The sequence below is a fragment of the Tamlana flava genome, from assembly GCF_041287255.1.
GTDB classification, from domain to species: Bacteria; Bacteroidota; Bacteroidia; order Flavobacteriales; family Flavobacteriaceae; genus Tamlana; species Tamlana flava.
This window is the reverse complement of record NZ_JBGGTX010000002.1, coordinates 980,415-1,026,218: the sequence shown is the minus strand read 5'-3', so window position 1 is coordinate 1,026,218 and position 45,804 is coordinate 980,415. Positions and strand designations below refer to the sequence as shown.

General features: G+C 37.1%; 44 protein-coding genes and 2 pseudogenes (1 of these 46 cut by a window edge). 34 read left to right on the top strand and 12 right to left on the bottom strand.

Annotated elements, in window-relative coordinates; all coding sequences use genetic code 11:
- The first annotated feature begins 153 nt into the window (after positions 1–153).
- The 10 genes from ACB104_RS09045 (at position 154) to ACB104_RS09000 (ending at position 7,732) form a co-directional block, all read left to right on the top strand.
- Positions 154–2,112 carry a pyrroloquinoline quinone-dependent dehydrogenase gene (locus ACB104_RS09045; protein WP_370478053.1) on the top strand — a complete coding sequence of 653 codons (1,959 nt, stop codon included), beginning with the start codon at positions 154–156 and terminating at the stop codon, positions 2,110–2,112.
- Positions 2,113–2,320: 208 nt separating this feature from the next.
- Entirely contained in the window at positions 2,321–2,827 is a 507-nt protein-coding gene (locus tag ACB104_RS09040; protein WP_370478051.1) for a hypothetical protein, read from the top strand.
- A 172-nt stretch (positions 2,828–2,999) separates the two neighbouring features.
- Positions 3,000–3,593: a GrpB family protein gene (locus tag ACB104_RS09035; RefSeq protein WP_370478050.1), complete on the top strand. Its 594-nt coding sequence runs from the start codon at positions 3,000–3,002 to the stop codon at positions 3,591–3,593.
- A 142-nt stretch (positions 3,594–3,735) separates the two neighbouring features.
- Positions 3,736–4,500: a hypothetical protein gene (locus tag ACB104_RS09030; protein ID WP_370478048.1), complete on the top strand. Its 765-nt coding sequence runs from the start codon at positions 3,736–3,738 to the stop codon at positions 4,498–4,500.
- A gap of 288 nt (positions 4,501–4,788) precedes the next feature.
- Positions 4,789–4,986 carry a cold-shock protein gene (locus ACB104_RS09025; RefSeq protein ID WP_370478079.1) on the top strand — a complete coding sequence of 66 codons (198 nt, stop codon included), beginning with the start codon at positions 4,789–4,791 and terminating at the stop codon, positions 4,984–4,986.
- Positions 4,987–5,174: 188 nt separating this feature from the next.
- Positions 5,175–5,936, top strand: a complete 762-nt coding sequence (locus tag ACB104_RS09020) for a cyclase family protein (protein WP_370478046.1) — start codon at positions 5,175–5,177, stop codon at positions 5,934–5,936.
- Positions 5,937–6,104: 168 nt separating this feature from the next.
- On the top strand, positions 6,105–6,467 hold the full coding sequence (locus ACB104_RS09015; RefSeq protein ID WP_370478078.1) for a tyrosine-type recombinase/integrase: 363 nt from the start codon (positions 6,105–6,107) through the stop codon (positions 6,465–6,467).
- Between the two features lie 137 nt (positions 6,468–6,604).
- Positions 6,605–6,778 carry a hypothetical protein gene (locus ACB104_RS09010; RefSeq protein WP_370478045.1) on the top strand — a complete coding sequence of 58 codons (174 nt, stop codon included), beginning with the start codon at positions 6,605–6,607 and terminating at the stop codon, positions 6,776–6,778.
- Between the two features lie 367 nt (positions 6,779–7,145).
- On the top strand, positions 7,146–7,442 hold the full coding sequence (locus ACB104_RS09005; RefSeq protein ID WP_370478043.1) for a DciA family protein: 297 nt from the start codon (positions 7,146–7,148) through the stop codon (positions 7,440–7,442).
- Between the two features lie 98 nt (positions 7,443–7,540).
- Positions 7,541–7,732, top strand: coding sequence for a cold-shock protein (locus ACB104_RS09000; protein WP_370478041.1), 192 nt, complete (start codon positions 7,541–7,543; stop codon positions 7,730–7,732).
- A 156-nt stretch (positions 7,733–7,888) separates the two neighbouring features.
- Here the strand turns inward: ACB104_RS09000 and ACB104_RS08995 are convergent, their stop codons facing one another.
- Positions 7,889–8,308: a nucleoside-diphosphate kinase gene (locus ACB104_RS08995; protein ID WP_370478040.1), complete on the bottom strand. Its 420-nt coding sequence runs from the start codon at positions 8,306–8,308 to the stop codon at positions 7,889–7,891.
- 132 nt (positions 8,309–8,440) lie between these two features.
- Here ACB104_RS08995 and ACB104_RS08990 point away from each other — a divergent pair, with 132 nt between their 5' ends.
- Genes ACB104_RS08990 through ACB104_RS08970 form a run of 5 tightly spaced genes read left to right on the top strand, consistent with a single transcriptional unit; the run spans position 8,441 to position 12,591 of the window.
- On the top strand, positions 8,441–9,460 hold the full coding sequence (locus ACB104_RS08990; RefSeq protein WP_370478038.1) for a DHH family phosphoesterase: 1,020 nt from the start codon (positions 8,441–8,443) through the stop codon (positions 9,458–9,460).
- Positions 9,453–9,995, top strand: coding sequence for a gliding motility-associated peptidyl-prolyl isomerase GldI (gene gldI / locus ACB104_RS08985; protein ID WP_370478036.1), 543 nt, complete (start codon positions 9,453–9,455; stop codon positions 9,993–9,995). Before ACB104_RS08990 ends, gldI begins: the two co-directional genes overlap by 8 nt.
- Before the next feature lies 1 nt (position 9,996).
- Positions 9,997–11,139, top strand: a complete 1,143-nt coding sequence (locus tag ACB104_RS08980; RefSeq protein ID WP_370478035.1) for a peptidylprolyl isomerase — start codon at positions 9,997–9,999, stop codon at positions 11,137–11,139.
- Positions 11,140–11,189: 50 nt separating this feature from the next.
- Positions 11,190–12,113: a prolipoprotein diacylglyceryl transferase gene (gene lgt / locus ACB104_RS08975; protein ID WP_370478033.1), complete on the top strand. Its 924-nt coding sequence runs from the start codon at positions 11,190–11,192 to the stop codon at positions 12,111–12,113.
- A 1-nt stretch (position 12,114) separates the two neighbouring features.
- Entirely contained in the window at positions 12,115–12,591 is a 477-nt protein-coding gene (locus ACB104_RS08970) for a DUF192 domain-containing protein (protein ID WP_370478031.1), read from the top strand.
- A gap of 60 nt (positions 12,592–12,651) precedes the next feature.
- Here the strand turns inward: ACB104_RS08970 and ACB104_RS08965 are convergent, their stop codons facing one another.
- From ACB104_RS08965 to gyrB, 6 genes are all read right to left on the bottom strand, one after another.
- The gene (locus ACB104_RS08965) at positions 12,652–15,027 is read right to left on the bottom strand and encodes a TonB-dependent receptor (RefSeq protein WP_370478029.1); all 2,376 of its coding nucleotides are present in this window, start codon (positions 15,025–15,027) and stop codon (positions 12,652–12,654) included.
- Between the two features lie 169 nt (positions 15,028–15,196).
- On the bottom strand, positions 15,197–18,196 hold the full coding sequence (gene secDF / locus ACB104_RS08960) for a protein translocase subunit SecDF (protein ID WP_370478028.1): 3,000 nt from the start codon (positions 18,194–18,196) through the stop codon (positions 15,197–15,199).
- A 169-nt stretch (positions 18,197–18,365) separates the two neighbouring features.
- Positions 18,366–18,983: a hypothetical protein gene (locus tag ACB104_RS08955; protein WP_370478026.1), complete on the bottom strand. Its 618-nt coding sequence runs from the start codon at positions 18,981–18,983 to the stop codon at positions 18,366–18,368.
- A gap of 72 nt (positions 18,984–19,055) precedes the next feature.
- Positions 19,056–19,982, bottom strand: coding sequence for a malate dehydrogenase (gene mdh, locus ACB104_RS08950; RefSeq protein WP_370478024.1), 927 nt, complete (start codon positions 19,980–19,982; stop codon positions 19,056–19,058).
- A gap of 208 nt (positions 19,983–20,190) precedes the next feature.
- Positions 20,191–21,204, bottom strand: coding sequence for a DUF6588 family protein (locus ACB104_RS08945; RefSeq protein ID WP_370478022.1), 1,014 nt, complete (start codon positions 21,202–21,204; stop codon positions 20,191–20,193).
- A 162-nt stretch (positions 21,205–21,366) separates the two neighbouring features.
- Complete coding sequence (gene gyrB, locus ACB104_RS08940) at positions 21,367–23,316, bottom strand: DNA topoisomerase (ATP-hydrolyzing) subunit B (protein WP_370478021.1); 1,950 nt, start codon at positions 23,314–23,316, stop codon at positions 21,367–21,369.
- A 434-nt stretch (positions 23,317–23,750) separates the two neighbouring features.
- On the opposite strand from gyrB, the gene ACB104_RS08935 reads away from it, so the two are divergent.
- Positions 23,751–25,016: a porin gene (locus tag ACB104_RS08935; RefSeq protein WP_370478019.1), complete on the top strand. Its 1,266-nt coding sequence runs from the start codon at positions 23,751–23,753 to the stop codon at positions 25,014–25,016.
- Here ACB104_RS08935 and ACB104_RS08930 read toward each other — a convergent pair.
- Positions 25,013–26,050 (bottom strand): dipeptide epimerase, encoded by a 1,038-nt coding sequence (locus ACB104_RS08930; protein WP_370478018.1) that lies wholly within the window; start codon positions 26,048–26,050, stop codon positions 25,013–25,015. The two genes, ACB104_RS08935 and ACB104_RS08930, sit on opposite strands and share 4 nt — an antisense overlap.
- A gap of 349 nt (positions 26,051–26,399) precedes the next feature.
- On the opposite strand from ACB104_RS08930, the gene ACB104_RS08925 reads away from it, so the two are divergent.
- The 9 genes and pseudogenes from ACB104_RS08925 (at position 26,400) to ACB104_RS08880 (ending at position 36,744) form a co-directional block, all read left to right on the top strand.
- Positions 26,400–26,663 carry an Asp-tRNA(Asn)/Glu-tRNA(Gln) amidotransferase subunit GatC gene (locus ACB104_RS08925; RefSeq protein WP_370478016.1) on the top strand — a complete coding sequence of 88 codons (264 nt, stop codon included), beginning with the start codon at positions 26,400–26,402 and terminating at the stop codon, positions 26,661–26,663.
- A gap of 2 nt (positions 26,664–26,665) precedes the next feature.
- Complete coding sequence (locus tag ACB104_RS08920) at positions 26,666–28,066, top strand: amidase family protein (protein ID WP_370478015.1); 1,401 nt, start codon at positions 26,666–26,668, stop codon at positions 28,064–28,066.
- Positions 28,066–29,497: pseudogene (gene gatB, locus ACB104_RS08915) on the top strand (Asp-tRNA(Asn)/Glu-tRNA(Gln) amidotransferase subunit GatB); the annotation flags it as partial. The gene ACB104_RS08920 and the pseudogene gatB, both read left to right, overlap by 1 nt.
- A gap of 80 nt (positions 29,498–29,577) precedes the next feature.
- Positions 29,578–31,407: pseudogene (gene aspS, locus ACB104_RS08910) on the top strand (aspartate--tRNA ligase); the annotation flags it as partial.
- Between the two features lie 11 nt (positions 31,408–31,418).
- Entirely contained in the window at positions 31,419–32,705 is a 1,287-nt protein-coding gene (locus ACB104_RS08905; RefSeq protein WP_370478013.1) for a YCF48-related protein, read from the top strand.
- A 183-nt stretch (positions 32,706–32,888) separates the two neighbouring features.
- Positions 32,889–33,035 carry a DUF2911 domain-containing protein gene (locus ACB104_RS08900; RefSeq protein WP_370478012.1) on the top strand — a complete coding sequence of 49 codons (147 nt, stop codon included), beginning with the start codon at positions 32,889–32,891 and terminating at the stop codon, positions 33,033–33,035.
- Positions 33,036–33,489: 454 nt separating this feature from the next.
- Complete coding sequence (locus ACB104_RS08890; protein WP_370478010.1) at positions 33,490–35,688, top strand: amino acid permease; 2,199 nt, start codon at positions 33,490–33,492, stop codon at positions 35,686–35,688.
- Positions 35,689–35,743: 55 nt separating this feature from the next.
- On the top strand, positions 35,744–36,103 hold the full coding sequence (locus ACB104_RS08885; protein WP_370478009.1) for a DUF7670 domain-containing protein: 360 nt from the start codon (positions 35,744–35,746) through the stop codon (positions 36,101–36,103).
- A 224-nt stretch (positions 36,104–36,327) separates the two neighbouring features.
- The gene (locus tag ACB104_RS08880; protein ID WP_370478007.1) at positions 36,328–36,744 is read left to right on the top strand and encodes a hypothetical protein; all 417 of its coding nucleotides are present in this window, start codon (positions 36,328–36,330) and stop codon (positions 36,742–36,744) included.
- A gap of 25 nt (positions 36,745–36,769) precedes the next feature.
- Here ACB104_RS08880 and ACB104_RS08875 read toward each other — a convergent pair whose 3' ends face one another.
- The gene (locus tag ACB104_RS08875; RefSeq protein WP_370478006.1) at positions 36,770–37,030 is read right to left on the bottom strand and encodes a hypothetical protein; all 261 of its coding nucleotides are present in this window, start codon (positions 37,028–37,030) and stop codon (positions 36,770–36,772) included.
- A gap of 180 nt (positions 37,031–37,210) precedes the next feature.
- Between ACB104_RS08875 and ACB104_RS08870 the strand changes: the two genes are divergently transcribed.
- Both ACB104_RS08870 and ACB104_RS08865 read left to right on the top strand, forming a co-directional pair.
- Positions 37,211–37,831, top strand: coding sequence for a hypothetical protein (locus tag ACB104_RS08870; protein WP_370478004.1), 621 nt, complete (start codon positions 37,211–37,213; stop codon positions 37,829–37,831).
- A gap of 13 nt (positions 37,832–37,844) precedes the next feature.
- Positions 37,845–38,504, top strand: a complete 660-nt coding sequence (locus tag ACB104_RS08865) for an SDR family NAD(P)-dependent oxidoreductase (RefSeq protein WP_370478003.1) — start codon at positions 37,845–37,847, stop codon at positions 38,502–38,504.
- 11 nt (positions 38,505–38,515) lie between these two features.
- Here the strand turns inward: ACB104_RS08865 and ACB104_RS08860 are convergent, their stop codons facing one another.
- Entirely contained in the window at positions 38,516–38,842 is a 327-nt protein-coding gene (locus ACB104_RS08860) for a DUF202 domain-containing protein (protein ID WP_370478001.1), read from the bottom strand.
- A gap of 251 nt (positions 38,843–39,093) precedes the next feature.
- Between ACB104_RS08860 and ACB104_RS08855 the strand changes: the two genes are divergently transcribed.
- A complete protein-coding gene (locus tag ACB104_RS08855) occupies positions 39,094–39,621 on the top strand; it encodes a DUF2911 domain-containing protein (protein ID WP_370478000.1) in 528 nt (175 codons plus the stop codon).
- 41 nt (positions 39,622–39,662) lie between these two features.
- Here ACB104_RS08855 and ACB104_RS08850 read toward each other — a convergent pair whose 3' ends face one another.
- Positions 39,663–40,292 (bottom strand): 7-carboxy-7-deazaguanine synthase QueE, encoded by a 630-nt coding sequence (locus ACB104_RS08850; RefSeq protein WP_370477999.1) that lies wholly within the window; start codon positions 40,290–40,292, stop codon positions 39,663–39,665.
- A gap of 105 nt (positions 40,293–40,397) precedes the next feature.
- Between ACB104_RS08850 and ACB104_RS08845 the strand changes: the two genes are divergently transcribed.
- The 6 genes from ACB104_RS08845 to rluF are packed head-to-tail and all read left to right on the top strand — an operon-like array spanning position 40,398 to position 45,543.
- Entirely contained in the window at positions 40,398–41,936 is a 1,539-nt protein-coding gene (locus tag ACB104_RS08845) for a helicase HerA-like domain-containing protein (protein WP_370477997.1), read from the top strand.
- A gap of 46 nt (positions 41,937–41,982) precedes the next feature.
- Entirely contained in the window at positions 41,983–42,540 is a 558-nt protein-coding gene (locus ACB104_RS08840) for a hypothetical protein (protein ID WP_370477996.1), read from the top strand.
- 11 nt (positions 42,541–42,551) lie between these two features.
- Complete coding sequence (locus ACB104_RS08835) at positions 42,552–43,529, top strand: YitT family protein (protein ID WP_370477994.1); 978 nt, start codon at positions 42,552–42,554, stop codon at positions 43,527–43,529.
- Positions 43,530–43,568: 39 nt separating this feature from the next.
- Positions 43,569–43,937 carry a cupin domain-containing protein gene (locus ACB104_RS08830; protein ID WP_370477992.1) on the top strand — a complete coding sequence of 123 codons (369 nt, stop codon included), beginning with the start codon at positions 43,569–43,571 and terminating at the stop codon, positions 43,935–43,937.
- A complete protein-coding gene (locus tag ACB104_RS08825; RefSeq protein ID WP_370477990.1) occupies positions 43,937–44,758 on the top strand; it encodes an alpha/beta fold hydrolase in 822 nt (273 codons plus the stop codon). Before ACB104_RS08830 ends, ACB104_RS08825 begins: the two co-directional genes overlap by 1 nt.
- 20 nt (positions 44,759–44,778) lie before the next feature.
- Positions 44,779–45,543 (top strand): 23S rRNA pseudouridine(2604) synthase RluF, encoded by a 765-nt coding sequence (gene rluF / locus ACB104_RS08820; RefSeq protein ID WP_370477988.1) that lies wholly within the window; start codon positions 44,779–44,781, stop codon positions 45,541–45,543.
- A gap of 57 nt (positions 45,544–45,600) precedes the next feature.
- On the opposite strand, the gene ACB104_RS08815 is transcribed toward rluF, so the two are convergent.
- Positions 45,601–45,804, bottom strand: the 3' portion of a protein-coding gene (locus ACB104_RS08815; RefSeq protein WP_370477987.1) for an alpha/beta hydrolase-fold protein. The gene runs 1,527 nt beyond the window's last position; only the last 204 of its 1,731 coding nucleotides appear in the window; its start codon lies beyond the right edge, outside the window; its stop codon occupies positions 45,601–45,603.

The following is a 45,804-nucleotide window of genomic DNA, read 5'->3' as shown; positions in this document are numbered from 1 at the left end:
AAGGGAAATTTATGGGCGAGAGGGACAATGCCGCCGTCGCTCGCGTGGCAGCGCTCACAAAGGCTGCATTGTCTCCCTCTTTTTGTATCTTCGTTCTCATGACCGAACTGCGTTTAGCAGGACGTTATGCCATAACCAGAAAATTTTACACACATGAAAATTAATTATAAATTATTAGCCTTACTTCCTATACTAATATTCTCATTTGGTTGTTTGGAAAAATCATCAAATCTAGGTGCTAATTGGACTTCTTATGCTTCAGATAAATTCAGTTCCAAATACTCTCCTTTAGATCAAATCAATAAGGAAAACGTTAAAGACCTCGAAGTGAAATGGATTTGGGAATCACCGGACAATGATCTTAAAGAGCAGTTTAAATTTCCGGTTTCTATTTACCAGGCCACTCCTCTAGCTATTAACGGTATTTTGTATGTAAGCTCCTCAACGGCAATTGTTTCAGCAATAAATGGATTAACAGGAAAAACTATTTGGACCTATAATCCTGAAACCTACAAGTCGAATGGTCCTGCACATGGGGCATATATTCACAGAGGGGTTTCCTATTGGGATGATGGGACTGGAGGGCGAATTATCGTAGGTACCCCTGATGCTCGATTGATAGCGTTAAATGCCAAGGACGGGAGCTTAGTGGAGTCATTTGGTAAAGGCGGAATGGTAGACCTTTCCCAGGGACTTAGCCGTCAGTTTGATGCTGCTCATTACGGAATTTCCACTCCTCCAATTATCGCCAATAATGTAATTGTGGTTGGGGCGTCAATCACCGATGCAAATCCTCAAAGCATGAGGCCTCCTGGAGATGTGAGAGGATTTGATGTTAAGACTGGCAAACAATTATGGGTATTTCATACAATACCACAAACAAATGAATTTGGAAATGAAACTTGGGAAAATGAATCGTGGAAAGTCACCGGCAACACCAATGTTTGGACAAGAATGAGCGCCGATGAGGAATTAGGATATGTTTATTTGCCTATAAGTACACCAACAAACGATTGGTATGGAGGCAATAGATTAGGCGACAACTTGTTTGCAGAGAGCTTAGTGTGCTTAAATATACTTACAGGGGAACGAATATGGCATTTTCAAATGGTTCATCATGGAGTTTGGGATTATGATTTACCCGCAGCGCCCAATCTTTTAAACCTTAATAGAGACGGCAAAATTGTGAAAATAGTTGCACAAGTCAGCAAGCAAGGATTTACATATGTTTTTAATAGGGAAACGGGCGTACCCATATGGCCAATTGAAGAAAAACCTGTCCCCCCTTCTTCCGTGCCAGGTGAAAGAACTTCTTCAACACAACCATTCCCCACAAAGCCTGCACCTTTTGAAAGACAAGGTGTTACCAAGGATGACATTATCAATTTTACTACTGAATTGTTTGATGAGGCCTGGGAAAGTTTAAGTGAATTAGATAAAGGTGAATTATTTACCCCTCCTACTGAAAAGGGCTTAGTTTATCTCCCTGGGGCATTAGGTGGCGCTAACTGGCATGGAGCAGCTGTTGATACGGAAAAAGGCGTGCTTTATGTCCCATCTATGACTTTTCCAAGTATTTTCAAAATAATAAAATCAGACTCTACTAAGACAGATGCTAATTATCAATGGCAAAGTTCCAGGGTCTCAGGCCCTCAAGGTCTTCCTCTGTTTAAGCCTCCTTATGGTAGAATAACGGCCATAGATATAAATACTGGGAATCAAAAATGGCAGTCCGCTTTGGGAGATGGCCCTCGGAACCATCCTTTATTAAAAGACTTGAATTTACCAAGATTAGGATGGAATTTACGAGGATCTCCATTGCTTACCAAGACGTTGTTATTTATTGGTCAAGAAGGAAAATATTGGGAGTACGTTCCAGCTCTGGTCGGAGGAGCAAAACTAAACGAAGTGCAAACTCAGGAAATAATTAATTTCGAACCAAAAATGCAAGTATTCGATAAGAACAGCGGAGAGCTTATTCATGAGATAGAACTTCCCCTAAATGTTACAGGTGCTCCCATGACCTATTTGGTTGAGGGGAAACAATACATTGCATTTGCTGTGGGCGGATCAATAGGACCAGCAAAAATTATAGCATTGGGACCAAAATAATAAAGAGATAAACGGCATAGAACACCGACTATAATCCATTGCTCGTTAAATGCTAAACCAAAAAACTGTATATTTAACTTGGCTCGATTCCTACTCTGAAAATCCTACGGATTTTCCTCGCAACGGAATCATAGCCAAACCGTTACCTGCAAGCTGAAAACAGAATAAATAGTTTAATTTTAACATACACAACTAAAACTAGCTAATTATGAAAAAAAAATTAAGTTTTATCGTTTTGACCTTATTGTTTATTTCTTCAATAAATGCACAGAAAGGTTTTAGAATGGAAGTCGGTGTAGGTCCAACTACAGGAGAATCTCGTGAATACTTTTCATATACTCTTTTAGGTAATTTTTATTATTTATGGGATGTATCTGAAAACATAAACATTGGACCAACTACAGGCGTACTAGTATTTTTAGGAGAAGGAAATAATACAAATGGTTCCAATAGTGCCTTCGGATCAATTCCAGATATTTATATCCCCATTGCGTTTGCTGGCCGAATTAATCTTTCACAAACTTTCTCTCTTGGATCAGATATTGGCTATGGATTATCGGCTAATGCATTTAGTGATAGTGGCGGGTTTTATATTAGACCAATTATTACTTATAATCTGAAAGAAAAATTTGCAATTATTGGTTCTTACGCTAACATTAGTGAAAGTGGAGGTAGTGCTTCGACAATTAATTTAGGTGTTAACTTCGGATTTTAAAATTAATAAAGCCAGCAGGTAACACCGTGTAAAAATAATTGCTTGGTTCTAGCCTACTCGGAAAATCCTGCGGATTTTCCTCTGGTTCGTTCCATTTTTAGTAAGTTAGTTACTCGCTTACACAACTATCCTTACACAAATCGTTGTGCGCAAGCTGAGAAAATCACCGAAAATGAAAAAAAACCTTTACGATTTGACCAAAGATGATTGGAATACACTTTTCCCTGTTGAATTGGTTGACCACAATCCTGAGTGGAAAAATATTTATGAAGACGAAAAAAAAAGAATATTTGATAAAGTCGGAAATGAAATAATATTACGTGTGGAACATTTTGGAAGCTCATCAATTCCAAAAATCAAATCGAAACCTTATATCGACTTACTTATTGAAATTCCAAAAGAACTTTTATTTGACAAAACTCTAATTGATCAATTTACGGAATTGGGATATTCTCATTTTAAAGTTCCAGCAAGAGAAAACATTGAGGAGTATTCGTCTTTTGGTAAAGGCTATAACCTTAATGGAGAAAAAGAGCAAATTTTCCATATCCATATGTGTCCGAAAGACAATATAATGTGGGAACAAATTAAATTTCGTGATTATCTCAACGTAAATGAAAAAAGAGCAAAAGAATACGAAAATTTGAAATTGGAATTAGCTTCAAAATATCGAAATGACAGAGGAGCTTATGTATTGGGAAAAGCAGAATTTATTAAGGAAACATTAGAACTGATAAAAGAAAAGCCTGCCCACAACAATGTATAACAGCAATTACGGCGGATTCGACTACGTCCTAATCCTCTCGGAATTGCCAACTACAGTTCTAAACCAAAATTAAAGTATATTTAATCCGATAACTGACAGTTATACGGACCGTTGTGCGTCATTATAAGAAACCATTTAACCAATGATAAAATTCTTTAGAAAAATTCGCCAAAAAATGCTGACTGAAAACAAATTCAGCAAGTATTTACTTTATGCAATCGGAGAAATTGTGCTCGTTGTAATTGGAATATTGATTGCACTTCAAGTTAATAACCAAAACAACATTCGAACTGAAAAACAAAGTCTTAAAAACTATTTATATAAAATTGCCAGAAATATTAATGATGATATTGAAGTTGGAAAATTAATGCTAAAAACCCGAACTGAACATTCAAATATATGTGCCAAAGCTACTTTAGCAATTGCTAAAAGAGATTTTAATCCTGAAACCCAAAGAACCATAACAAATGCGGTTTTTGCAATGATGATTGAACAACCTATAAATTTCAACAGAACCGGCTTTGAGTCATTGAAAAACTCCGGATATTTACAATACCTTGACGATTTGAGATTGGAAGAATTGATTTATAAATATTATAACATAACAGATAAAATATTATTTGAAGAGAGTAGTTGTCAAGTTTGGGCTAATGATTTGGATTTAGAATTTCATAAAAATGGTTTTTTTACCAAATGGTTACAACTGCTTGAAATACCTAATCAAAAGCTCACAGAGGTTGTTGGCAATTACACGAATGAGTTGTGCCAACATCCTGGAAATGACGTGGTAATATCTCTATTACATAGAGGATTTTTGTTTGATCCTTATCTAACTGATTGGTACAGAGAGCAGACTGCAATAGGTAAAGAATTATTAACTGAAATAGAAAACTATAACTTAAAATAACGAAAGCACAACATTGTATAAAAATTTAATAATTTTCTCTTTTAATCAATTACTAAAAATAAAAGATGTATGTTTGCGCTGTTCAAGATAGAACGCCTTTTAATAGTAAGGTATTATTTAGTAAATAGTTAAAGAGTTTTCTTTTCTTTCCTTTTTTATTTCAATCATCACTTTATTTTTTTAAGAATTAAAAACGTATTCGTAGGTTTTTTTATAATAGGCCAAAGGGAAACGCTACTTAGTCAATCTAATTGAACAAAATTTATTTTTAACTTAATATTTAATATGATGCAAGAAGGCAAAGTAAAATTTTTTAACAACTCCAAAGGATTTGGGTTTATTACATCGAAGGATTCTAGCGAGGATATTTTTGTACACTCAACTGGTTTGATTGACAATATCAGAGAGGATGACAAAGTCCAATTTAGAACTGAACAAGGAAAAAAAGGCTTAAATGCTATTGACGTTGAAGTCGTTTTTGACTAATTACAGTTTAGATTGAAAATCGTATTAAAGATTGCCTAAACAGGCAATCTTTTTTATTTTACGAACTCACGAATTTAAAAAACTAAGCACAACAAAGTGTATAATTCATTGCTTCTGATTTTCCTCATTGAAAATCCTCACAAGTTTGCTATCTTAGTTTCTTAAACCGTTGGCAATAATTTGAAAAAATGGTGATAATAGATTTATCTAAGCCTATTAAATACAATAAATCTGACCCTTGGTTCATGAAGGTGAAGATAAAACATAAGCCGCATAAAAAAGCGAAGTGGTTGATTCGCATTTTGGGTTTACCATTTAAATTATTTCCCAAAAATTTCGAGGGCTGGGCCGACGATACCATACAAAAAATGGGGGTGCATTCAACAACACACATAGATGCACCTTGGCATTATTCAGCAACTACGAACGGAAAAAAATCCAAAACAATTGAGGAAATCCCATTGGATTGGTGCTTTGGAGAAGGTTTGGTTATAGATATGAAACATAAAGAAGATTTTGACCCAATAATGGTGGAGGACATTACAGGCTTTTTATCCAAAAATCAGTTGATGCTAAAGCCTGATATGATAGTTCTAATAAAAACTGGCAGAGATAAATTTAATGGAACAAGAGACTTCCATAAAAAAGGGACTGGAATGAGTGCAGAGGCGACAGAATGGCTTATTGACCAAGGCATAAAAGTAATGGGAATCAATTCTTGGGGTTGGGATTTGCCCTTGCCTTATATGCTTAAAAAAGCAAAAGAGACATCAAATTCGGAATATTTTTGGGAGGCTCATCTGGTTGGCCAACGCAAGGAATACTGTCACATGGAACAATTGGTAAATTTAGATGCTCTGCCCTATTCAGGGTTCAAAGTTGCTGTATTTCCATTAAAAATCGTTGGAGCTTCGGCTGCGCCAGCAAGAGTGGTTGCAATAATAAATTAAATCTGGATTTAGAGATTTTTTATTTCATTTCAGAAATCATTGCCGCATTAGCTGTAGTAATAATATATTTAGGCATACAAATTCGAAATACACGTATCCAAAATAAAAAAGAGATGCATTTAAGCATGTCCAAGTTTCGTTCTGAATTGACTTTAAAACTGGCATCAGATCGAGAATTATCACATATCGCCGCCCAAGGTTTACTTTATTGAGGGCAGAAATGGTGCTCCTAATACGGCAAGTAGCATCAGGAAGTTTTTGACACAATCATGCAAAGCAGCTGGCATAAAAGCCCTTATTGAACTGCATACCTTGCACCACAGCTATGCCACACATTTATTGGAAAATGGCGTGGGCATTAGGCACATACAAGAACTTTTGGGGTACAGTAAAACAGAGACCACCATGATTTACACCCATGTAACCATAAAAGATTTGGTGAATATTAAAAGTCCGTTGGACCATGCCCTAAACCAATTAAAAGAAACCCAAAATGCGGAACAAAAACTCCTATTATCCGGAAATAAATAAGGGATAATGCTTACTTTTATTCCACATATAACACGTTGTGGTACATTTAATTTTGAATTCTAGTAGGCTCTGTATTCTACAATCTCTATGTCTTTGAAATTTATTATTAGTTCAATAATCATGTAAAATATGTAAATATGTACAAAAGCAAAATTTTAGCAATAGCAGCAATCTTGTTAATAGTATTGGGAATATTTATGATTTACTTAGGTGGTTTTTATGCTCCGAAAATAATGCTTCCTCCAATTATTACTGGGATAGGATTCTTTTTGATTGCCTGGGCTCTAAATGCATTAAAAGATAAGTCCTAATATCCAATCAAATTGCCAAAATATGGTTCAAGAGAACCTAATTTTAATTTCCAATAAAAAATGACGTACCACAACAACGTGTATAATCAATTGCTCACTAAATGCTAAACCAAAAATCGTTACCTATAACTTGGCTTGATTCCTACTCAGAAAATCCTCGCGGATTTTACTCTGGTTCGTTTCTTTTTAGTAAGTTAGTTGCTCGTACGCGCAATGAGCCATATGCAAACACATTAAACGAAACCCTCCAGAAATAAAACAAGTTTTGATTTAAAAAAGACAGTAAATAAGTGCGTTAGAGGTAGTAGAGAAAAGCCCGCAACGAATAGCCCGACCCTAGTGGCAACGCCAAAAACATTTAATCAACATGCCAAAACGCAACAACGAACATATCAGCATAAGCGATGCCCTCAAGGAATTTATAGAAGCCAACAAGCTTGAAAAAGGCCTGAACAAAGTAAATGTAGCGGACGCTTGGGCAAAACTTATGGGCAATGGTGTTAACAATTACACAACTTCGGTGAACTTAGAACGAGAGACACTGTATGTGCAGCTAAGTTCGAGTGTTTTAAGGGAAGAACTAAGTTATGGCAAACAAAAAATTATTGACATCTTAAATGAAGAGCTGGGCAAAGAAATTATTAAAAAACTGGTTTTAAGATAATTACACCTTAAAATTAAATTGAAATAATTGCGCAAAATTCAACAAGGTATTATTATTTACATTACCTTTGATGCTTTAATTTTTATAATACAAATACAATGAGTAAAGGTACAGTAAAGTTTTTCAATGATTCTAAAGGATTTGGATTCATCATTGAGGAAGACACCAAAAAAGAACATTTCGTGCACATTTCAGGACTAGTCGATGAAATTCGTGAAGGTGATGTTGTAGAATTCGATCTACAAGAAGGTAGAAAAGGATTGAACGCCGTAAACGTAAAAGTAGTCTAATACTATATACTATTTAACAATTACAAGTAAGGCCTATCAAAATTGATAGGCTTTTTTTTGCGCCCATTTTTCTTGATTCAAAAATTATAGAAGTAAAAAATAGACTGAAAACATCAAATAGCTTTCAGTCCATTTATAAAATTCAATAGTGTTATCCTAGAACATTTCACGTCCTGAAAAGTGAAAAGCGCCTTCAATAGCGGCATTTTCATCGCTATCGCTTCCATGTATGGCATTTTCACTTATCGAGTTGGCGTATATTTTTCTAATGGTTCCCTCGGCAGCTTCCTCGGGGTTTGTTGCTCCAATTAAAGTTCTAAAATCATCTACGGCATTGTCTTTTTCCAAAATGGCCGCCACTATTGGTCCACGTGTCATATATTCCACCAAATCGGCAAAAAACGGGCGCTCTTTATGAATACCGTAAAATTCTTTCGCATCTGCTTTTGTCATTTGGGTTAATTTCATTGCCACTATTCTAAAACCTGAAGCTGCAATTTTTTCCAATATGGCACCTATGTGCCCTTTTTCAACCGCATCCGGCTTTATCATGGTAAATGTTCTATTTATTGCCATTTATATTATTTTAATGTATTCAAGAATTAATAAAAACCAACAAATCCTTTTCGTTGATTTTCGTGCAAAAGTAATGTATTTCTGCTTAATGGCAAGTCTGCCAATTTTAAAAATATTGTATATTCGCAATCTATGACAAAACAAGATATTGCTAGCATTAAGCAGCTATTGGCCACAAAAAAAAAGATAGTTATTGTACCCCATAAAAATCCTGACGGCGACGCCATTGGGTCTACTTTAGGTCTATACCTCTATCTCTTAAAAAGAAATCATGACGTGCAGGTTATAGTGCCTAATGACTTTCCTTCTTTTTTAAAATGGATACCTGGAAGCGATTCCATTTTAAGGCACGATTCCCAAACAAAAATGTGCAATGACCTAATTGCAGATGCCGATATTATTTTCACATTAGATTTTAATGCCCTTCATAGAACTGACCAAATGGAACAGGTTTTGGCAGAAAGCAAAGGCATAAAAATCATGATAGACCACCATCAAGCTCCAGATGATTACGCGCTATATATATATAGCAATGTGCGCATGAGTTCAACTTGCGAAATGGTTTACTATTTTATTGATATGCTTGGGGATATTGATTTAATCGATAAAGATATTGCCACATGTTTATACGTTGGGATTATGACCGACACGGGCTCATTTCGATTTTCATCTACCAGCAGCACCACACACAATGTTGTTGCCCATTTAATGGAAAAAGGAGCTGATAATGCTGAAATCCATAATAACATTTATGATTCCAACAGCTGTGAGCGCTTACAGCTATTGGGTTGTGCACTGAGTAATTTAGTGGTTATTCCAGAATCTAGAACGGCCTATATTACGCTTTCACAAGAAGAGTTGAACCGCTTTAATTACAAAAAGGGAGACACCGAAGGTGTTGTAAATTATGGTCTCTCGATAGAAGGCATTGTTTTGGCAGCAATATTTATAGAAGATAAACAGGAAGGCATCATTAAAATATCGTTACGCTCAAAAGGCAATTTTTCGGTAAATGAAATGTCCAGAGCGCATTTTAACGGTGGTGGGCACATCAATGCTGCCGGAGGCAAGAGCTATTTGTCCTTAAAAGACACTGTTGAAAAATTTATTAGTATATTGCCTAGTTATAATAAAGCCCTGAATGATGAATAAATTATTAACCCTTGCTTTTGTTTTGCTGCTTTTCAACTGCAAAACCCCTGAAGCCAGACGCCCAATTTCTGTAAAAACAGGTTCTTTCATTGATGCTTCCGTTGAGCGGAACAAAAAACTGAACGCCAAAGAACAAGCTACCATTGAAAAAATAATGGAGCAACAACAGAAAGATTATATTGCTTCCGAGAGTGGATTTTGGTATTACTACAATATCAAAACTGAAAACGACACCTTAAAAACACCTGATTTCGGTGATATCGTCAACTTCAATTATGACGTAAAATCCCTAAAAGGGCACACCATTTATTCTTCTGAAGACCTAAAAACCCAAACCTATGCCATGGACAAGGAAGAGCTTTTTACCGGGTTGCGTGAAGGCCTAAAATTGATGAAAACTGGTGAAACAGTCACGTTTTTATTTCCATCGCAAAAAGCATTCGGATATTACGGCGACGAGAACAAAATAGGTAGCAATACCCCTTTAATTTGCGAAGTCACCATAAACTCAATTACGCCAAATCAAACCAATTAAAATGAAATCCCTGAAAAACGTCGTTAAACTTTTAACCTTTACCCTACTCATTTCATTCATTTCCTGCAAAGCACCATACCCAGAATTGGAAGATGGCATGTATGCCGAATTCACTACCGATAAAGGCGTTATGGTGGCCAAACTGGAACAGGAAAAAGTACCAACAACAGTGGCTAATTTTGTATCGTTGGCTGAAGGCACCAATACACTGGTAAGTGATTCACTGAAAGACAAGAAATTTTATAACGGGTTAAAATTCCACCGCGTGGTTCCCGATTTCATGATACAAGGTGGCGACCCAAACGGTGATGGCTCGGGAAGTCCTGGGTATAGATTTAATGATGAATTCGACCCCAGCCTAAAACACGACAAAAAAGGTATTTTAGCCATGGCCAATTCTGGTTACGGCACCAATGGAAGTCAGTTTTACATCACTCATAAGGCCACGCCTTGGCTCGATGCCTATGATGAAGAAGGCCATCTTAAAAATTGTGAGGACCGACGTGTAAGCTGTCATACTGTTTTTGGCGAAGTGATTATTGGGCTGGACGTTGTTGATTCCATTCAACAAGATGATGTGATGCAGGTAGTCAAAATAATAAGAAAAGGCAAAGCAGCTAAAAATTTTGATGCACCTGTAATTTTCAAAAATCATTTTATTGAAGCCGAACGTCTTGAAAAAGAAAAAGAAGCAAAAGCAGAAGCCATTATAAAAGCATCAAAGGCAAAATTTGACAAACAACAGGCGCAAGCCACAACATTGGAATCTGGTTTGCAATACTATATTTCCGAAAAAGGGACGGGTGAAAAGTTACATGAAGTTGCTGAAGTTTTAACCCATTATGCCGTGTATTTTGAAAGCGGAAAATTATTGGAAACTAGTAAATTGGAAATTGCGGAGGCTTTGGATGTCGTTAACCCAAGACGAAAAGCGGCAGATGGCTACCAGCCCATAACTGCTGAACTAGGCCCTGATGCACGAATGATTCCCGGGTTTAAAGAAGGACTGAAACAACTAAGTGTTGGAGATAAGGCTACCTTGTTTATACCCTACCATTTGGCTTATGGCGAATCTGGCACGCGTGGCATTCCGCCGCAATCCAACCTAATTTTTGAAGTTGAAATAGTAGAGCTTCTTAAATAAATTTTAAAACACAACACAAACCGTTATATTTACGGCACAAAACAAAGCACATGCAACTTTTAAAATTTAATTGGAACCCCATTACGGGTATTGATATTTCTGGAAATTTCAAACTCCACTTTTATAGTCTGATGTGGGTGGTTGCATTTATATTTGGGTGGTACATTATGAAACGTATTTTCACCAAAGAAAAAATATCTTTGGACTACCTCGACCCACTTTTTATCTATACTGTTTTGGCCACCATGCTGGGCGCAAGATTGGGCCATGTTTTGTTTTACCAGTCTGAATTGATCACCCAAGATTTTTTCAGCATCTTTTTACCGTTTAAATTTAAAGGTGGTTTTGAATTTACAGGTTTTCAAGGCCTTGCTAGCCATGGCGCAGCCATTGGTATTATTATTGGCATGTATTTGTACCGACGAAAATACAAGTACAAATCACTTCTTTGGATTTTAGACCGTGTGGTGATTTCCGTGGCTTCAGGTGCTATTTTTATTAGGATTGGAAATTTTATCAATTCTGAAATTATCGGAAAAGAATCGGGCGATTTCCCTTTGGGTGTACGCTTTATTCAAGACTATTATAACAAGTACGACGCTATGCGTATTGCGGGCACCAAAAACGTGCAAAAAGCTTATGATGCTATTGCCGCCAACCCCGAATTGGTGGAACAAGTGCCTTACCGCCACCCGGCACAGCTTTACGAATCGTTTTGCTATATTTTTGTGTTTTTGAGTTTATGGTATTTCTATTCGAAAACTGAAAAAAAGAACCAAACCGGGTTTTTGTTCGGGCTCTTTTTAATCCTACTTTGGACGATTAGATTTTTTGTTGAATTTGTTAAAGAACCACAGGGCGATGAATACATCAACTGGCTTGGACTAAACACTGGCCAATGGCTAAGTATTCCTTTTATTTTGACTGGGCTCTATTTTATGTCTGTTTACAATCCCAAAAATGTAGAAAAGTAATATGCGTTTTAAATCCTTCTTTTTACTTTTTTGCCTTACTTCTTTAATGGTTTTGACGTCATGCAAAAACGACAAAAAAGTTATTAAGCAAACCGAGGTGAGTTTTAAAAAAGAAGGCGAACTCACTATTTTTAAAAGTATTGATTCAACCAAAATTACCTTAGATATTGAAATAGCCGATACCGAATTTGACCGTGAAACGGGCCTTATGTACCGCCATAGCATGCCAAATAATCAAGGGATGCTGTTTGTGTTTGAAGATGAAGGCCCACGCTATTTCTATATGAAAAATACCGAAATTCCTTTGGACCTGATTTATGTGGGTACCAATAAAAAAATTGTAAGCTTCCAAAAAAACGCCAAACCTTTTGATGAATCTTCGTTGCCCTCAAACGCTCCAGCAAAATATGTTTTGGAAGTTAATGCTGGTTTGGCCGATATCTGGAACCTTCGTGTTGGGGATAGTTTGAGCTTCTGATTCTTTGGGTTACAAAAACTGATTTTGCCAATAAGTTCAATAACCCTTTAAAAAACTAAATCAATGCCGCCTTCCACCGCTGTATTCCATAGCTTCACCTTTTCCAAAGCCATAGCTAAACCCTAAGCTTACAAAGCGTCCGCGTGTATTTTTGCTGTAGTTGGTAAAATCAGTTTGGGTAGTAAAACTTTCAAAATAGCGTGAGGCAAATACATCACGAACACCAACATTAAAAACGCCTTTACCTTTCAGTATTTTTTTTCGCAGGCCCAAATCTAAAAAAGCAATATCCTTCACGCTGCCCTGCACGGTTTTGAATTCGGATTGGTAATTGCCCGTGGCCTCAAAATCTATACTAGCGGGCAATTTAAATTTTGCCATTAGTTTTGAGGTCCATTGGTCTCCTTTAAAATCAAAAACTTGGGATTCAAAAGTGCCTTCCCGATTAAAGCTGTTATAATTGAAATCGACATTAAACGTGAGCCAATCTATGGGCGTATATTTGGTATTGAACTCGATGCCCACCGTGCTGTTCGTGCCAATATTTTCAGGCCGAGTGGTATTAACGTTGTCTTCAGAGAAAGTAATGCGTTCAATCATATCGGTAGTAAGACGATGGTAAACCCCGAAGTTTAATGAGGTTTTACCGATATCCAAAATGGTGGTGACTTCGTACGAATCGGTAAATTCGGGCTGCAACTCCGGGTTTCCTTGTCGAATATTAAAACTGTTTCGAATGTTGAAAAAAGGATTTAAATCCCAAAGTCTTGGCCTGAACACCCGCTTTGAATATCCGGCTTGCAAGGAAACAATCTCCGAAAATTTATAGGATGTATGCACACTGGGAAACAGATTGGTGTAATTTTGATTGTTGCTTTGGTTGGTGGTCTCCAGAAAGGTTTTTAGATCGGTTTGTTCCAATCTGAGTCCTGCTTTCAACCCCCATTTTTCTCCTTCATAAGCACCCGAAAAATAGACTCCAAAAACTTTTTGGTCGTAATTAAAGATATTGGTTAGACCAGCATCGGGTTCAAAATTCCCATTCACCAGATTGGCAACTTCATAATCGTTGCTTACATCGTTCAGCACATATTGGGCGCCTATTTCCATGCTCCACTGTTCCGAAAAAGGTTTGGTATAATCTAATTTAAAGGTATAAATGTACTCAGCAAAATCTGACCTGGTTCTTTGCGTGCCATCCCGGTCATTACCCAAAACGGTGGCATCATTAAACAAGGAAGACAAATCTTTGGCAAAGGAATTTCCTATGGCACTAAAGAATAGGTCGTGATCTTCATGGTCTTCGAAATCCTTTTTATAAACCAGTTCGTATTGCCATTTGGGGTTTGTAGCTTCAGTGGCTTCGGAGCGATTCCATTCAGAAACCAAATCATCGTTTTCATCAAACAATTTAAAGTTATTGTTTGAAGGTTGGTCCTCAATTTCATAGGCAAAATTACCGGATAGCGTTACTACATCCGTCGGGGTAATGTAATAATCCGTGCCTAAGGTCATATTATAAAACTTCTCATTCCTATAGTCTGTACCAATGTTAAAAAGGGTTGTGTTGTTTACGAGGTCAATGTTTGTATTTTCACCATCACGAGGGTAACTTCTTCGTCCCAAACCTAATTGGGTAAATAGATTAAACTTTTCGGATCGGCGATTTAAACTTATCCCCACGCTATGATTATCCGGAACACCAGTATTTAAACTAACCGAGCCATTCAAACCCTTTCGTTCCTCTTTCCTGATGATGATATTGATGATTCCTGATGTACCTTCGGCATCATACTTTGCAGAGGGATTGGTGATGACCTCGATACTTTCAATCATATCGGCGGTGATGCTGCCCAATGCACCGCCGTCTTCTGTTAAAATAGAGGGCTTTCCGTTAATCAGCACTTGCACGCCTGAATTTCCACGAAGACTAATCACCCCTTCAATATTTACATTGACTGACGGCACATTATTGAGAACCTCCAATGCACTAACTCCGGTATTGGCGATATCTTTACCCACATTGAACACGCGTTTATCCAGCTTAAACTGGGTACGTGAAGTTTCGGCCTGAACCACAACCTGGTCTAGTTGCTGGGAATCTTCCGAAAGGTAAATTGTGCCCAGATCAATCATATTATTAGAAATGCCGAAATCCCTTATAGTTTTAGATACGAACCCAATAAAACTGATTTCGATATAAAAGTTTTCGGCTGCAGTTTGCAAAACGAAGGCACCGTTATCGGTAGTTACGGAACCTGTAATGGGTTTTTGGGTTTCATTGTCGGCAATCATAACCGTAGCGTAAGCCAAAGGTTGATTGCTATTTTCATCAGCAACCCAGCCTTTTATTTCAATGGTTTGGGCAGAACTCGCCCCACCACATAAATGGACAGAAATCACTAAAATTAAAAGTTTCAAATACCTTGAAATCATCTTTTAAAAATTGGGATGTTTTTTAGTTTTAGTGAAGATATTAAGTCTTTTTGACTAAAACCTCATTTTTATTTTTAAAGATTTGTTAAAGTGATTTTCATAAATGACAAATAAAAAGCCCGTCAACAAAAGTTAACGGGCTTCTTTTCAAAGAAAAATTGAGTTAGTTTTAGTTTTTCTTCTTTTTTTCTTCAAGTCTGTTTATGGTATCGTACATCACTGGTGTTGCAATGAACAACGATGAATAGGTACCTACAATTACACCTACAATAAGTGCGAACATAAACCCACGTATGGAATCGCCACCAAAAATAAAGATGGCCAATAACACCACAAGGGTAGTTAACGAGGTGTTTAAAGTTCTACTTAATGTGCTGCTCAATGATGAATTTACCACACGATTAAAATTCCAGCTGGTATGCTCGTTGAAAAACTCACGAATTCTATCAAACACTACCACTGTATCGTTAAGCGAGTAACCAATAACGGTGAGTATGGCCGCTATAAAAGCTTGATCTATTTCCATATTAAACGGCATAAATCTGTATGTTAACGAGAACACCCCTAATACAATCAACACATCATGAAATACAGCCACAACTGCACCCAACGAATATTGCCACTTCTTGAATCTGAATAAAATATAGAGGAACACTACGATAAGCGATCCTAAAATAGCCCAGATTGAAGCTTGTTTTATATCGTCGGCAATGGTTGGCGTCACTTTATACGATTCCAATAAACCTACTTGCTTGTTTTCGTCATTCAAATCCATAAACTGCTCATAGGATATACCCTCTAAATGAGGCACCAAAGCGGTATATAGTTTTTCTCTGATTTCCTCATCAACCTCGGCACCAGACTCGTTTACTTTATACTTGGTCGTGATTTTCAACTGGTTGGCATCACCAAATGTTTTGGCATCTGCACTTGAAAACACGTCAGGCTGTGACAGCAGATTTGTGATTTCTTCAGCGCTAACATCTTGTGCAAAACGCACTTGGTAAGTTCTACCTCCAACAAAATCTACGCCCTGATCTAATCCACTTGTGAACAAAGACCCTAAGCTCAATGCAATAAATGCACCTGAAATAATATAAGCAAGTTTACGTTTTTTAAGGAATTCAATGTTGATGTTTCTAAACAGGTTTTTAGTTATTCCAGTAGAGAAATCCAATTTACCTCCTTTATTTGCGTACCAGTCGATTAACAATCGCGTAATAAAAATGGCGGTGAACAAAGAAGTTAAAATACCTATAAGTAAAGTGGTTGCAAAACCTTTGATTGGTCCTGTACCGAATACAAATAAGATAAGCGCTGTTAAACCTGTTGTAATATTGGCATCCAAAATGGATGACAAAGCATTACTAAATCCGTCTTTTATGGATTCTATTTGCCCTTTTCCTTTGGCCAATTCTTCTCGGATACGTTCATAGATAAGTACGTTGGCATCAACCGACATACCAATGGTAAGCACAATACCGGCAATACCTGGTAAAGTTAATACAGCACCCAAGCCAGATAGAACCCCAAAAATTAAAAGGATGTTCAATATCATGGCTATATCGGCAAAAATACCTGCCTTTCCGTAGTAAAAAATCATCCAAAGCAATACCAAGACCAATGCAATTAAGAATGATGTTGTACCACTATCTATAGCTTCTTGACCCAAAGATGGTCCAACAACCTCACTTTGAATAATGTCTGCAGAAGCCGGCAATTTACCTGCACGTAAAACGTTGGCCAAATCGATGGCTTCATTCAGGGTGAAATCTCCAGAAATAGAAGAACGTCCTCCCGCTATAGGGCCTGAAGTTACACCCGGAGCAGAATACACTACATCATCCAATACAATGGCGATTTGACTTCCTTGCTGATAAGCATTGCCCGTCATTTCTTCCCAAATTTTAGCACCTTTTGAGTTCATTTGCATGGCCACTTCCGGTCTGTTACCCACAGGACTGAACTCATTGCTGGCATCGGTTACTACTGCTCCACTCAATGGTGGCACATCTTCTCTATTACCAACCAAAGCATATAAATCAACCAACTCGCTATCTTTTTCAGGCTTACCAAAAACGAATTTTGTGTAGCGCATTTCCGCTGGAAGCAATGCCCTTACTTCTGGCATGTTTAAATAATCTAGAACTGTTTGTTTGTCCTTAATGGCAAACTTTGCAATGATTGGACCACCTTGGTAGCCAATTCCTTTTATTAATTTCCCTAATGGGTTATTATTGGTGTCTACCGCAGTTGAATCGGTTTGGCTATCTCCTAATAATTCATCGATTTGTGAGTCTTGGGCATCTTCCTGATCTTGGCTTTCAACTTCTACGGCTTTAGCCTCCTCTTCAACAATATCCTTTAAAACTACATCCGCCTGACCTAAAAATTGATAGAATTGCTCACCTTTGTAAGCATCCCAAAACTCCAATTGTGCCGTACTTTGCAATAGCGACTTTGCTCTTTCAACATCTTTAACACCTGGCAATTCAACCAAAATACGGCCCGATGTTCCTAAACGCTGAATATTTGGTGAGGTTACACCAAACTCATCAATACGCTTACGTAATACTTCAAAAGCAGAAACGATAGACTCATCAATTTTAGTTTCAATAATGTTTTTTACCTCATCGTCACTCATACTTCCGTCTATTTCGCCGTCCAATTCTTTAGTGTAGAAAATATCTGGAGAAGCTAATTTTGTATCACCTTTTATGGCATCAAAAGCGGTGAAGAAATCTTGTAAATACGTATTCTGACTGTTTTTTTGAAGTTCTGAAGCATCATCTAAAGCCTTATTGAAAACAGGGTCGCTGGTATTATTGGCCAAGCCTTTTAAGATGTCCTTTACCGAAACTTGAAGTATAACGTTAATACCTCCTTTTAAATCTAAGCCAAGGTTCATGGCCTTTTGCTTCACTTCGTTATAAGTGAATTTTGCAACACCAATATTAAAAACCGTATCGGTTGCAATAGACTGAAGATAATCGGCCTCCTCTTGACTGCGTTTAGCGCGATAATCATCTTCTGTGTCAGAAATTTTGTTGATGGCCATTTCTTCGGCCTCCTTTTCAATTGAATTTGCTTTGAATGTGAATGAAAGCTGGTAAACACTTACCAAACCAAACAAAATAGCAAATAATTTTACTAATCCTTTATTTTGCATGTGTATAAATTTAGTTGGTCAAATTTTTTAAAACGGGCAAATATATCATTTACCTTAAGATTTGACAATTTTTATTTTAATATGAATATGTAGTCATGCCTTTTTTACCCACGAAAGCTACTTTTGAAATTGAATTTTACGGAATAATGAAACTTTTAAAGTTTCCGTTTTAACAAATTGGCCCTGCCCTGCCTTCGGGTATTATATGTGAAGTATCCTTTATAGCTATCGCGATGCTTTTGCGAATTGTATTTGGCCGTTTTGTAAAATCTGCTTCCCCTTTTAAATCTGTTGGATTAAAAAACAGATTGATATCGGGTTCTAACGAACGGTTACTTTTAACCTCAACCTCTAAAACAATAGTTCCGTTTAGATCGCCTTTGGTGTCATTCCCATTTTGGATTTCATAAACATCAAGGTCAAAATAAACTTTATCATTAAAAGGAAGGTTTGATTGATTTTCTTTTGTAGGATTATCTGAAAAATCGAGTGCTAAAACTTCATTATTGGAGAGGATTTCCTTAATACTGGCAACATCGGTATCACTGAAATATTCAATATTGATACTTCCGTTTTCAAGGTGTTTTACTTTTATGTTTTCCGCCCCTAAATCTTGTAGCTGTTTTTTAACCGTAGCAATGGCGAATTGCGTATCATCAGAAGTTAAAGCAACATCTGAAAACTGCAATACTATTTCCTGATTCGGTAAAGTAACTTGTTGTTGGCTAACAACGCCAAATAAAGTAAGCGTAAAAATTAAAGCACTAATGCACCATCTAGCAATCATGCACCAAATATAAAAAAATAAAGACTGTATTACTACAGTCTTTATAAAATTAAGTATTTTGATGAAGCTTGTTTAAACTTCCAACAAGTCGTTTGTTTTTTTAACACCCTCTGCACTGGCTTTCATATGTGATTTTTCAGCGTCGCTTAACGGCACATCAACTATTTTTTCAATACCATTTTTTCCTAGAATTACCGGAACACCAATACAGATATCGCTTAAACCATATTCACCTTCCAAAAAGGTAGAACAAGGATAAATTTTCTTTTGATCGCAGGCAATGGCTTGAACCAATCCGCTAACTGCGGCACCAGGCGCATACCAAGCTGAAGTACCCAATAATTTTGTAAGTGTAGCACCACCAACTTTAGTATCTTCTGCAACTTGGGCCAAACGCTCTTCACTTAAAAATTCTGAAACTTTAATGCTGTTTCTTGTTGCATGTGATGTTAACGGCACCATACCTGTATCACTATGGCCTCCTATAACCATACCATCAATATCGCTAATAGGGGCATCCAAAGCTTCTGCCAATCTGTATTTAAAACGTGCAGAATCTAAAGCTCCACCCATTCCAATGATTCTATTTTTAGGCAGGTTTAGTGATTTGTGCGCTAAATAAGTCATAGTATCCATTGGGTTGCTCACCACAATAAGAATCATATTTGGTGAATGTTCCAATAAACTAGTAGCAACGGCTTTTACAATACCAGCGTTAATGCCAATTAATTCTTCACGTGTCATACCCGGTTTACGAGGAATACCTGAAGTTATAACGCAAATATCACTATTTGCCGTTTTACTGTAATCATTTGTTACCCCTGTAATTTTTGTATCAAAACCGTTTAATGATGCACACTGCATTAAGTCCATAGCCTTTCCTTCTGCATAGCCTTCTTTTATATCAAGCAATACAACTTCTGAGGCGAAATTTTTAATGGCAATATATTCTGCGCAACTGGCACCTACTGCTCCAGCACCTACTACTGTTACTTTCATTTGATTTGTGTTTAGTTATTTATTTGTTATTATTTTTTACGCAACAAAATTCTTGGTTTTACACCAAAAAATATATGATTTTGGTCATGCGAAATTACGAATTAATAAGCGTTTAATAAAAAAGTGCGAGATAAAAATCTCGCACTTTTCAACAAAAATTAAATATAACTAACTAAAACTAAATAAATCCATTTTTAAATTCGCCTTATCATCTAAATCCAAAATTCAATCCTACTGAAAAGGCATTAAATTCTGATAAGTGATATTCGGCATTAAGCCTAAAAAAGCCCAACTTTAATTTTGTTCCAATGGTTCCTCTAACAGAAGACACCTCACTTGAAATTGAAAAAGGGTCAACAATTGGCTGCGAAGTTAAAATACCATCTGTAACTATGTAAGTTCCCAATAAATCTGATTCTGATTTTCCTTTGATATAACCCAAACCTCCATAAAAATTTATAACAGGAAGTTTGGTTGAAGCTATTAATTGAAATAGCCATGTATCGGTTTTACTTTCCATGCGCTGGTTATCACCTTGTATTCCTGAAGAATCTGTTAAATCGTATGACCCATCTAAATGTGTGTATGCTACCAAACCTGAAATGGCTATAGGCAGAACTTTATCTGCTGGTAACCACTTAGTCATTTCAAATTGCAATCCAGCACCGTACATACTTAAAGACACTTCTTCTGTATCAATTTTTGGTACAAAACGGGCTTTTATTTCAATCCCTTTACTTAACCCTAATGCACCTTGAATAAAAGCAGTAGGCAATAAATTAGCACTGCTAGACCCTATACCGTTGGGTAATTCAATGGTTTCTGTTTGATTTCCAAAAATGGGGTCTTCATATTCCACTTCAACAAAAATTGCTGGGTCGTTTTCACCTAGCACCGTTGACACCATTTTGGATGTTGAATTATCAGGAAAAGTAACGTTATTGTAATCGGCCGTGTTCAAATTGAACATCTTGTTATTATCTTTTACGGTGGATGCATTGGCTATAATTGAAATCTCAAATCCACCCAAAGGCTTGGCATCTGCCGTATTAAACCAGTTGGCATTCATGCTGTGTATCAAGCCATTGGTACCGGGCATTAAATAACCATTTGCAAACCTTTGAGCATCCTCGATACCTGCGGCAAGAAGCGCATCAATGTCTTGTGCTTTGGATGCAAAACAAACCAAACTTAGTAGGACAATTGGAAATATCTTTTTCATAATTACGATTTGGTTTTACAAACATAGGAAAAAAAACACGAAAAACAACATTTAATCGAAAATATTCGCGTTTTAACGATATTATAGATTGTTCATAGCACAAAAAAACACCCTAGATATTTCTATCTAGGGTGTTTTAAATTATATATTACTCTATATTATCTATGCATCAATATTTGCATAAATAGCGTTCTTTTCAATAAAATCTCTTCGTGGTGGCACTTCATCGCCCATTAACATAGAGAATATTCTATCTGCTTCAGATCCGTTATCTATTTGAACCGAACGCAGTGTTCTGAACTCAGGATTCATGGTAGTGTCCCAAAGTTGTTCGGCATTCATCTCTCCCAGACCTTTGTAGCGCTGAATGTTGGCCGACCCCCCAAATTCCTCAACCAGTGCATCACGTTCCTTATCATTCCAGGCATAGGCTTTTTTGTTGCCTTTTTTGACTAAGTACAATGGTGGTGTTGCGATATACACATGCCCATTTTCAATAAGCTCCTTCATATATCGGAAGAAGAACGTCAAAATTAAAGTCGCTATATGGCTACCATCAATATCGGCATCACACATAATAACAATTTTATGGTAGCGAAGTTTAGAAAGATTCAATGCTTTGCTATCTTCTTCTGTCCCAATAGTAACCCCCAAAGCCGTAAAAATGTTTTTTATTTCTTCGTTCTCAAACACTTTGTGGGTCATGGCCTTTTCAACATTCAAGATTTTTCCCCGAAGCGGTAATATGGCTTGGAAATTTCTATCCCTACCTTGTTTTGCAGTACCACCTGCAGAATCACCCTCTACCAAAAATACCTCACATTTTGCAGGGTCTTGCTCTGAACAATCCGATAATTTACCTGGCAAACCACCAATGCTCATAACAGTTTTACGTTGCACCATCTCACGTGCCTTTTGCGCTGCGTGACGTGCTTGTGCAGCCAAAATCACCTTTTGAACAATGGTCTTGGCATCGTCAGGATGTTCTTCAAGATAATCGGTCAGCATTTCTGAAACTGCTTGGCTTACCGAAGCTGAAACCTCACGATTACCCAATTTGGTTTTGGTTTGTCCTTCAAATTGCGGCTCTGCAACTTTTACCGAAATAATAGCCGTTAATCCCTCTCGGAAATCATCACCAGCAATCTCAAATTTTAAGTTTTTTAATAATCCTGACTCATCAGCATACTTTTTAAGCGTATGAGTTAAACCACGACGGAAACCAGACAAATGTGTACCACCTTCATGGGTGTTAATATTATTTACATAAGAATGAAGGTTCTCTGCATAAGAGGTATTATAAACCATCGCTACTTCAACAGGGATATCATTTTTTTCACCTTCAAACGCAATAACATCTTTCATCAAAGGTTCTCTGGTTGCATCAAGATATCTCACAAATTCCGTTAGACCTTCTTTTGAATGAAATGTTTCACCCTCAAAAGTACCATCACTTTTATTCGTTCTCTTATCAACTAAATGAACCGTAATACCTTTGTTAAGGAAGGCCAACTCGCGAAGTCTACTCGCTAAAGTATCATAACTATATTCAAGTGTTTGGGTAAAAATAATCGGGTCTGGTTTGAAAGTAACCACTGTACCCCTTTTTTCAGTTTCACCAATAGATTTTACTGGATATAAGGCTTTTCCTCTCTCATATTCTTGCTCCCAAATTTGCCCATTTCTGTAAACGGTAGCCTTTAAATGTTGGGACAAAGCATTAACACAACTAACACCTACACCGTGCAATCCACCAGAAACCTTATAAGAATCTTTATCAAACTTACCCCCGGCACCTATCTTGGTCATTACAACTTCCAGCGCAGACACGCCTTCCTTTTTGTGCAAATCTACAGGGATACCACGCCCATCATCTTCAGTAGTAATAGAATTGTCCTCATTTATGGTTACCGTAATATTGTTACAGTGCCCTGCCAAAGCCTCATCAATAGAGTTGTCTACCACCTCATAAACCAAATGGTGCAGACCACGTGTACCAATGTCTCCAATGTACATGGACGGACGCATACGCACATGTTCCATACCCTCTAAAGCCTGAATGCTATCTGCCGAATAGTTATGCTTGTTAAATTCTTCTTTTGCTTCGCTCATATCTTAAAATATTATCTTATTTTGAGTTTAGTTGTATCTCACAAAAAAATCCCGTTTTCGGGACTCTTGAACACAAACAAATATACGAAATTTTCACCCCATTATAAAGCATTTTATCGACTAAAGCATAAAATTATCAACATTTGTTAATTACTTAAAAGTGTCTTAAATCGTCTAAAAAGTACCTTAAAATGGATATTAGCCGTTTTTAACGATTTAACAAAACACCGAGATTAACAAAAATCGGCACAAGGGCTTTTTCGAAGTTTTTATCAATTAAAAAATTAGGAAAAACCTGCCTCAAAATCGTAAAAAGGCGCAAATTTTAATTCAAGCCTTCATAATTGGAAATTTATTCTTTAACATGATGTATGTCACTTTTTAGTATATTCATTCCGCCTAACTTTGCCTTGAATTTCAGAAATAAACGTTACATGATACTAAAAAAAAGAGCTTTAATACTATGGTTGTTCTCCATAGCTCTAATTTCCCCGGCATTACTAACTGGTCAAAACGAAGAATTTAAACCAACCTTCAAATGGAACCTCACCTCTCAATTTTGGTTGAGATATTCTGAGCTAAACGATGGCTCTGTAATCCATGGCGAGCCCACATCCGAGTTTCTTGACATATCAATCCGAAGATTGCGAATTCCTGTATCTTCACAGATTTCCCCTAAAGTTTATGTGTATGCCATTTTTGGTGGCAATAACTATAACTTTAAAGGCAAGGATTTCCCGCTTGAAGTTTTAGATTTATATGCCGAATACTCCTTTGCTAAATATTTTGAAATCGGGCTGGGCAAATCGGGCTGGCAGGGTTTGAGCCGTTGGAACATTCGCTCTAGCAGCACATTAATGGGCCTTGATTCGCCACTTTTCACCCTAAACTCTGTTGAGATAAACGATGATGTTGGGCGTTTGTTCGGTTTTTGGGTTAAAGGTCAAGCAGAAAAATTTGACTACAGAATGGCCTTTAACAGACCTTTCTTTGTAACCGCCATTCCCAACGGGGCTGTAAACTTTGCAAATAACAAACCGAGGGTAAAAACATCGGCTTATCTAAAATATCAGTTCTTTGAACACGAATCCAACAAATCTGCCTATCAAGTTGGCACGTACATGCAAACTAAAAAGGTTTTTAATATTGGGGCGGGATTTCAATTTCAACCCGATGCTATGAGTGATGGTGATGCCAATCTTCCTGAAACAAATATTTATGATATTTCGCATTTTTCGGCGGACTCGTTTTTAAACCTACCACTACCCAATGGTGATGCTATAACCGCTTATTTGGGGTATTATAGTTACGATTTTGGAAAAGACTATATTAGAAATGTTGGCGCCAACAATCCTACAACTGGTGGTGGCACAGATTTTAATGGCTCGGGTGTTGCCTTTCCTATGATTGGCACAGGCACCACTTGGTACGGACAGTTTGGTTATGCATTTAAGCAAACCAAATTTTTCAACCATATGGCGGTTATTCAACCAAATATAGCCATACAACATTCGGATTGGGATGCCTTAAATGATAGTATGACCGTTTATGATTTTACCGTTAATTTTTTTGTGAACGGCTCGCACAAAGACAAAATAAGCCTTGGTTACCAACATCGCCCAATATTTGATGTCAACACTTTACAGCAAAAAGACTATAAGGGAATGGCCGTAATGCAGTATCAGATTTCGTTAAATTAGTTTGTTTTAGGGGTCAACTGGAGTAATTTAGCTCCAGAACCAAAACCGTCTGGGAATATAATTTTACCGTTTTGAAATTGAACTCCTGAAGCAATATCTGTTGCTAAAAGTATGGCTCCATCCGCATCTATATAATCCAAAAGTGGAGCTAGCTGCACCAAGTTCGAAATGCCTATTGAAGATTCTGTCATACAACCAGCCATGATTTTTAAATTTAGAGCCCTAGCCTTTTGAATCATTTTTAAGGCTGGTGTAATGCCACCACATTTCATTAATTTGATATTAATACCATCGAAAAACTCAGCGCATTTTTGGACATCCTCAAGCTTTTGGCAACTTTCATCTGCTATAATTGGAAGCGCACTTTTTTCCTTTAAAATTTTCATGCCCTCCCAATTATCAGCCTGAAGTGGCTGTTCAATAAACTCAACGCCTAATTCCTTCAATATTTTTGAGTTTTGAATGGCCTCCTCCACCCCCCAAGCGCAATTGGCATCAATTCTGAAAATGGCATTGGTTATGTTTCTGAGTTCCTGAACAATTTCCAAGTCACGTGTAATGCCCAGTTTAATTTTATAAATGGGCCAGGGTTTATCCAGGATTTTAACTTTCATACTTTCCACGGAATCAATACCAATGGTATAACTTGTTTGTGGAACACCGAAAGAACTACCACTCCAAAAACTGCGCATTGGTTTATGGTTCAATCTTGAATAAAAATCCCAGTAGGCACAATCAATGCCACATAGTGCGAAATAATCATCTTTCAACGCAGGTTCCAGCTTTTGCCAGAGTTCCTCTGGGTGAAAACCAAAACCATTTTCTACAATAGATTTCACAGAGTTAATGGAATTTATAATCTTGGCGCTTGTACTCTGGTAATATGGATTTACAGTGGCCTCACCATAACCCGTAATCGTTCCATTTGAAATAGCAACAATAACCGTTTCTTGCTCATTCACCGTATACCTCGAAATTGTAAACGGATACTTTAAGGGCACCCTATGGCTTGATGTGGTAATGGTTAAATTCATGGACTAAATATACTTTGTTTATCATAAACAGAATTATTTTTTTATTTCAAGAAAAGAATCATCCATTACAACTAATACTTCCTAATAATAAACACTGTTGGCCGGAACAACCTTCAAAGAAGGTTACACTTTTTTGATAATTTGATAATATAGAAAAGGTTATCACAAAAAAATTGTGTTTAGTAGATATATTCTACATATATTTGAGGCGCAAAAAAATGATGACAAATTATAATAACAATAATAATTTCAATAATCCTAATTTTTAGGGTCAGGAAGGTTATTGTTTAAAATATATGTAAAAGCCTTCCTAATGTGGAAGGCTTTTTTTAATCTAAAAATTTAAGACATGAGCAAAATTATGACAGTCGATGTATTGTCGAGCATTAAAGGAGCACAGCCCAGCGAGGCTGTGAACAAGTTATTTGAAGTGATTAAAAATGCCAACGCGTCAAATGATAATGCATCCATTAATCGTAATAGCGTGTCTTTGGATAGTTTACGTGATGATGTGGTGATTCAAAGCTCCGAAACCGAAAAACAAATCATTATTGAAAACTTCCCAAAAGAAAAAAACGGCTACTTGGTGGTTTCTAAAGTTATAGAAGAATAATTATGGACTCTCAAATACATATGATTCATCAACAATTGGTGAACAAGGAAATCACTTGCACCGCTTTAGTGCAGGAAAAGCTAAACTTACTAAAACAAAACACTCACAATACAGTCAATTCTTTGCTCGATAAAATGGCATTGAATTTGGCTGCGAAAGTGGATGCTAAAATTGCAAATGGCGAAACCATCGGGTTGCTTGAAGGCATTCCTTTTGGCATAAAAGACGTGTATATGGTTCAAGGCACCATCACTACTGCCAGTTCAGAATTACTTAAAAACTACAAATCGGCTTACACCGCAACGGCCATTCAAAAGCTATTGGATGCGGGTGCTATTCCGCTGGTAAAAGAAAACTGCGATAGTTTTGGCCACGGTTCCTCGAGTGAAAACACCATTTTTGGCGCGGTTAAAAACGCCATTAACCCTGAGTTGGTTGGTGGTGGCTCTAGTGGTGGTTCCGCTGTAAATGTTGCGTTGGATTACACTGTTTTTTCCATTGGTGGTGATACTGGAGGTTCGGTGCGCCAACCGGCAGGCTATAACCATGTTTATGGATTGAAACCTACATATGGACGTATTTCCCGCTACGGATTGATGGCTTATGCTTCATCAACCGACTGCGTTGGCCCGATTGCCAAATCGGTTGAAGATATTCGCATTGTTTTGAATGTGATGAGCGGACAAGATGCTAAAGACCAAACCACCTATGCTTCTGAGTCTATTTCGGAAGAGAGCATAGAAACTTCAGAAGACATAAAAACCGTTGGTTACTTTAAAAACTTTATTGAAAGTGAAGCCATTGACAACAAAGTAAAATCTGATTTTTTAGCTGCCATTGAAAAAATAAAGGCTAAAGGCATTGAAGTGAAAGCATTGGATTTCTTTGAATCGAACACCTTGGTTTCAACGTATTATACCCTTGCGATGGCTGAAACGGCCTCTAACCTATCTCGCTTGGATGGCACTAATTATGGCAACCGCATTGAGTCTGAAAATTTAAAAGAAACTTATGCGGTAACACGCTCTGAAAATTTTTCTGAAGAAACAAAGCGAAGAATTGTTGGTGGAAACCAAGTGCTTTCCCAAGGATTTTCAGACGAAATTTATTTAAAAGGATTGGCACTTCGCGATGCCATTTCCAACAATTTTGAAAAGGATTTTAGTGAGGTGGACATCATCATTTCACCCGTAACTCCAAGTACGCCGCCAAAAATTGGGGACAGCTTAAAAGATCCCCTGGCCATGTATTTGAGCGATGCTTACACAGTTGGTTTTAGTTTAGGCCAACTGCCAACATTAACCATACCACAAGGTACCGAAACTGGCATGCAAATAACCGCTGCAAAAAATAACGACGAACTTGTTTTGAAGTTTGCTAACTTCTTAAAAGACACGATATAATGGAACTGGAACAATTAAATGAGTTACTAAAAACTCACGAACTGGAGTTAGTAATCGGTCTGGAGACCCACGTTCGATTGAACACAAAAACTAAATTGTTTTGTTCGTGCGCGAACGAAGAAACCGATATACCAAACCAAAACATCTGTTCGGTTTGTACGGGACAAATGGGCGTTTTACCTGCCGTAAATAAAGAGGCTGTTAGAAAAGCCATTTACTTTGGAAAAGCAGTAAAATCCACTTTTGAAAATGAGGTGATTTCATGGGATAGAAAACACTATGAATATCCAGACAACCCAAAAAACATCCAAATTACTCAGTTTCACAATCCGGTAATTCCTGATGGACAGATTTCGTGTTTCCGAAATGACGGGTCGCAATTTACCGTTAGCCTTTCTCAAGTTCATATTGAGGAAGATGCCGCAAAATTGATGCACGAAAAGAAAATCTCTTTGGTCGATTTCAACAAAGCTGGCGTACCGCTAATTGAAATTGTAACCACACCGTGTATTCGCCATATTGAGGATGCTTCAACTTATGCGCAATACATTCAGCGCATTGTTCAAAATTTAAAAATATCCGAAGCCAACCTTGAAAAAGGAGAGTTTAAATCGGATGTTTCTGTTTCACTTCGTAAAAAACACACCTATAATTTAAATCCGCGCACCGAAATAAAAAACCTCAACTCGTTTAAGTTTATGGTTGAGGCTTTAAAGGAGGAAGTTGAAAAACAACTCAACTATTATTTGGAGCACAAAGAGTTTAGGCCCGAGCAAACCACCGTGCTTTTTGATGCCGATTTAAAGCAAACAAAAACGATGCGTAAAAAGGAATTTGAGGCCGATTACCGTTTTATTTCGGAGCCCGATTTACCTTTTGTAAATATAAAAAGCGTTGTAGAATCTATTGATGTGGATGTAAGTTCACTGCCATTTGCGGTGGAATCCATTTTAATAAAAGGTGGTGTTTTACCACAAGATGCCAAGTTTTTTACAGCAGATTCTTTACGCTCTAAAACCTTTATGCAAATAAATGATGTGTTGAAAGACCCATCGTTTGTGGCAAAAACCTTGGTGAACAATATTGGTGCCGATGACTATGGCGATATTCACCGTATTGAACATTTAATAGAAATTTTTCAGTTGTTCAAAGAGGAAAAAATCACGTCGGTTTTGGTGCAAAATGCGATTACCAAGTATCTGAAAGACAGAACTTTTGATTACAACCAATATTTTGAAGAGAACACCATTTCCAAAGAAAAGATAGAGACCGCCATTGCCAAAGTGATTTCAGAAAATGAAGCCATTGCCAACGACATTAAAACGGGCAACCAAGGAAAAGCAGGTATTTTAGTTGGAAAAGTAATTGGCATTATTGGTAAGGGGGCTTCTGGAAAAGTGATTCGCGAGGGAATTTTGGATGCGCTTTCTTGGGAAGTTGTAAGCATGAAGACTGAAGGCGCAAGTACAACTGAACAACGAACAACTCCACAACAAACTACCAAAAAAGAGGAAGAGGCTCTACCGCAAATTCCTATTGTTGTAAAAGACGAATACAGAACACACCTCATCACTGATATTTCAGATGAAAGCATTTCAGAAAAAGTCACTTTTTCAGGATGGGTATCGAGTGTACGCGACCACGGCGAGCTTATATTTATCGATTTGCGCGATTCGAGTTCCGAAAAGTTCCAAGTGCGTTTGAGCAGGGAATCGTTCCCAAATTTGGACGAATTGGTAAAACTAAAACCAGAGTCGGTTATCAGTGTTTCGGGAACCATTGTTCAACGTAAAGAGGACGATTATAACCCTGCGTTAAGAACAGGAAAAATTGAATTGCAAGCCACCAATTTAGATACGTTAAACCTATCTAGAACACTTCCTTTTGAAATAAAACGAGCCACCAAGTCCAACGAGAACGTACGTTTCCAGTATAAGTTTTTAGACCACAGAAATGACGATGTGCGCCGTGTGATTGTAAACCGACACAAAGTCATCAAACTGTTGCGCGACATTTTGGATGAAGAAAATTTCTTGGAAATTGAAACGCCAATTTTAAGTGCTGGAACCGATGAAGGTGCACGCGAATTCATCGTGCCATCAAGAAAACAGGCAGGTGCGTTTTATACCTTGCCACAAGCACCACAGCAGTTTAAACAAATGTTGATGGTAAGTGGCTACGAAAAGTATTTCCAGATTGCCCGTTGTTTTAGGGATGAAGATTCCCGTGGCGATCGCCAACCGGAATTCACGCAATTGGATATTGAAATGGCCTTTGCCAGTATGCAGCAAATTATAGATTTAAACACCAAAATGTTTAATGAAATTGTCACCAAAATATATGGAAACAAATGGATTTTGCGTCCGTTTGAAATATTGACCTATAAAGAAGCTATGGACAGCTATGGCTGTGATAGACCCGATTTACGATTCGGTTTAAAACTTCAAGACATTACCGAAATTGTAAAGGATACCACATTCCAAGTATTTAGTAAACCTATTGACGATGGCGGTATTGTAAAATGCATTAAAGTTTCGGCTGAAGACCAAGGCAAAAAGCGTTTATCAAAAGGGCAAATTGAAAAACTGACCGCCATAGCCCAACAACACGGTTTGGGCGGGTTGGCCTATATTATTGTAAACGAAAACGATTTGCAGTCGCCCATTATCAAGTTTTTAGGTGAAGATATTGCCGCAGGAATAATTAAAACTACCAACGCACAAGTAGGTGATATTGTGTTTTTCTCGGCTGCCGATTATGCCACGGCCAACAAAGCTTTGGATGCCGTTCGTCAGGAATTGGGTAGTATGTTGAAATTAATCAACCCGAAGGAATTGAGACCTGCATGGGTTATTGATTTTCCGATGTTTGAAAAAACCGACGAAGGCCGTTGGACCTTTACCCACAACCCGTTCTCTATGCCAGCCATTTACGACATTGAAAAACATATGAATGGCAAAGAGGAAGAAATCGGAAGTATCATCGCGCAGCAATACGATTTAATCTTAAACGGCTACGAAATTGGCGGCGGTTCGGTGCGGGCTCACAAACCTGAAATTTTAGAGGCCACCTACCGTAACATGGGTTACAATAAAGAAGAAATGCTAAAAAGCGTAGGCACCATGTACAAAGCCTTCCATTATGGGGCACCACCACACGGTGGAATTGCTTGGGGTGTAGATAGATTGATGATGATTTTAGAGAAAAAATCATCCATTAGGGAAGTAATGGCTTTCCCAAAAACAGGCACCAGCGACGATTTATTATTTGGCGCACCTTCGCTTTTGTCCGATAAAAAGGTAGAAGAAATGAATGTAAAAATCATCAAAAGTAAAAACTGAAACCAATAAAGATGTTCTATTATAGGAGAGTCATTCTGTTCTTTTGTTTCCTTTGCATAATAAAAACCTATGCACAGGCTTCATGGCAACCTCTTATTAATAGTATTTCAAACATAAACAATCAAAGATTTGACGATGTATTCTTTATTAATGAAAATTTGGGATGGGCCGCAAATGGTTATTATGCGGCTGTGTACAAAACAATTGATGGCGGTAAAAATTGGACTGAGCAGTTAAACGAATCGATTCTTGGCGGAAATTATTATTTTAGAAACATTGAATTTCTCAATGAAAATATTGGGTTTCTTGGTACCTTAAATGGCAAATTCTTCAAAACCATAGACGGTGGGAATAATTGGACTTTAGTATCTAACATATCCCCTAACCCACATGCTATTTGTGGACTGGATGCCGTTGGCCCATCCACCATTTACGGTTGCGGCGCTTACTTTACGCCAGCGCACATCATCAAATCATCTGATAGCGGAGAAACATGGCAATTTATCAATATGTCTGCTTATGCCAACGCATTGGTTGAAATCAATTTTTTAACAGAAGACATTGGATTCGTTTCCGGAAGAAGCAGCAATGGCGGCACCATTTTAAAAACAACAGATGGCGGAGCCTCTTGGACTGAAATTTTCAATTCGAATATCGTTGGAGAATATGTTTGGAAACTACAATTATTGGAAAGTAATCCCAACGTAATTTTTGGATCTATTGCAGCGGTTACTCCCAATTCAGGAAAACTGGTAAAATCTACGGATGATGGTTTAACATGGACTAGCTATGATGCACCCGAAACCGAAATACAGGCTGTTGGCTTTATTGATGAAAACCATGGGTGGATGGGTGGACACTCTACTGGTTTTTATGAAACTTTAAATGGCGGTCAAACTTGGACAAACTTAAATATCGGCAGTAACTTAAACCGCATATTCATTATAAGCCCAACATTGGCCTACGCAAGCGGGACTTCCCTCTACAAGTATACGGAAACCCCTTTGGGCATTGAGCCTTTTGGCGAAAAAAATAGAACCAAATTAAATACCTCCCTAAAAAGCAATCCCATTGAATCGATATTGGAATTTAGTATTGTGTTCGAATCGGATGATAATTTGCTTATGGAGCTTTATGATGTCAACGGAAAATTCATCAGACAATTGGCTAGAGATATCATTTTATCAAAAACAAAAAAAGATTATACCTTTAATCTTGAAGATTTGCCATCTGGCACATATTTTATAAATCTTCATAACAATACCGGTCGTGAATCCGTAAAATTCATTAAAAAGTAGTGTTATCCTGAATCGCAACTTTAACATTTTAGACTAACTTTTATAAGAATTTTAAGATGATTTGCACTTATCTTTAAGACATTATAAAGAATAACCTTAATATTTTTAGCAGCAAAAATTCTCAGGATTGGACAAAAGCCCCTTTACATTGCCTATTGCAGAACCGTTAGAAATGCAGCTCCTATGGCCAAGGTGATTTATAGCAGGTCCCAACTTAAAGAACGGGAATTAAGCACACTTGCCCCCAATGACACAGTATGGCGTACAGGTGCCAATGAAGCCACAGAAATTAAGTTTTTTCAGGACATGGCCTTTGGTGTAAGGCAATAAAATTAGGCACATATTCTCTATACACCATTTATTGTGAAACAGAATGTACTATCATATTAATTAAGGACACAGATGTTTGGCGCGCCTTCTCTGTTGTCCAACAAAAAAATGGAGGAAATGAATGTGAAAGTGATTCGGAAATAATTTCTCAACGTCAATCCGATTTTCTATCGTATTGAACTCAGTCAAAATGAAGAAAATCGCATCTCCACTCAAATAAAAATCCCAACAAAAATGTTGGGATTTTTTTATAGCAAAATATAGATTATATTTATAAGACGACACAACTAAAAACTAGACATATCCCGTTTTTATTTTCGAGATGAGAGAAATAAATGTTAGAATATTACGAGATGGTAAACATTCAGTGAAAATTGATATGAGTTATAAAAACTGAATAAAAGCTCAAATTGAAAAATTCAAATTTGCAATGAATATCGAGTCTTAAACCAAGATGGAACCAAATAAAAAGATAAAGGAGAAAAAAACATTTGGCACTTTGGCTGGGGTATTTACACCTACAACACTTACCATTCTGGGTGTGATTATGTACATTAGGCAGCCATGGGTAGTTGGCAATGCCGGTGTTTTAGGTGCATTAGCTATAGTTTTCATATCAGTTGCAATTACCTTCACTACTGCACTTAGTTTATCATCCATTACAACAAATATTAGGATTGGAAGTGGTGGCGCATTCAGTCTTATCTCCCAATCGCTTGGCTTAGAAATTGGAGGCGCCATAGGTATTCCATTTTATTTTGCACAGGCAGTTGCGGTCGCCATGTATATCTTTGGATTTAGGGAGGGTTTACAAACGCTTCTACCTGCCATCAATCCTTTATTCCTTGATATCGGTATTTTTTCACTCTTGATGGCCATTGCCTTTGTTAGTACCAGTTTTGCTTTTAAAATACAATATGTCATTCTTGGCATTATGGTACTTTCTTTGATTTCTATATATGGGGCATTATTCACTAATGAACTGAATTTTAACCTAGAGTGGTTTGGAAAGTATGAAGGTTCTATAGAAAATGATTTTAGCGGTTCTTCTTTTTGGATGGTGTTTGCCGTCTTTTTTCCGGCGGTAACAGGGGTTATGGCTGGCGCCAATATGTCTGGGGATTTAGCAAACCCGAGAAAGAGCATTCCTTTTGGAACAATCTCATCAGTAATAATTACCACGATAATTTATATCAGTTTAATTTTTGTTGCAGCCTTAATTGCCTCTCCTGACGAATTAACCCGAAATTACAATGTGTTTATTGACAAGGCGTTATTCACACCAATTGTTTTGGCTGGATTATTGGGCGCCACCCTTTCCTCTGCACTTGGTTCTTTTGTAGGCGCTCCAAGAATATTATTGGCCTTGGGTGAAAAAAATATCCTGCCCAAAAGCAAAAGCCTTGCAAAACTTTCTTGGAAGGGTGAACCCAAAAATGCCATGATCATTACAGCCATTATTGTTGTTATAGGAATTTCACTGCGAAACTTAAACACCATTGCACCTATCTTAACCATGTTTTTTATGATAACTTATGCCATGGTTAATGTTGTTGCACTGGTTGAGCAAGCATTGGGATTGCCCAGTTATAGGCCAACACTTAAAATCCCCATCATAGTTCCAATAATTGGTGCATTAGGCTCAATTTCTATCATGTTCGTCATGAATGTTATAGTCGCATTATTTTCATTGGTACTGATTATAGCCTTCTACCTGTATCTCGTAAAAATGAACATTAAATCTTCAGCAGGCGATTCCAGGAGCGGGCTATTTACTGCATTGGCAGAATGGGCCACAAAAAAAACAAACAACCTGCGACAAGAAAGGGAGGTAAGGTCTTGGCAGCCTGATTTACTGATGCCGGTAAGCATGCCTAAAGAACTTAGAAGTTCTTTTAAACTTATCCATTCAATTATTTATCCAAAAGGGTCAATTAAAATATTGGCCTTGCGAAATGAAGATGAAATTGAACAACGAAACCTTGACAATTTTCTTAGAAATTCAGTAAAAAAATTTAAAGAAAGTGATATTTCTGTATCATACACCACAATTGATAATTTGGAATTCAATACAACGGTAAACACAAGTATGCAATCGTTAAATGCGGCTTTTTTCAAACCAAACACGATTTTTACAAGTATTGACCCATCATCATCGCATTTATCCTACTATGACAAACTATATACAGATACCATAAAAAACAATTTTGGGTTAATCATGTACATACCCTTTTCTACCGCAAGTCTGGCAATTGAAAAGAGCATCAATTTATGGATGACCAATATACCAACTGATTGGAAAGAGTCATTCAATATTAATAACAATGATTTATCAACGCTGCTTTCTTTACTCATTTGTCGCAATTGGAAAGGAAATATTGATGTACACATCCTTAATGACAATGAAGAATTAAGATTTACTGAGAAGGATTTGGAAGATTTTCGAACCATGATTAGATTTCCAAAGCATACTTCAATAAGCGTGAAAAAGGGCGACTTACTTGCCAATGTGGTTATGGAACGAAATAGTGATGTGAATATTTTCAGTATCGAAAAAGGAATGAGAACAGAGGATATGGTGAACATTGTAAACCATTCACGCATTTCCGCAATTTTTTGTTCTGATTCTGAATTTGAAAATGTATTGGTTTAAAAATAAGACCTTTTCTAATTAAAGCAACTCCATTAGAATTGAATACAAGAGACAAATGAAAAAGTCATTTAGAATTTACCGTTTAATTATAAGAATACTGGGGTTACTGGCATTAATGGGGTATATTCTATTCCTAATTGATGAAGGAGTTCCACTGTTAACAAAACAACCCACTTTTGCCGACATTTCTGTGTATATGCTATTTGCCATTTTCCTTGCGGCCTTTATATGTCTTTGGAAATATGAACTTATTTCAGGCATCTTAATGCTAGTTTGGTACGGACTGGTACTGTTATGCATATTTGAAGTATGGGAAAATGCTGCTTTGGTTGGAATGGTAGCACTACCAATTTCAATTATCGGAATTATGGTGCTGATTTTTGGCATTCTTAAAAAAAGAGCTTTTTCTTCCTGAGGATACAAATCAGAATTATATCGGAAATCAAATAAAGACCAAATAAAAATCCCGACAGTTTTTGTTGGGATTTTTAAATAACAAAATATAGATTATATTTAATAGGACAACACCAACAAAATTTGGGATATCCGATTTTATTTAGGGATAGGAGGAATAAAATATGGGATATAACGAGGTGGCAGTAATTCTAACTGAATACGTTTAACTAAAACAAAAATATAATGAAAAATAATCGACTGAATTTATTATTGATTCTGATTTTTGCTGTTCTTCCAATCCTTTCTTATTCTCAAAATGACACGGAATCAGATAAAAAAGAACCCTTAAATATAGGCTTTGTATTATACACAAAAAGCAATACTCCTGGAACATTATTCGCAAGATGGAATTGGGGAAACGCTTACAGTGGTCCTGGAATAGCAACTGGAGGACCAAAAGAAAGTGGATATGTTGGAAATTATCACGTTCGATATTTTTATGAGAATGGAGATTTTTCAGATGAATATGACCTTGTAATAGAAAAGACAGGAGATTTTTACTATGTTTCGTGGCTTATTAAAGGGAAAGTCGCTGCTAAAGGTGTTGGAATGGAAGTGGAAAACGGTTTAGCGGTCGGATGGCGTAGAGTTAATGATTAGATTTAAGCGAAAATTTCATTTGAATTTAAAACTGCCAACAAAGCATAAAACCCATTGAAACGGTTTTTATACAAGACCGATGGAATACATTCAGCGAAAGCTGACCAAAATGGATACGCAACTCCGTTGCTCCCGCCCTTTCGGTGCATGTATTCCATCGTCCTGCTAAACCAAATTGAAAAAGGCCTTTTTGCTCAATACAACTTCCACTGCCCATCGAGGGAAAACGTAAGCCATCTGCAGTGCTAAAAGCAATTTGGCCCGGCCAATCGAACTCCCGATTCAATAAAGTGGCTCGCCAATATAATTTCCTAAGGGAAATTTATGGGCGAGAGGGACAATGCCGCCGTCGCTCGCGTGGCAGCGCTCACAAAGGCTGCATTGTCTCCCTCTTTTTGTATCTTCGTTCTCATGACCGAACTGCGTTTAGCAGGACGTTGCAGCACATTAGTGGAAAGAGAAAAATATGATAAATGCCAAAGAATCATTAAGATTTCTGCCCACCATAGGGATTTTTATTTTCATCATACTTTACATTTATGCTGCTACATTATACCCTGGAGGTTCACAAGCAGATATTAACTCTTTAGGGTTTGATTGGAGCAACAACTATTGGTGTAACTTAATGAGCGAAAATGGTATAAATGGCCTCAAAAATAATGCAAGACCGGTTGCCATTGGGGCAATAAGTATGCTTTGCATCAGTATGACATTTTTCTTCTTTCAATTTGCAGACTACTTTGAAAAAAACAGAAATTGGAATTTAACTATAAAAATTTCTGGTGCGTTGGGAATGTTGTCGGCAGTTTTCATTTTCACAAAATTTCATGACGTCATGACTACCATTCTAAGTATATGTGGTGTTGTGGTTATTATTGGAATGATTAGGGCACTTCATAAAAACAAATTCACTTTTTTCAAAGTATTTGGAATATTCTGTATGGTAATTGTGGGCATGAATAATTTGTTCTACTATAATGAAAACTTAATACAATATTCTCCTTTGGTACAAAAAGCAGCTTTCATCCTGATACTCTCCTGGACAGTTGCCCTTAATTTAAAAATGAAAAAGAAAACCATTTTATAAAACCTAACCGAAAATGAAAACTGGAATAATAACTGGATGTAGCAGGGGCATTGGATTGGCCACGGTTGACTTACTGACTAATGATGATGACATAAAAATTATTGGCACCTCAACTTCGGGTAATTGTTCCATTTCAAAACCAAACTTTGAATGTTATAGACTAAATCTTTCTGAAAGTGAATCGATAACCGACTTCATTAATATGTTTGGAAATACAAAAATTGATTTTCTTGTTAATAATGCTGGTATTTTATTAGAAAACTGGAATGAATCTGCAATAAACATAGACCACTTAAGACAGACATTTAATGTGAATCTATTCGGAACTATTGAGCTTACTGAAAAGCTAATTTCTAATTTTAATGATAACGGACAAATTATCAATATTACTTCCGATTGGGGTTCGTTCAGCGAAAAGAATTTTGATGAATTTCAACCACACTATAAAATGTCTAAGTCTGCATTAAATATGTACACAAAACTACTGGCAAAAAGACTTGAAAAACAAAATATCATTGTTTCTTCTTTTGACCCGGGATGGACGCAAACAGATATGGGCGGAAATAATGCCTCAAGAAAACCAACAGATGTGGCAAAAGATATTAGAAATTTATTAAGTAGCAATCCTGAAAGTGGTCATTTTTGGCATCGAGGGAAAATTAGAGATTGGTAAAAACGCAAAAATTAGCTATTCTTTTTACCTTCATTTTCAATGACCTCAGACATGTAGTAGAGCTTTTTTAAACTTCGCTTTAATAGGGTGAACCGGTACACCCCAATAGCAAAAAACACAATGCTAAACACCAAAGCCGTAACCGCTAAATACTGAAAATCAGGGTAAGTTTTTATTTGAAAAAGCGCAATACTTCCCAAAAGCAAATACAGTGAAGACCTGATGTAAGACAGCAAAGTGCGTTCGTTGGCCAAACGGGTACGCTCTATAGCCAAATAATCTCTTAAAATAACTTCTTGGTCGGGTTTAAAGTCGCGCCCAAAATGTAGAAGTCTCATTTTTTTCAACTTTACCGGTGCTTTCATCAGAAGGTGTACTTTTAAAGTTTACCCATAAAAATACACAATTTTTCAGGGAATATACCTTCTACTTTACATCAAGGCCTTTTCATTAGGATTTTAAGAAACAATCCTTAAAATCGATAAAAAAAACGCCAAAAAGCAAAATTTAACACTTGCATACAGCTTTAACGTTATTTTAAGACAATTAACCATTAACTTTAAAACTTAAACTAATAATTCAAAAAAATATGAAAAAGCCAGCGCTTATCCCATTGATTGTTTTAGCATTTACCTTAGTATTTTCAATTCAGGCCAATGCCCAAAAGTTTACAAAACTTGATAAAAGTCCGCTAGACATTGCCTATTATAAAACAGACCGCAATGCCCCGCCCATGATAAAAGTTATTTACAGCCGTCCGCAACTTAACGGCAGAGATATGAGTACCTTAGCTCCAACAGGAAAAGTTTGGAGAACCGGAGCAAATGAGGCCACCGAAATTAAGTTTTATAAGGACACTAAATTTGGAGGGAAGGAAGTAAAGGCAGGCACTTACTCTCTATATACCATTCCCGGCGAAACCGAATGGACTATAATTTTAAGTAAGGACACTGATGTTTGGGGAGCCTACGGCTATTCTGAAAGCAATGACGTGTTAAGAACTACTGCGCCAGTTAGCCAAGGTGAACCCATTGAGGCCTTTTCCATAGCCTTTAATGACAATGCCATGCATTTGGCTTGGGGGACAACAAGGGTTGCCATTCCAGTAAGCCAATAGCACAAACAAAAAGAGACTTGAAATTTCAAGTCTCTTTTTTGTTAAGGTATATTTAAATACTTGTGGGTTTGCAACGACACTTTCCACTTGGGGTATTTCATCACGTAATCCACAATTTCAGGAATAATCTTGTCACGTTTGCTCCATTCGGGCTGCATATACAAAATACAGTTTTTGTTTACTTTGACGGCCTGTTCTTCAGCAAAACGAAAATCGTCTTTGTTATAAATAATCATTTTAAGTTCATCGGCCTTACTATAAATTTCCTCTGTGGGCAACTTCATCTTTTTTGGAGATAAGCAAATCCAGTCCCAAGTACCTGTTAATTTATAAGCGCCTGAAGTTTCGATATGAATCTGCATGCCCTCGGCCTTTAGCTTTGCGGTCAACATGGTCATATCCCAAGTTAAAGGCTCACCACCTGTTACTACGATGGTATCACTATATTTTTTGGCGTTTTCAACAATTTTAGACGTTTCTGTAGGTGGGTGCAATTCGGCATTCCAACTTTCTTTAACATCGCACCAATGGCAGCCCACATCGCAACCGCCAATCCTAACAAAATAGGCCGCTGTGCCTTTATGGAATCCTTCACCCTGTATAGTGTAAAACTCTTCCATAAGCGGCAACATTTCGCCTTTGTTTACCAATTCTTGTATCTGTAAATTCATAAGTGTGCAAAGATAAACCATTGTTATTTAATTGTAATACGTTTTATATGCCTAGTTTTTATTTGATTTCACATAGATTATCTATTTTTATAAAAAATTACGCGTATGGGTAAAACAGAGGAATTTTTTAAATACATCACCGAGGGCAATGCAACAAAAGGCGATTTTATACCTGTTGGATCCGCTATCTTGGATGATGAAACCATTACTGGGGCACATGTAAAAATCCCTTTAAAAACCATGAACCGCCATGGGCTGATTGCTGGTGCAACGGGTACAGGAAAAACAAAATCGTTGCAGGTTTTAGCTGAAAATTTAAGTGATAGGGGCATTCCCGTATTGTTGATGGACATAAAAGGCGACTTGAGCGGTTTGGCACAGCCAAGCCCGGGACATCCAAAAATTGACGAACGCCACGAAAAAATAGGCTTGCCTTTTGAAGCCAAATCGTTTCCTGTTGAAATATTAACCCTCTCGGAACAAGATGGCGTGAGGTTAAGGGCCACCATAAGTGAATTTGGCCCGGTTTTGCTATCACGGATTTTAGATTTAAGTGAAGCCCAATCTGGTGTTGTTGCCGTTATTTTTCAATATTGTGATGACAATAAACTGCCTCTTTTAGATTTAAAGGATTTCAAAAAAATATTGCAATACGCCACCTATGAAGGTAAAAAAGAATTCGACGATGCTTATGGTAGAATTTCCACAGCCTCAACAGGTGCCATTTTAAGAAAAATTGTAGAGTTGGAACAGCAAGGTGCCGATTTATTTTTTGGCGAAACCTCTTTTGATGTTCAAGATTTGATTCGCGTTGATGAAAATGGACGTGGATACATTAACATCATTAGGTTGACCGATATACAGGATCGCCCTAAACTATTTTCAACCTTTATGTTAAGCTTGTTGGCTGAAATTTATTCTACATTCCCTGAGCAAGGCGATGCTGATAGGCCAGAGCTCATCTTATTTATTGATGAAGCCCATCTAATTTTTGACGAAGCTTCAAAAGCATTGTTAAATCAAATTGAAAGCATTGTAAAACTCATTAGAAGTAAAGGAGTTGGTCTGTATTTTGTCACCCAAAACCCAACCGATGTACCAGAAGCCGTTTTAAGTCAGTTAGGTTTAAAAATACAACACGCTCTTAGGGCATTTACCGCTAAAGACAGAAAGGCCATTAAGCTAACTGCCCAAAATTATCCAGATTCAGATTATTACGACACCACCGATGTTTTAACCTCATTGGGTATTGGCGAGGCTTTAGTTTCCGCTTTGGATGAAAAAGGTCGCCCCACCCCACTGGCCGCAACCATGATGCGTGCCCCAATGAGCAGAATGGATGTATTGACCGATGCAGAGTTGGGCCAACTCCTTTCAAAATCCAAACTGGTAAAAAAATACAACGAAACTGTCGATCGGGAAAGTGCCTATGAAATGCTGAACGATAAAATAGAACGCGCCGAGGCTGAAGAGGCCCAAGAAAAGGCTAGACAAGAAAAAGAGGCATTGAAGAAAGCGGAATCTAACAAAAGAACTTCTTCAACTCGAAGAAGCACAAGAATGAATCCAGTGATTAAAGTTTTGACCAGTGCCACCTTTATTAGAAGTGTTTTTGGTATCTTAACCAAAGTGATGAAAAAATAAGTCGGCAACCAACATTTAAACAATTTAACAAACCTAAATCCATTTTATGCGCTTATCTATTTTAGGCTCAATGGCGATAATCATTTTATTCGCTAGCTGCAAAAAAGAACAAAACCCTTTTGAAATTGGGAAACAACATATTGGCTTTTTAACTGATTCTACCCAAGTTAAAGACTTAAAAACCATTTTTGCTGCAGACTCCATCTCTAAATTTATTAGCGGCGATGAATTTGCTGGGAGCACCAATACTATTGAAATTTTTGAAAAAGGAGGTAAAAAGCGTTTGACGCTAACACCCAAACATGCTTTGGATTCTACCTCAACCATTAGAAGTGTCCGTATTCTTGATGAACGTTTTAAAACTAAAAAAAACATTAGTACATTAAGCACCTTTAAGGACATAAAGGACAGCTACAAAATATCTAAAATCAGTAATTTGATTAATTCTGTAGTTGTTGCCATTGATGGCATAAACGCTAGTTTTACCATAGACAAAAAAGAACTACCAGCCAATTTAAGGTTTGATATGGATTTAAAATTTGAAGCCACTCACATTCCTGATAATGCAAAAATTAAATACTTTTTTATAAATTGGAATAATTGAAAAACTTTTAAATGAATCCATTTTTAGCCAAACTATTAGTTGATGCCGCACGTAAAAGGCTTGAAAAAAAACAAGCTGGAGAGCCCGTGAGCAAAAAACAAATAGTGCCTTTGGTGAGAAGGTTTCAAGTGGAGCTCGCACATGCCGTTAAGGAGTATATTTTTATTGTTATTGGGGTTTTTTCAGCGGGCTTTGGCTTAAAAGGATTCTTATTACCTAACAAATTTATAGATGGTGGAGCAACTGGTATTTCATTATTACTGGAAAACATTACTTCGTTAGAATTGGGCCTTTTGCTGTTAGTGGTTAACCTGCCTTTTCTAATTTTGGCTTATAGAACCATTGGAAGCAAATTTGCTTTAAAAAGTATAGCTGCTATTGCCCTTTTGGCCGTTGTTGTTCATTTTGTAGAGTACCCAACAATAACAGACGACAAACTGCTAATCGCTGTTTTTGGTGGGTTCTTTTTAGGTTCAGGAATAGGAATGTCCATGCGTGGCGGAAGCGTTATAGATGGCACCGAGGTTTTGGCCATATTTTTAAGCAGGAAACTATCACTTACCATTGGAGATGTCCTTTTAATCATCAATATTATAATATTTTCGGCGGGCGCTTATATTTTATCTATTGAAACAGCGCTCTATGCCATTTTAACCTATTTGGCCGCCGCCAAAACAGTCGATTTTGTTGTTGATGGCGTTGAGGAATATGTTGGCGTAACAATCATATCAAATAACCATGAAGAGATTAGGGTTATGTTAATTGAAAAGTTACGTAGAGCTTGTACTATTTATGCGGGAAAGGGTGGATTTGGCAGCCATGGAAAAAGTTATGACAAAGACATCATTTATACCGTAGTAACTCGATTGGAACTCCCAAGGCTGCAAACAGAGATTGACAAAATTGACAAAAAAGCGTTTATCATTATGGGCATAGTTAAAGATTTAAAGGGTGGCATGATAAAAAGAAAACCCATGAAAGATCATTGACGATTGACGATTGACGATTGACGATAAAAAAAGAATATCTTGACAAAAAAAAAATACACCATACAAAATGCTCCGTTTGTTGTTCCTACAACAGATGGAAAAATCATTAAAGAACATTTTGGCTTGGCCACGGACGGGAATTCAAAAATCAGTATTGCCCATATGAAAGCTCCTGCAGGATGGAGCGAACCCTTTCAAACCCCAGAATTTGACGAATACACCTTTGTCATTAAAGGGAAAAAACAATTTATCATTGAAGGTGAGACCGTTGTTTTAGAAGAAGGACAATCCATTAAAATTGAAAGGAACACTAGGGTTCAATATTCCAATCCATTTACCGAAGTTTGTGAATATATTGCCATTTGCGCACCTGCATTTTCTATGGATTTAGTAAACAGAGAAGGTTAATGAACCAAATAAAAATTGTAGGGTCGGCCATTAACGCCTTAAGTTATTTTTCATCAGACTTAGCCGCCAAACTTGCCATTAAAATCTTTTCTACCCCTCGAAATGCCAAGTTAAACGAAGAAGGCATTCAATATTTAAGCTCAGCTGAACAAATGGATGTAACATGTGATGGCTTTCAGGTAAAAACTTACCAATGGAAAGGCAACCACAAAACTGTTTTATTGGTGCATGGTTGGGATAGTAATTCATTTAGATGGAAAAACTTCATTGAACTTTTAAAACAAGACGACTACAATATCATTTCTATTGATGCCCCAGCACATGGAGCTTCAGGAAGCAAAATATTCAATGCACCACTATATGCCAAGTGCCTAGACGTGGTTATAAATCAATATAAGCCTGAAATTGTTGTTGGGCATTCGGTTGGAGGAACAGCCATTGTTATTGCCCAAGAAACGCACAATCTTCCGTCCATTGAAAAGTTAGTTTTATTGGGAGCCCCTTCAAATCTAGGCATTTCAGTAAAAAACTATACAACGATGATGGGGTATAACCACAGAGTTGCAGAGGCCATGAACCGTTATTATTTGAAATATTTTGGCCATTTACCAGAATATTATTGCGTTGAAAATTTCTATAGTAACATTAATGCAAAAGGCCTCATTATTCACGATAAAAAAGACCAAATTATTTCCTTTAGGGAAGCTTTGGATATTAAACGTGTTTACAAAAATTCTGAATTGGTTAAAACCAACGGATATGGCCACAGGTTACGATCTGAAAAAGTCTACCAACATATTTTAGACTTTTTAAACGCTTAAGTTTATTGTATTTTTGAGCCATGGCAGAAACCGAATTAAAACGAATCAACAAATATTTAAGTGAAGTTGGCTATTGCTCTAGGCGAGAAGCCGACAAACTTATTGATGCCGGTAGGGTTACTATAAATGGCGTTGTCCCAGAAATGGGAACCAAAATTGCGCCAAACGATGTGGTTGCTGTTGATGGTAAGGAAATAAAAAACACTAAAGAGGAATTTGTCTATTTGGCCTTCAACAAGCCCATAGGTATCGTATGTACTACAGATACTTCAGTTGAAAAAGACAACATTATTGATTATATAAATTATCCAAAACGCATTTTCCCTATTGGGAGATTGGATAAACCTAGTGAAGGCTTAATTCTTCTTACTGACGATGGTGATATTGTAAACAAAATTTTGCGTGCTAGTAATAATCACGAAAAGGAATACATCGTTACTGTTGACAAACCCATTTCGCAAACCTTTATTGAACGAATGGCCGGTGGAATTTATCTTGAAGATTTGAAAAAAACCACAAAAAAATGCAAGGTTGAAAAACTTGGGACCTATAAATTCAAAATTATTTTGACCCAAGGCTTAAATCGTCAAATCAGGCGCATGTGCGACTATTTGAACTACGAAGTACAAACCCTGAAACGGGTGAGAATAATGAACATTAAGCTTGATTTTCCTATAGGCCAATATAGAGAACTGACCGAGGATGAATTCAAAATTCTAAGTGAACATATCTCCAACTCCTCAAAAGAATATAAGCCTCAAAAAGAAAGACGAAAGCATAAATAATCTTTAAAGAGCAGATACTCTCTGAATAAGGCTGCCATACAAAATACTGATTACAAATTATTTATAACGCCAACTGGTTAAATCAGCATCAGGAGGGGCAGATTCTAAAATACGCTTCATAATTTTTGGCACGTACATACTATTATAGCGCAATCTTGAAATATGGTTTGGATTTTCTTGATCCCCATTCCAGCAATGTTCAGCCCTATCTCCATAATCAACTTCACCTTCATAATAGGGATCTGTGGTACTTTCTAAAAA

Excerpts from the sequence above, each read along its gene's own strand:
- ACB104_RS09045 (WP_370478053.1), top strand. The coding sequence starts at position 154 with ATGAAAATTAATTATAAATTATTAGCCTTACTTCCTATACTAATATTC.
- ACB104_RS09040 (WP_370478051.1), top strand. The coding sequence starts at position 2,321 with ATGAAAAAAAAATTAAGTTTTATCGTTTTGACCTTATTGTTTATTTCT.
- ACB104_RS09035 (WP_370478050.1), top strand. The coding sequence starts at position 3,000 with ATGAAAAAAAACCTTTACGATTTGACCAAAGATGATTGGAATACACTT.
- ACB104_RS09030 (WP_370478048.1), top strand. The coding sequence starts at position 3,736 with ATGATAAAATTCTTTAGAAAAATTCGCCAAAAAATGCTGACTGAAAAC.
- ACB104_RS09025 (WP_370478079.1), top strand. The coding sequence starts at position 4,789 with ATGCAAGAAGGCAAAGTAAAATTTTTTAACAACTCCAAAGGATTTGGG.
- ACB104_RS09020 (WP_370478046.1), top strand. The coding sequence starts at position 5,175 with ATGGTGATAATAGATTTATCTAAGCCTATTAAATACAATAAATCTGAC.
- ACB104_RS09010 (WP_370478045.1), top strand. The coding sequence starts at position 6,605 with ATGTACAAAAGCAAAATTTTAGCAATAGCAGCAATCTTGTTAATAGTA.
- ACB104_RS09005 (WP_370478043.1), top strand. The coding sequence starts at position 7,146 with ATGCCAAAACGCAACAACGAACATATCAGCATAAGCGATGCCCTCAAG.
- ACB104_RS09000 (WP_370478041.1), top strand. The coding sequence starts at position 7,541 with ATGAGTAAAGGTACAGTAAAGTTTTTCAATGATTCTAAAGGATTTGGA.
- ACB104_RS08995 (WP_370478040.1), bottom strand. The coding sequence starts at position 8,308 with ATGGCAATAAATAGAACATTTACCATGATAAAGCCGGATGCGGTTGAA.
- ACB104_RS08990 (WP_370478038.1), top strand. The coding sequence starts at position 8,441 with ATGACAAAACAAGATATTGCTAGCATTAAGCAGCTATTGGCCACAAAA.
- gldI (WP_370478036.1), top strand. The coding sequence starts at position 9,453 with ATGAATAAATTATTAACCCTTGCTTTTGTTTTGCTGCTTTTCAACTGC.
- ACB104_RS08980 (WP_370478035.1), top strand. The coding sequence starts at position 9,997 with ATGAAATCCCTGAAAAACGTCGTTAAACTTTTAACCTTTACCCTACTC.
- lgt (WP_370478033.1), top strand. The coding sequence starts at position 11,190 with ATGCAACTTTTAAAATTTAATTGGAACCCCATTACGGGTATTGATATT.
- ACB104_RS08970 (WP_370478031.1), top strand. The coding sequence starts at position 12,115 with ATGCGTTTTAAATCCTTCTTTTTACTTTTTTGCCTTACTTCTTTAATG.
- ACB104_RS08965 (WP_370478029.1), bottom strand. The coding sequence starts at position 15,027 with ATGATTTCAAGGTATTTGAAACTTTTAATTTTAGTGATTTCTGTCCAT.
- secDF (WP_370478028.1), bottom strand. The coding sequence starts at position 18,196 with ATGCAAAATAAAGGATTAGTAAAATTATTTGCTATTTTGTTTGGTTTG.
- ACB104_RS08955 (WP_370478026.1), bottom strand. The coding sequence starts at position 18,983 with ATGATTGCTAGATGGTGCATTAGTGCTTTAATTTTTACGCTTACTTTA.
- mdh (WP_370478024.1), bottom strand. The coding sequence starts at position 19,982 with ATGAAAGTAACAGTAGTAGGTGCTGGAGCAGTAGGTGCCAGTTGCGCA.
- ACB104_RS08945 (WP_370478022.1), bottom strand. The coding sequence starts at position 21,204 with ATGAAAAAGATATTTCCAATTGTCCTACTAAGTTTGGTTTGTTTTGCA.
- gyrB (WP_370478021.1), bottom strand. The coding sequence starts at position 23,316 with ATGAGCGAAGCAAAAGAAGAATTTAACAAGCATAACTATTCGGCAGAT.
- ACB104_RS08935 (WP_370478019.1), top strand. The coding sequence starts at position 23,751 with ATGATACTAAAAAAAAGAGCTTTAATACTATGGTTGTTCTCCATAGCT.
- ACB104_RS08930 (WP_370478018.1), bottom strand. The coding sequence starts at position 26,050 with ATGAATTTAACCATTACCACATCAAGCCATAGGGTGCCCTTAAAGTAT.
- ACB104_RS08925 (WP_370478016.1), top strand. The coding sequence starts at position 26,400 with ATGAGCAAAATTATGACAGTCGATGTATTGTCGAGCATTAAAGGAGCA.
- ACB104_RS08920 (WP_370478015.1), top strand. The coding sequence starts at position 26,666 with ATGGACTCTCAAATACATATGATTCATCAACAATTGGTGAACAAGGAA.
- ACB104_RS08905 (WP_370478013.1), top strand. The coding sequence starts at position 31,419 with ATGTTCTATTATAGGAGAGTCATTCTGTTCTTTTGTTTCCTTTGCATA.
- ACB104_RS08900 (WP_370478012.1), top strand. The coding sequence starts at position 32,889 with ATGGCCAAGGTGATTTATAGCAGGTCCCAACTTAAAGAACGGGAATTA.
- ACB104_RS08890 (WP_370478010.1), top strand. The coding sequence starts at position 33,490 with ATGGAACCAAATAAAAAGATAAAGGAGAAAAAAACATTTGGCACTTTG.
- ACB104_RS08885 (WP_370478009.1), top strand. The coding sequence starts at position 35,744 with ATGAAAAAGTCATTTAGAATTTACCGTTTAATTATAAGAATACTGGGG.
- ACB104_RS08880 (WP_370478007.1), top strand. The coding sequence starts at position 36,328 with ATGAAAAATAATCGACTGAATTTATTATTGATTCTGATTTTTGCTGTT.
- ACB104_RS08870 (WP_370478004.1), top strand. The coding sequence starts at position 37,211 with ATGATAAATGCCAAAGAATCATTAAGATTTCTGCCCACCATAGGGATT.
- ACB104_RS08865 (WP_370478003.1), top strand. The coding sequence starts at position 37,845 with ATGAAAACTGGAATAATAACTGGATGTAGCAGGGGCATTGGATTGGCC.
- ACB104_RS08860 (WP_370478001.1), bottom strand. The coding sequence starts at position 38,842 with ATGAGACTTCTACATTTTGGGCGCGACTTTAAACCCGACCAAGAAGTT.
- ACB104_RS08855 (WP_370478000.1), top strand. The coding sequence starts at position 39,094 with ATGAAAAAGCCAGCGCTTATCCCATTGATTGTTTTAGCATTTACCTTA.
- ACB104_RS08850 (WP_370477999.1), bottom strand. The coding sequence starts at position 40,292 with ATGAATTTACAGATACAAGAATTGGTAAACAAAGGCGAAATGTTGCCG.
- ACB104_RS08845 (WP_370477997.1), top strand. The coding sequence starts at position 40,398 with ATGGGTAAAACAGAGGAATTTTTTAAATACATCACCGAGGGCAATGCA.
- ACB104_RS08840 (WP_370477996.1), top strand. The coding sequence starts at position 41,983 with ATGCGCTTATCTATTTTAGGCTCAATGGCGATAATCATTTTATTCGCT.
- ACB104_RS08835 (WP_370477994.1), top strand. The coding sequence starts at position 42,552 with ATGAATCCATTTTTAGCCAAACTATTAGTTGATGCCGCACGTAAAAGG.
- ACB104_RS08825 (WP_370477990.1), top strand. The coding sequence starts at position 43,937 with ATGAACCAAATAAAAATTGTAGGGTCGGCCATTAACGCCTTAAGTTAT.
- rluF (WP_370477988.1), top strand. The coding sequence starts at position 44,779 with ATGGCAGAAACCGAATTAAAACGAATCAACAAATATTTAAGTGAAGTT.